The organism is Streptomyces sp. bgisy130 (genome assembly GCF_057708345.1).
In genome coordinates, this window is record NZ_JBYISA010000008.1 from 1 (window position 1) to 54885 (window position 54885).

Annotated in this window: 56 protein-coding genes (1 of these 56 only partly in view); 32 read left to right on the top strand and 24 right to left on the bottom strand. The window is 72.5% G+C overall.

The features are described from left to right. Window positions 1-153 precede the first annotated feature (153 nt). Window positions 154-507, top strand: coding sequence for a VOC family protein (locus tag AC3EUV_RS13085; protein ID WP_432144220.1), 354 nt, complete (start codon window positions 154-156; stop codon window positions 505-507). Here AC3EUV_RS13085 and AC3EUV_RS13090 read toward each other — a convergent pair. After that, window positions 504-989: an ABA4-like family protein gene (locus AC3EUV_RS13090; RefSeq protein ID WP_432144221.1), complete on the bottom strand. Its 486-nt coding sequence runs from the start codon at window positions 987-989 to the stop codon at window positions 504-506. The genes AC3EUV_RS13085 and AC3EUV_RS13090 overlap by 4 nt on opposite strands. Continuing rightward, window positions 986-1939 (bottom strand): hypothetical protein, encoded by a 954-nt coding sequence (locus tag AC3EUV_RS13095; protein ID WP_435603068.1) that lies wholly within the window; start codon window positions 1937-1939, stop codon window positions 986-988. The genes AC3EUV_RS13090 and AC3EUV_RS13095 overlap by 4 nt, the downstream gene beginning before the upstream one ends. Window positions 1940-2126: 187 nt before the next feature. Here AC3EUV_RS13095 and AC3EUV_RS13100 point away from each other — a divergent pair, with 187 nt between their 5' ends. Beyond that, window positions 2127-2798, top strand: coding sequence for a MerR family transcriptional regulator (locus tag AC3EUV_RS13100; RefSeq protein WP_432144222.1), 672 nt, complete (start codon window positions 2127-2129; stop codon window positions 2796-2798). 169 nt (window positions 2799-2967) lie between these two features. Here the strand turns inward: AC3EUV_RS13100 and AC3EUV_RS13105 are convergent, their stop codons facing one another. Both AC3EUV_RS13105 and AC3EUV_RS13110 read right to left on the bottom strand, forming a co-directional pair. After that, the gene (locus AC3EUV_RS13105; protein ID WP_432144223.1) at window positions 2968-3825 is read right to left on the bottom strand and encodes a siderophore-interacting protein; all 858 of its coding nucleotides are present in this window, start codon (window positions 3823-3825) and stop codon (window positions 2968-2970) included. Window positions 3826-3874: 49 nt separating this feature from the next. After that, window positions 3875-4789 carry a 5'-3' exonuclease gene (locus tag AC3EUV_RS13110; protein ID WP_432144324.1) on the bottom strand — a complete coding sequence of 305 codons (915 nt, stop codon included), beginning with the start codon at window positions 4787-4789 and terminating at the stop codon, window positions 3875-3877. Between the two features lie 225 nt (window positions 4790-5014). Between AC3EUV_RS13110 and AC3EUV_RS13115 the strand changes: the two genes are divergently transcribed. From AC3EUV_RS13115 to AC3EUV_RS13130, 4 genes are all read left to right on the top strand, one after another. Beyond that, entirely contained in the window at window positions 5015-6184 is a 1170-nt protein-coding gene (locus AC3EUV_RS13115) for a quaternary amine ABC transporter ATP-binding protein (RefSeq protein WP_435602956.1), read from the top strand. Beyond that, window positions 6177-8777, top strand: a complete 2601-nt coding sequence (locus AC3EUV_RS13120; protein ID WP_435602957.1) for an ABC transporter permease/substrate binding protein — start codon at window positions 6177-6179, stop codon at window positions 8775-8777. The genes AC3EUV_RS13115 and AC3EUV_RS13120 overlap by 8 nt, the downstream gene beginning before the upstream one ends. Window positions 8778-9012: 235 nt before the next feature. Then, entirely contained in the window at window positions 9013-9453 is a 441-nt protein-coding gene (locus AC3EUV_RS13125) for a hypothetical protein (RefSeq protein ID WP_432144226.1), read from the top strand. Between the two features lie 64 nt (window positions 9454-9517). Continuing rightward, a complete protein-coding gene (locus tag AC3EUV_RS13130; RefSeq protein ID WP_432144227.1) occupies window positions 9518-10291 on the top strand; it encodes a helical backbone metal receptor in 774 nt (257 codons plus the stop codon). Between the two features lie 15 nt (window positions 10292-10306). On the opposite strand, the gene AC3EUV_RS13135 is transcribed toward AC3EUV_RS13130, so the two are convergent. Next, window positions 10307-11446, bottom strand: coding sequence for a TDT family transporter (locus AC3EUV_RS13135; RefSeq protein WP_435602958.1), 1140 nt, complete (start codon window positions 11444-11446; stop codon window positions 10307-10309). Window positions 11447-11532: 86 nt separating this feature from the next. On the opposite strand from AC3EUV_RS13135, the gene AC3EUV_RS13140 reads away from it, so the two are divergent. Beyond that, a complete protein-coding gene (locus AC3EUV_RS13140) occupies window positions 11533-12465 on the top strand; it encodes a LysR family transcriptional regulator (RefSeq protein ID WP_432144229.1) in 933 nt (310 codons plus the stop codon). Window positions 12466-12488: 23 nt separating this feature from the next. Here the strand turns inward: AC3EUV_RS13140 and AC3EUV_RS13145 are convergent, their stop codons facing one another. From AC3EUV_RS13145 to AC3EUV_RS13155, 3 genes are all read right to left on the bottom strand, one after another. Further along, the gene (locus tag AC3EUV_RS13145) at window positions 12489-13187 is read right to left on the bottom strand and encodes a gamma-glutamyl-gamma-aminobutyrate hydrolase family protein (RefSeq protein ID WP_432144230.1); all 699 of its coding nucleotides are present in this window, start codon (window positions 13185-13187) and stop codon (window positions 12489-12491) included. A 105-nt stretch (window positions 13188-13292) separates the two neighbouring features. Next, window positions 13293-14762, bottom strand: a complete 1470-nt coding sequence (eat, locus tag AC3EUV_RS13150; protein WP_432144231.1) for an ethanolamine permease — start codon at window positions 14760-14762, stop codon at window positions 13293-13295. A gap of 132 nt (window positions 14763-14894) precedes the next feature. Next, complete coding sequence (locus AC3EUV_RS13155; protein ID WP_432144232.1) at window positions 14895-15626, bottom strand: FadR/GntR family transcriptional regulator; 732 nt, start codon at window positions 15624-15626, stop codon at window positions 14895-14897. Window positions 15627-15699: 73 nt separating this feature from the next. Here AC3EUV_RS13155 and AC3EUV_RS13160 point away from each other — a divergent pair, with 73 nt between their 5' ends. From AC3EUV_RS13160 to AC3EUV_RS13175, 4 genes are all read left to right on the top strand, one after another. Then, window positions 15700-17067: a glutamine synthetase family protein gene (locus AC3EUV_RS13160; protein WP_432144233.1), complete on the top strand. Its 1368-nt coding sequence runs from the start codon at window positions 15700-15702 to the stop codon at window positions 17065-17067. 10 nt (window positions 17068-17077) lie between these two features. Then, entirely contained in the window at window positions 17078-18445 is a 1368-nt protein-coding gene (locus tag AC3EUV_RS13165; RefSeq protein ID WP_432144234.1) for an aldehyde dehydrogenase family protein, read from the top strand. Next, a complete protein-coding gene (locus AC3EUV_RS13170) occupies window positions 18446-19231 on the top strand; it encodes a 3-oxoacyl-ACP reductase (RefSeq protein ID WP_386432092.1) in 786 nt (261 codons plus the stop codon). 112 nt (window positions 19232-19343) lie between these two features. Continuing rightward, the gene (locus AC3EUV_RS13175) at window positions 19344-20618 is read left to right on the top strand and encodes an HAD family hydrolase (RefSeq protein WP_435602959.1); all 1275 of its coding nucleotides are present in this window, start codon (window positions 19344-19346) and stop codon (window positions 20616-20618) included. A gap of 28 nt (window positions 20619-20646) precedes the next feature. Here the strand turns inward: AC3EUV_RS13175 and AC3EUV_RS13180 are convergent, their stop codons facing one another. After that, the gene (locus AC3EUV_RS13180; RefSeq protein ID WP_435602960.1) at window positions 20647-21867 is read right to left on the bottom strand and encodes an amino acid deaminase/aldolase; all 1221 of its coding nucleotides are present in this window, start codon (window positions 21865-21867) and stop codon (window positions 20647-20649) included. Window positions 21868-22070: 203 nt separating this feature from the next. Between AC3EUV_RS13180 and AC3EUV_RS13185 the strand changes: the two genes are divergently transcribed. The 4 genes from AC3EUV_RS13185 (at window position 22071) to AC3EUV_RS13200 (ending at window position 26233) form a co-directional block, all read left to right on the top strand. Then, window positions 22071-23390 carry a hypothetical protein gene (locus AC3EUV_RS13185; protein WP_435602961.1) on the top strand — a complete coding sequence of 440 codons (1320 nt, stop codon included), beginning with the start codon at window positions 22071-22073 and terminating at the stop codon, window positions 23388-23390. Continuing rightward, complete coding sequence (gene mycP, locus AC3EUV_RS13190; protein WP_432144238.1) at window positions 23387-24556, top strand: type VII secretion-associated serine protease mycosin; 1170 nt, start codon at window positions 23387-23389, stop codon at window positions 24554-24556. The genes AC3EUV_RS13185 and mycP overlap by 4 nt, the downstream gene beginning before the upstream one ends. 68 nt (window positions 24557-24624) lie before the next feature. Next, window positions 24625-25356: an SseB family protein gene (locus tag AC3EUV_RS13195; protein ID WP_435602962.1), complete on the top strand. Its 732-nt coding sequence runs from the start codon at window positions 24625-24627 to the stop codon at window positions 25354-25356. A 115-nt stretch (window positions 25357-25471) separates the two neighbouring features. Further along, window positions 25472-26233 carry an MIP family channel protein gene (locus AC3EUV_RS13200; protein ID WP_435602963.1) on the top strand — a complete coding sequence of 254 codons (762 nt, stop codon included), beginning with the start codon at window positions 25472-25474 and terminating at the stop codon, window positions 26231-26233. Between the two features lie 91 nt (window positions 26234-26324). On the opposite strand, the gene AC3EUV_RS13205 is transcribed toward AC3EUV_RS13200, so the two are convergent. Then, complete coding sequence (locus AC3EUV_RS13205; protein ID WP_085925912.1) at window positions 26325-26705, bottom strand: DUF1844 domain-containing protein; 381 nt, start codon at window positions 26703-26705, stop codon at window positions 26325-26327. A gap of 332 nt (window positions 26706-27037) precedes the next feature. Here AC3EUV_RS13205 and infC point away from each other — a divergent pair, with 332 nt between their 5' ends. The 10 genes from infC to AC3EUV_RS13255 all read left to right on the top strand — a co-directional run bounded on the left by infC (window position 27038) and on the right by AC3EUV_RS13255 (window position 38334). Next, complete coding sequence (gene infC, locus AC3EUV_RS13210) at window positions 27038-27724, top strand: translation initiation factor IF-3 (RefSeq protein WP_432144325.1); 687 nt, start codon at window positions 27038-27040, stop codon at window positions 27722-27724. A gap of 123 nt (window positions 27725-27847) precedes the next feature. After that, complete coding sequence (rpmI, locus tag AC3EUV_RS13215) at window positions 27848-28042, top strand: 50S ribosomal protein L35 (protein ID WP_085925914.1); 195 nt, start codon at window positions 27848-27850, stop codon at window positions 28040-28042. A gap of 102 nt (window positions 28043-28144) precedes the next feature. Beyond that, complete coding sequence (gene rplT / locus AC3EUV_RS13220; RefSeq protein WP_018087732.1) at window positions 28145-28528, top strand: 50S ribosomal protein L20; 384 nt, start codon at window positions 28145-28147, stop codon at window positions 28526-28528. Window positions 28529-28655: 127 nt separating this feature from the next. Then, window positions 28656-29510, top strand: a complete 855-nt coding sequence (locus tag AC3EUV_RS13225) for a TrmH family RNA methyltransferase (RefSeq protein WP_432144241.1) — start codon at window positions 28656-28658, stop codon at window positions 29508-29510. Between the two features lie 83 nt (window positions 29511-29593). Next, entirely contained in the window at window positions 29594-30754 is a 1161-nt protein-coding gene (locus AC3EUV_RS13230) for a sensor histidine kinase (RefSeq protein WP_435602964.1), read from the top strand. A gap of 235 nt (window positions 30755-30989) precedes the next feature. Continuing rightward, complete coding sequence (gene pheS / locus AC3EUV_RS13235) at window positions 30990-32114, top strand: phenylalanine--tRNA ligase subunit alpha (RefSeq protein ID WP_435602965.1); 1125 nt, start codon at window positions 30990-30992, stop codon at window positions 32112-32114. Continuing rightward, window positions 32114-34639 carry a phenylalanine--tRNA ligase subunit beta gene (pheT, locus tag AC3EUV_RS13240; RefSeq protein ID WP_435602966.1) on the top strand — a complete coding sequence of 842 codons (2526 nt, stop codon included), beginning with the start codon at window positions 32114-32116 and terminating at the stop codon, window positions 34637-34639. Before pheS ends, pheT begins: the two co-directional genes overlap by 1 nt. Before the next feature lie 362 nt (window positions 34640-35001). Then, window positions 35002-36237 carry a PP2C family protein-serine/threonine phosphatase gene (locus AC3EUV_RS13245; RefSeq protein ID WP_435602967.1) on the top strand — a complete coding sequence of 412 codons (1236 nt, stop codon included), beginning with the start codon at window positions 35002-35004 and terminating at the stop codon, window positions 36235-36237. A gap of 160 nt (window positions 36238-36397) precedes the next feature. Then, complete coding sequence (locus AC3EUV_RS13250; RefSeq protein ID WP_435602968.1) at window positions 36398-37735, top strand: NsdA family TPR-like regulatory protein; 1338 nt, start codon at window positions 36398-36400, stop codon at window positions 37733-37735. A gap of 68 nt (window positions 37736-37803) precedes the next feature. After that, window positions 37804-38334 (top strand): NUDIX domain-containing protein, encoded by a 531-nt coding sequence (locus tag AC3EUV_RS13255; protein ID WP_432144247.1) that lies wholly within the window; start codon window positions 37804-37806, stop codon window positions 38332-38334. A gap of 30 nt (window positions 38335-38364) precedes the next feature. Here the strand turns inward: AC3EUV_RS13255 and AC3EUV_RS13260 are convergent, their stop codons facing one another. From AC3EUV_RS13260 to AC3EUV_RS13285, 6 genes are all read right to left on the bottom strand, one after another. Then, the gene (locus tag AC3EUV_RS13260) at window positions 38365-38622 is read right to left on the bottom strand and encodes a hypothetical protein (RefSeq protein ID WP_168478294.1); all 258 of its coding nucleotides are present in this window, start codon (window positions 38620-38622) and stop codon (window positions 38365-38367) included. A gap of 364 nt (window positions 38623-38986) precedes the next feature. Next, on the bottom strand, window positions 38987-40069 hold the full coding sequence (locus AC3EUV_RS13265; RefSeq protein WP_432144248.1) for a protein kinase family protein: 1083 nt from the start codon (window positions 40067-40069) through the stop codon (window positions 38987-38989). 122 nt (window positions 40070-40191) lie between these two features. Next, on the bottom strand, window positions 40192-40587 hold the full coding sequence (locus AC3EUV_RS13270) for a hypothetical protein (protein ID WP_432144249.1): 396 nt from the start codon (window positions 40585-40587) through the stop codon (window positions 40192-40194). Between the two features lie 234 nt (window positions 40588-40821). Then, window positions 40822-41919, bottom strand: a complete 1098-nt coding sequence (locus tag AC3EUV_RS13275) for an NAD(P)-dependent alcohol dehydrogenase (RefSeq protein ID WP_432144250.1) — start codon at window positions 41917-41919, stop codon at window positions 40822-40824. 104 nt (window positions 41920-42023) lie between these two features. Continuing rightward, window positions 42024-42494 (bottom strand): DUF4334 domain-containing protein, encoded by a 471-nt coding sequence (locus AC3EUV_RS13280; protein WP_432144251.1) that lies wholly within the window; start codon window positions 42492-42494, stop codon window positions 42024-42026. Window positions 42495-42720: 226 nt separating this feature from the next. Next, window positions 42721-43578 carry a 3-hydroxybutyryl-CoA dehydrogenase gene (locus AC3EUV_RS13285; RefSeq protein ID WP_235465573.1) on the bottom strand — a complete coding sequence of 286 codons (858 nt, stop codon included), beginning with the start codon at window positions 43576-43578 and terminating at the stop codon, window positions 42721-42723. A 158-nt stretch (window positions 43579-43736) separates the two neighbouring features. Between AC3EUV_RS13285 and AC3EUV_RS13290 the strand changes: the two genes are divergently transcribed. Beyond that, window positions 43737-44972 carry a glycoside hydrolase family 10-like protein gene (locus tag AC3EUV_RS13290; protein ID WP_435602969.1) on the top strand — a complete coding sequence of 412 codons (1236 nt, stop codon included), beginning with the start codon at window positions 43737-43739 and terminating at the stop codon, window positions 44970-44972. Window positions 44973-45052: 80 nt separating this feature from the next. On the opposite strand, the gene AC3EUV_RS13295 is transcribed toward AC3EUV_RS13290, so the two are convergent. Both AC3EUV_RS13295 and AC3EUV_RS13300 read right to left on the bottom strand, forming a co-directional pair. Next, window positions 45053-45262, bottom strand: coding sequence for a DUF1918 domain-containing protein (locus AC3EUV_RS13295; protein ID WP_190140886.1), 210 nt, complete (start codon window positions 45260-45262; stop codon window positions 45053-45055). Between the two features lie 224 nt (window positions 45263-45486). Beyond that, the gene (locus tag AC3EUV_RS13300) at window positions 45487-46476 is read right to left on the bottom strand and encodes a DMT family transporter (protein WP_435602970.1); all 990 of its coding nucleotides are present in this window, start codon (window positions 46474-46476) and stop codon (window positions 45487-45489) included. On the opposite strand from AC3EUV_RS13300, the gene AC3EUV_RS13305 reads away from it, so the two are divergent. The 3 genes from AC3EUV_RS13305 to AC3EUV_RS13315 all read left to right on the top strand — a co-directional run bounded on the left by AC3EUV_RS13305 (window position 46475) and on the right by AC3EUV_RS13315 (window position 49143). Then, on the top strand, window positions 46475-47980 hold the full coding sequence (locus tag AC3EUV_RS13305; protein WP_435602971.1) for an aminotransferase-like domain-containing protein: 1506 nt from the start codon (window positions 46475-46477) through the stop codon (window positions 47978-47980). The two genes, AC3EUV_RS13300 and AC3EUV_RS13305, sit on opposite strands and share 2 nt — an antisense overlap. Window positions 47981-48077: 97 nt before the next feature. Further along, window positions 48078-48530: a GNAT family N-acetyltransferase gene (locus AC3EUV_RS13310; RefSeq protein WP_435602972.1), complete on the top strand. Its 453-nt coding sequence runs from the start codon at window positions 48078-48080 to the stop codon at window positions 48528-48530. A gap of 43 nt (window positions 48531-48573) precedes the next feature. Continuing rightward, window positions 48574-49143: a histidine phosphatase family protein gene (locus tag AC3EUV_RS13315; RefSeq protein ID WP_435602973.1), complete on the top strand. Its 570-nt coding sequence runs from the start codon at window positions 48574-48576 to the stop codon at window positions 49141-49143. 12 nt (window positions 49144-49155) lie between these two features. Here AC3EUV_RS13315 and AC3EUV_RS13320 read toward each other — a convergent pair whose 3' ends face one another. Further along, a complete protein-coding gene (locus AC3EUV_RS13320) occupies window positions 49156-49368 on the bottom strand; it encodes a hypothetical protein (RefSeq protein ID WP_435602974.1) in 213 nt (70 codons plus the stop codon). Here AC3EUV_RS13320 and AC3EUV_RS13325 point away from each other — a divergent pair. Further along, window positions 49363-50067, top strand: a complete 705-nt coding sequence (locus AC3EUV_RS13325; RefSeq protein ID WP_432144907.1) for a hypothetical protein — start codon at window positions 49363-49365, stop codon at window positions 50065-50067. The genes AC3EUV_RS13320 and AC3EUV_RS13325 overlap by 6 nt on opposite strands. A gap of 5 nt (window positions 50068-50072) precedes the next feature. Further along, window positions 50073-50435 carry a DUF4333 domain-containing protein gene (locus AC3EUV_RS13330; protein ID WP_432144908.1) on the top strand — a complete coding sequence of 121 codons (363 nt, stop codon included), beginning with the start codon at window positions 50073-50075 and terminating at the stop codon, window positions 50433-50435. A 21-nt stretch (window positions 50436-50456) separates the two neighbouring features. Here AC3EUV_RS13330 and AC3EUV_RS13335 read toward each other — a convergent pair whose 3' ends face one another. From AC3EUV_RS13335 to AC3EUV_RS13345, 3 genes are all read right to left on the bottom strand, one after another. Then, window positions 50457-50909 (bottom strand): YybH family protein, encoded by a 453-nt coding sequence (locus AC3EUV_RS13335; protein ID WP_435602975.1) that lies wholly within the window; start codon window positions 50907-50909, stop codon window positions 50457-50459. A gap of 193 nt (window positions 50910-51102) precedes the next feature. After that, window positions 51103-51852, bottom strand: a complete 750-nt coding sequence (locus AC3EUV_RS13340) for a helix-turn-helix transcriptional regulator (RefSeq protein ID WP_432144910.1) — start codon at window positions 51850-51852, stop codon at window positions 51103-51105. An 87-nt stretch (window positions 51853-51939) separates the two neighbouring features. Then, window positions 51940-53028 (bottom strand): class I SAM-dependent methyltransferase, encoded by a 1089-nt coding sequence (locus tag AC3EUV_RS13345; RefSeq protein ID WP_435602976.1) that lies wholly within the window; start codon window positions 53026-53028, stop codon window positions 51940-51942. A gap of 122 nt (window positions 53029-53150) precedes the next feature. Between AC3EUV_RS13345 and AC3EUV_RS13350 the strand changes: the two genes are divergently transcribed. Then, window positions 53151-53342, top strand: coding sequence for a DUF1059 domain-containing protein (locus tag AC3EUV_RS13350; RefSeq protein ID WP_432144912.1), 192 nt, complete (start codon window positions 53151-53153; stop codon window positions 53340-53342). Window positions 53343-53471: 129 nt separating this feature from the next. Here AC3EUV_RS13350 and AC3EUV_RS13355 read toward each other — a convergent pair whose 3' ends face one another. After that, window positions 53472-54038 (bottom strand): hypothetical protein, encoded by a 567-nt coding sequence (locus tag AC3EUV_RS13355; protein ID WP_435602977.1) that lies wholly within the window; start codon window positions 54036-54038, stop codon window positions 53472-53474. Further along, window positions 54035-54885, bottom strand: partial view of a hypothetical protein gene (locus AC3EUV_RS13360; protein WP_435602978.1) — the 3' portion only. It continues 547 nt past the right edge of the window; the window shows 851 of its 1398 coding nt (coding positions 548-1398); its start codon lies off the right edge, out of view; it ends in the stop codon at window positions 54035-54037. The genes AC3EUV_RS13355 and AC3EUV_RS13360 overlap by 4 nt, the downstream gene beginning before the upstream one ends.

Genomic DNA, 54885 nt, shown 5'->3' on the forward strand with positions numbered 1-54885 from the left:
TGCTCGCGAGGAGTTCATGTCGGTTCGCTGGAGGGGTGGGCCGGCCGGGGTGGTGGCAGGATGCCGTCATGAGTGTGGGCCCGATCGGCTGCTGCCGGAAAACCACGGGCCGATTTTCCGCTCCGGTGGAACGCTGGCGGGATGATTGATCACATGGCGATTCAGGTGGCGGACGTTCCTGCCAGTGCGGCTTTCTACGACCGTGCGCTCGCCCCGCTCGGGGCTCAACGGACCAAGGAATTCGGCGAGTTCATCAGCTTCGGCACCACCGGGCACACGCTCTGGTTGGTCCCCGCGGCCGACGACGCTCCCGCCCGTGAGGTGCACCTGGCCTTCGCGGCGCCCGACCGGGCGGCCGTCGACGCCTTCCATGCCGCCGCCGTCGAGGCCGGTGCCGAGTCCCTGCACGCACCACGGCTGTGGCCTCAGTACCACGCGTCGTACTACGGGGCCTTCGTCCGTGACCTCGACGGCAACAACATCGAAGCGGTCTGTCATACGCCCTAGGTGTGCTGTTCCGCAGCGGTCGTTGCCCGGTGCCACGGCGATATGGCGTCGGGTCGGCGGTGCCGGCGGCGGGCGCCTGCGCGGAGGGCGAGGAAGAGGAGGACGCCGAGGGGGGAGAGCAGCACGGTGAGCAGGAGCAGTGGGCCCATCACCAGGGGATGGATGTTCAGCTCCCGGGCCTCGCGGTACATCCACTGCCCCAGGAAGAGGTCCCAGGCGATCACCTGCGCCCAGATCGCGCCCGCCCCGCCGCCGAGCCGCAGCAGCTCCTGGAACCCCGCCAGGTCGGGGCGGCTGACGGCGGCCCACAGCTGGGGGAACACCGGGACGGCCAGGGCGAGATAGACCGCGAGGACCGGCACCATCGGCAGGGGGGAGGCGGCGATCCGGTCGGTCCAGCGCCATCCCGGGGCCAGGATCAGCAGCGCCCAGAACGGCGCCGCGAGGGCGAAGGCCAGGTCGAAGAGGGTGGGGGTGGTCATGCCGGCAACTCCTCTGTGGGGTGGTGGGGTTGGGTGGTCTTGGCCTCGGTGGTGGTGGCTGCGGGCGGGGTTACGGGGCCGGTTCCGCTGCCGGGGCGGCGTAGCGCGGCGAAGGTGCCGGCCGTCGTGGCCGCCGTGAGGGCCGCGAGGGCGCCGAGTGTCGCGCCGTCCGGGTGGATCAGGGCCTGGCCGCGCAGGGCCTGCCAGGTCACCAGTGCCAGCAGCCCGGTGGTCCAGCCGGCCGCGACCAGGACCAGGCGGAGGCGTATCCGCTCGTGCCGCAGCCGGGCGCAGCGGCCGGACAGTGCCTCGAGCGCGTAGAGGAAGAGGGGTAGCCCCTGAAGGGCGTGCATGCCGACGAAGTGCGGGATGCGCAGATCGCCGCCGGTGGTGTTCCAGCCGGTCAGCGGCATGGCCGGGCCGCCGTCGGGGACGCCGACGCTGTGTGCGCCGACGAGGGTGCGCAGCCCGCCCGCGGCCTGCTGCTCCGGTGTGGGCAGCACCATCAGGCCGCCGAGCAGCAACCCGGCCAGGGCGAGCAGCAGTCCGAGCCGGATCGCCCAGGTCGCGGCGCGGTCACCCAGGTGGGCGCGGAAGAGCAGGACCGCGATGACGAGGGTGGCCACCCACAGGACGGCGATGGTGAGGCCCATGGTGGTGAACAGGCCCTGGTCCAGCGGGGTTTCGATGTTGAAGTGGCTGCGCCGGCCACGGATGGTCTGCCCGGTGATGATCGCCATCTCGATGGTTCCGGCCACCACGACGGTGTGTGCGGCCCACCGCCCGGTCCGACTCGGGGGTGCGTGCCGGGACAGCATCCAGGCCAGCGTGAGCCCGTAGGCGGCGAAGGAGACCGCGAACTTGAAGGGCTTGAACCAGATGGGCGCGCCGACCAGTACCCGGTCGTCGACGATCAGGCCGACCGCCGCGACGACGGCGAGCCCGGCCATCGTCCAGGAGAAGGCGAGTAATGAGCGGTATCTGGACATACGGATCCCCCATGAATAGATAGTGGCGCTTGCTGCTATCTGATAGCTGGACTATCTATGATGGGAGGCGGAATGACAAGGCCGGGTGCGGGCGCCCGGCCATTTGGAAACGCCGGGGATGTGCTCCCGGCGAGGGGAAGGGCGGCAGATGCGCATCGGGGAGTTGAGTCGCGAGACGGGAGTCGCGATCCCGACGATCAAGTACTACGTCCGCGAGGGGCTGTTGCCCGCGGGCCGGCTGACCAGCCCGAACCAGGCCAGCTACGACGACGGCCATGTCCGCAGGCTGCGGCTGATCAGGGGGATGATCGACGTCGGGGGGCTGTCGGTCTCGGCCGTGCGGGACGTGCTGGCCGCCGTCGACTCACCGGAGGAGTCGGTGCACAACGTCCTCGGCGCGGCGCAGGAGGCGATCACCCCGCGGACGGCCGCCGCGCCGGAGGGGATGGAGGAGGCGCGGCAAACGGTCGCGGAGTTGATCCGCCGCCGCGGCTGGCGGGTCGGGCCGGAGAACCCGTCCTTCGAGAAGCTGGCCGTCGCCCTGGCCACCTTCCGGGGCATCTCGCACGGCGATTTCGAGGAGGTCGTGGACGACTACGCCGAGGCCAGTGAGCAGGTCGCCGCCGCCGATCTGGCGTGGGCGGGGCGCAATGCCGAGGTCGACGGGCTGGTGGAGAGTGTCGTGGTGGGGACCGTCCTGGGGGACGCGGTCCTCTCGGCGATGCGCCGGCTCGCGCATGTGGAGTGGTCGGCCCGCAGGTTCGAGAGTCTCGCGGAGGGGGCCGGGATGGAGGGGGCCGAGGGGGCGAGCGGCCGATAGGGCGCGCGGCGCGCCCTATCGGTGCAGTGGGCGCCGGAGTGCGGTGGGCGGCCGGGTTCGGCCGCAGCCAACTCCCGGCCCCCGTGCGGCGCTTCCCGGCCCCCGTACGCCGACGGGCCCTTCCCCCGCGACGCGCTCGCCGGGAAAGGGCCCGTAGGGCTCCGGTGGGTCAGGAAGTCGCCGCCGCGGCGGGCTCCTGTTCGGCCTCGACCTGCTGGTTCCAGTCGCGCTTGGCGGCCTGCCAGCCGTCCTCGTCGTGGCCGGTGCGCCAGTAGCCGGAGATGGACAGGGCCTCGCGGGGGATCTCGCGCTCCACGCGGAGCAGCCGCCGCAGTTCCTTCACGAAGCCGGCCTCACCGTGGACGAACGCCTGGACCCGGCCGGACGGGAACGTCAACGCGCGGACGGCGGCGACCAGTTCGCGGCCGACCGGGGCGGCGCCGCGGTACAGCCAGCTGATCTCGGCGCCGGCCGGCGCGGCCAGCTCCTGGCGCTCCTCCGGCCCCGCCACCTCGATGAAGGCGTGCACCGGCACCCCCGCGGGCATCCGGGCGAGCGAGGCCGCGATGGCCGGCAGGGCGCTCTCGTCGCCCGCCAGCAGATGCCAGTCGGCCGCGGCCTCCGGGACGTAGGCGCCGCCGGGGCCGAGCAGGAAGATCTCGTCGCCCGGCCGGGCCGCGGCCGCCCAGGGCCCGGCCAGGCCCTCGTCGCCGTGCACCACGAAGTCCACGGCCAGCTCGCGGGTCACGGCGTCCCAGGTGCGGACGGTGTACGTACGGGTGCTGGGCCACTGGTCGCGCGGGAACTCCTCGCGGATCCGCGCGATGTCGAACGGCTCGGGGTAACTGACGCCGGGCCGCGGGAAGACCAGCTTGACGTAATGGTCGGAGTACTCGCCCGCGGTGAACTCCGCCAGCCCTTCACCGCCCAGCACCACCCGGACCATGTGCGGCGTGAGCTGCTCGGTGCGCCGCACCCGGGCACGGTGTAGGGCGGGCTTCTTGCGGGACGGACGCTCTGCTGCCACGGCAATCTCCCCTGACGCCAAGGTTATTAGGTATACCTAACCTAACAGTTCACCGGCGAAGTGTGAGGAGCAGCCGCTGGAGGGCGCCACCCAGGCCCCACTGGGCGGCCAGTGCTTCGAGGCGCTCCGGGTCGGCAGGTTCGACGGGGAGGGCGTGGTCGACGGTGGGCACCGGCACATCGGCGGCCACCTTCACGACCTTCGGGGCGACCGCCACATACGGGCGCGACTCCAGCAGCCGCTTGCGCTGTGCGGGGGTCACCTTCGAGGCGGGGTCCTCGGCGGCGGCCATGATGCCCGCCAGATCGCCGTAGGTGGCCAGCAGCTTGGCGGCGGTCTTCTCGCCGATGCCCGGGACGCCGGGCAGGCCGTCGCTGGGGTCGCCGCGCAGCAGCGCCAGATCGGCGTAGCCGGGGCCGTCCACCCCGTACTTCTCCCGCAGCAGGGCCTCGTCGGTGACCTGGAGGGTGCCGACGCCCTTGAGCGGATACAGGATGCGGATGCCGCGCCGGTCGTCGACGAGCTGGAAGAGGTCGCGGTCGCCGGTGACGATGTCCACCGGGCCCGTTGCCTTGGCGGTCAGGGTGCCGATGACGTCGTCGGCCTCGTAGCCGGCCGCTCCGATACGGGCGATGCCCAGGGCGTCCAGGACCTCCTCGATGACCGGGACCTGCGGCGAGAGGGTGTCGGGGATCTCCTCCTCGTCGGGCTCCGCGGACCCGGCCGGGGCCTCCTCGGCGACCCGGTGTGCCTTGTAGGAGGGGATCAGATCGACTCGCCACTGGGGCCGCCAGTCGAAGTCCATGCAGGCGACCAGGTCATCGGGGTGGTGGTCCTGGACGAGCCGGGCGATGAAGTCCAGCAGTCCGCGCACCGCGTTCACCGGGGTGCCGTCCGGAGCCTTGACTGATTCCGGTACCCCGAAATAGGCGCGGAAGTAGAGCGAGGCGGTGTCGAGGAGCATCAGGCGTCGAGTCACATCCCGCATCTTGCCGTATGCCCCATACGTCACACAGATGTGAGCTGTCTCACCGTTGCGTTTGAGCCAGATAAAGAGGGGCAGACGCGGACCCGGAGTAGACCGGCCGGGATTCAACTATTCGACGGTAAACGCGGGCCGACCCCGTGGCGCTCCGCGACCTGGCTACGGGGGTGGCAGGTCGTTCTTCGCACAACAAGAGAGGCATATGTGTCCAGGCTGCAAGCCGAGCACCTGTACAAGGTGTTCGGCAGACGACCCGAGGACGCGGTCCGCAAACTCGAAGCCGGCGCGAGCCGGGACGAGCTGCGGGCCGAAGGCACCACGGCGGCGGTGATCGACGCGTCGATCGAGGTCGACGAGGGCCAGATTTTCGTCGTCATGGGTCTGTCCGGGTCCGGTAAGTCCACCCTGCTGCGCATGCTCAACGGGCTGCTGGAGCCGACCGCCGGAACCGTCCGGATCGACGGCCAGGACCTCACCTCGCTCAGCGACAAGGAGCTGCGCAAGGTCCGCTCCGAGAAGATCTCCATGGTCTTCCAGCACTTCGCGCTCTTCCCGCACCGCAGTGTGCTGGAGAACGCCGCCTACGGCCTGGAGGTGCAGGGCGTCCCGCGCGCCGAGCGCACCCGGCGAGCCACCGAGGCACTGGAACTCACCGGGCTCAAGGGCTGGGAGAAGTCCTGGCCCGACGAGCTGTCCGGCGGTATGCAGCAGCGGGTGGGCCTGGCCAGGGCGCTGGCCACCGACGCCGATCTGCTGCTGATGGACGAGTCCTTCAGCGCGCTCGACCCGCTGATCCGCCGCGATATGCAGGACCAGCTGCTCGAACTCCAGAAGACCCTGAAGAAGACCATCGTCTTCATCACCCACGACCTCAACGAGGCGATGCGCCTCGGCGACAAGATCGCGGTGATGCGGGACGGGCGGATCGTGCAGACCGGCAGCGCCGAGGACATCCTCGTCCGGCCCGCCAACGACTATGTCGCGTCCTTCATCCAGGACGTGGACCGCAGCCGGGTGCTGACCGCAGGAGCGGTCATGGCCGAGGTCGGCACGGTGCTCGGCAGCAGCACGCCGGACGGCGAGAAGCTCGGCACGGCCGCGGAGTTCCGCGCCGCGGCACCGGCGACCGTCGATGTCGACACCCCGCTGGTGGAGCTGTTCGCGCCGTGCTCGGTCAGCAGCGTGCCGGTCGCGGTGACGGACGCGAAGGGTGAACTGGTCGGTGCCGTACCGGCCGAGCGGCTGCTCGCGGTGCTCGGCGAGCCCGCGGTGCAGGACGCGGCCCCCGCCCTCCCCGCACAGCCCGTGGTGAAGACCTCCGCCGGGGCGCCCGGGGACAACGAGCCCGAGGACAAGGTGATCGCCGGTGCCTAGGATCCAGATAGGCAGCTGGGCAGAGAGCGCCGTCAACTGGCTGCGCGACAACCTCGACTGGCTCTTCACCCTCATCACGAAGGTGCTGAACGGCCTCTACGACGCGATTCACACGGTCCTGTCCGGGCCCGAACCGCTGCTGCTGGCCGGCATTTTCGCGGTGCTCGCCTGGTGGCTGCGCGGTCTGCCGGCCGCCCTGCTCGCCTTCCTCGGCTTCGCCCTGATCGACTCGGTCGAACAGTGGGGCCCGACCATCGAGTCGCTGTCCCTGGTGCTGGTGGCCTGCCTGATCACCGTGGTGGTCGCGGTGCCGCTCGGTATCTGGGCGGCCCGCAGCCGGGTCGTCGGCGGGGTGCTGCGACCGGTGCTGGACCTGATGCAGACGATGCCGGCGATGGTCTACCTCATCCCCGGCATCCTCTTCTTCGGCCTCGGTGTCGTCCCCGGCATCGTCGCCACCATCGTCTTCGCCATGCCGCCCGCGGTCCGGATGACCGAGCTCGGTATCCGGCAGGTCGACCCGGAACTGGTCGAGGCGGCCGAGGCGTTCGGCACCCACCCGCGGCGCACGCTCCTCCGCGTCCAGCTGCCGCTGGCACTGCCCACGATCATGGCCGGTATCAACCAGGTCATCATGCTGGCGCTGTCCATGGTCGTCATCGCCGGCATGGTCGGCGGCGGCGGTCTCGGCTCGTCCGTCTACAACGCGATCAGCTCGGTCGATGTGGCGCTGGGCGCCGAGGCCGGACTCGCGGTCGTCATCCTCGCCATGTACCTGGACCGGATGACCGGCGCGCTCAACCAGCGGGTCTCGCCGCTCGGCCGGCGGGCGCTGGCCAAGGCGCAGGCGGCGCTCGGCGGTATGAAGTTCCTGCACTGGCGGCCCGCCACCTCCGTGGCCATGGTCGGCATCGTGGTGCTGGCGCTGCTCGCCGGCGGCATGGGCATGACGGGCAAGAGCGGCGGCCAGGGCGGCGGCGGCAACGGCCGTCCGATCAGCCTCGGCTACGTCAACTGGGACGAGGGCAAGGCCACCACGTACCTCTGGAAGGAAATCCTGGAGGAGCGCGGCTACAAGCCCAAGGTCCAGGCACTGGAGGCCGGCCCGCTGTTCGCCGGCCAGGCCCGCGGTGACATCGACGTACAGACCAACGCCTGGCTGCCGACCACCCACGCCTCGTACTGGAAGAAGTACCAGGACAAGCTGGAGGACCTCGGCGCCTGGTACGACAAGACCTCCCTGGAGATCGCGGTCCCGTCCTACATGAAGGGCGTCAAGACCCTCGACGACCTCAAGGGCAAGGGCGGCGAGTTCGACGGCAAGATCACCGGCATCGAGCCGGGTGCCGGCGAGATGAAGATCCTCAAGGAGAAGGTCCTCAAGGACTACGGCCTGGGCGGCGAGTACAAGGTCCAGGAGTCCAGCACCGCGTCCATGCTCAGCGAGCTGGACCGCTCCGTGCGCGCCAAGAAGCCGATCGCGGTCACGCTGTGGTCGCCGCACTGGGCGTACGACAAGTACCCGCTCACCAAGCTCAAGGACCCCAAGGGCTCCTTCGGCTCCGGTGACAGCCTGCACCTGCTGGGCCGTAAGGGCTTCGCCAAGGACGAGCCCGAGGTCGCCAGGTGGATGAAGAACTTCCACCTGGACGAGAAGCAGCTCACCAGCCTTGAGAACGACATCAAGAGCGCCGGTGAGGGCCATGAGCAGGACGGTGTGCGCACCTGGCTGAAGAAGTACCCCGGTCTGGTCGACAAGGTCGCCCCGTCCGCCGGCGCCTCTTACGCCAAGGGCAAGGACGCCGGCAAGGCCCCGAACATCGGCTACCCCGCGTGGGACGAGGGCATCGCCACCACGTACCTGTGGAAGAACGTCCTGGAGAAGCGCGGCTACCAGCCGAACATCCGCAACCTCGATGTCGGACCGATGTGGACGGGACTGTCCACGGGCCAGATCGACGTGGAGACGGACGGCTGGCTGCCGGTCGCGCAGAAGCAGTACTGGGACAAGTACAAGAAGGATCTGGTCGACGTCGGGCCCTGGTACGACAAGACCTCGCTGGAGATCGCGGTGCCCTCGTACGTCAAGGGCGTGAAGACCATGGACGATCTGCGGGCGCACAAGGACGAGTTCCAGGGCAAGATCATCGGGATTGAGCCGGGCACCGGTGAGATGAAGCGCCTCAAGGACACCGTCGCTCCCGCGTACGGCCTCCAGGACTTCGAGGTCACCTCGGCCGGCACCAGCGCCATGCTGACGGAGCTGGACCGGGCGTACCGCAAGAAGGAGCCGGTCGCGGTGGTGCTGTGGTCGCCGCACTGGGCGTACAGCAAGTACAAGCTCACCAAGCTCAAGGACCCCAAGGGCACCTGGGGCGCCAACAACCAGATCAAGACGCTCGGCAACAAGAGCTTCCCGGAGAAGTTCCCGGAGTTCCACGGCTGGCTGAAGAACTGGAAGATGAGCGCCGATGAGCTCGGCAGCCTGGAGCAGGCCATCCAGGACGCCGGTAAGGGCAACGAGAACAAGGGCGTCGAGAAGTGGATCGCCGACCATCCGGGCATCGTCGACAAGATGGCGCCGGTGAAGTAGGCGGACCGGGCGCGTAGTTCGCGCGGCTCGTGCCGCGCGAACTACGTGGCCCCTGTGGTGCGGTGAGCCCCGTCCCCGGCAGATGCCGGGCGGCGGGGCTCGTTGCTGCGCGGCGCGGGGGCGGTGGATCACCCGACCGGCGGCGTTTGCTGCGCGGCGGCGTGGGACAGGTGATTCGCTCTGCTGTGAGCCCGTTTTTCCTGAGGGGCCGCCGTGGTGGCGGCCGGCGAAGGAGATGACCGTGAAGCCCGCACCTTCCGCCGCCGTGACCCTGCTCGGCCTCACCGTCCTGGGGCTCACCGCGCCCACCGCCGCCGCCCGGGTCGAGCCCGATCCGATGGTGGCCGGACAGCGGGTGAGCATCAGCGACGGCGGGCAGTGTGCCCAGGACCGTGCCGCGCGGGCCTCGTCGCGGCTGTTCGGCTCGGTGGTGCTGCGGCCGGGGGAGGGCGGGATGGGTGCCCGGGCCCGGGTCGCCGAGGGGGTCGCGCCGGGCCGCTACCCGGTCACCATCCACTGTGCGTCGGGCGGGGCGGGCCTCACCGAGACCGTCACGGTGCGCGACGGCCGGGTCGAGGGGCTGAACGCCGCCCAGGCGGCCGGCGGTCTGGCGCTGCTGGCGCTCGCCGCGGGTGCGGCGTTCTGGCTGCGGCGCACGGTCGGCGGACGCTCCTGAGGGCCGGGCCGTGGGGCGCCGGCGACCCACGGCCCGCGGGGTGACGGGCGCGTACCGTGAGCGGATGACCGGTCACCGTTCCCCCCGGCGCGTGGTGTCCCTGGTGCCCTCCCTCACCGAGGCGGTGGCGGCGAGCGCGCCCGAGCTGCTGGTCGGGGTCACCGATTGGTGCAGCCACCCCGCCGGGCTCGATGTCCCCCGTATCGGCGGCACCAAGAATCCCGACGTCGGCCGGATCGTGGCGCTGGCACCGGAGCTGGTGCTCGCGAACGAGGAGGAGAACCGTCCGCAGGATCTGGCCGCACTGCGGGCCGCCGGGCAGACCGTCCTGGTCACCGAGGTGCGGACGCTGGACCAGGCGTGGCGCGAACTGGCGCGGGTGCTGGTGACCGGCTGCGGGCTGCCCCGGCCCGAGTGGCTGGACGCCGCCGAGGCAGCCTGGCGCGATCTGCCGGTCCCGGCGATTGGGGTCTCCCCTGCTCGAACGGAGTGGAGAGCTTGGGGAAGGACGGCCGTGGTGCCGGTCTGGCGCCGGCCGTGGATGGTGCTGGGCCGGGACACCTTCGCCGGCGATGTCCTGGCCCGTCTCGGCGTACGGAACCGGTACGCGGACCACGCCGAGCGCTACCCCCGTATCCCGCTCGACGAACTCAACGCCGGGCCCGCCGATCTCGTGGTGCTGCCCGACGAGCCCTACCGCTTCAGCGCCGAGGACGGTCCCGAGGCGTTCCCCGGCCTGCCCGCCGCGCTGGTCAGCGGCCGCAGCCTGACCTGGTACGGGCCGTCCCTGGTGGCGGCCCCGGCCGAGTTGGCACAGGCGCTGGCCGGGGCCCGGTGAGGGCGCGGGGGACCGCTAGGGCGTGACCGGCCGGGGCGGCGCCAGCAGGCGGCCGCGGATCAGGCCCACGGCGGTACGGGCACCGGCCACCGCCACCGCCGTCACGAGGGCCGCGAACAGCGCCGCGGCGAGCCAGCCGAAGGCGCTCAGGCCGGTGTGCCGGGCCAGGCCCGCCGCGCCCGTGACGCAGGTCCCGAGGGGGAAGGTGAAGCCCCACCAGGTCATCGAGAAGCCCATGCCGTGGCGGACGGCGCGGATCACCATCGCGGATGCGAGCGCCAGCCAGAGCAGTGCGAAGCCCATCACGGGGACGCCGTAGAGCACCGCGAAGGCGCCCATGGCGTGTGCGGTGGCGGGGTCCACGACGCCCGGTGCGGCGTCGGCGAGGTTGTTCACCGCGGTGGTGGACTGGCCGAGCGGGCCGAGGACGAGGAACAGCGTGGGGGTGAGCGCCAGGGGGAGCGGGCCGTGGTGGATCAGCCGGGACAGCACCAGCGGCAGCACGAGCAGCGTGGCCAGCAGGGACATGCCGAACAGGGCGTAGCAGCCGAGCAGCAGGGCCCGCTGCCACTGGCCGGCCGGCAGCTGCGGCACCAGCGCCGGGCCGAGCGCCGCCGAGACCATCGGGGCGACCAGCGGCAGCAGCCAGACGGGGGAGGCGCTGCCGGGCTCGATACGGTGCCGGGTCACCATCAGATACGGGATCGCCGCGGCGGCCACGAGCCCGGTCAGGGTGCCCACGGTCCACAGCACGGCGTCGGCGGCCACCGCGGCCGGCATGCCGATGACGTCCCGGCCCACCGCGAGCGTGCCGCCGCCGACCGCCAGCAGGGCCATCGCGAGACAGCCGTAGAACGGGGCGACGGCCGGGTCCAGCAGCTGGTGGCGCGCCTGGTCGCCGTGGCGGACCCAGTGCACCGTTCTGGCGGCCAGCAGGGTCAGCAGCATCAGTACGGACAGCGCCCAGACCGCCTGGTACACGGTGCGCGCACCGGGCCCGGTGAACGGCAGCACCGCACCGGCGTTGGCGACGATCGCCGTGCCCATGACGGCGGCGTACCAGTTCGGCCCGAGATGACGGACCGAGGCCGGGGCGTGGGGGGTGCCGGGGGCCGGGGTGCCGGTGCGGGGAGGCGCTTGCGCGAGGGTTGCCATGAGAGCAGCGTCGCCGCCCCGGACGGCCGCCACCAGGGACCCTGTTTCTATGAGGGCATAAGCTGGAGTTATGTGCAGGGGGATTTATGGGTGCTGAGGACGAGCCCGTCGCCATATCGCTGGCGCACCGGGTCCCGGATCTCGGCGCGTTGGAGCTGCTGCTCGCCGTCGCCCGGCTCGGGAGTCTGGGGCGGGCCGCCCGGGCGCGGGGCATCACCCAGCCCGCCGCCAGCAGCCGTATCCGGTCGATGGAGCGGCAGTTGGGGGTGGCGCTGGTGGAGCGCTCCCCGCGCGGCTCCCGGCTGACGGATGCCGGCGCGCTGGTGACGGACTGGGCGCGGCGGGTGGTGGAGGCGGCCGAGGCGTTCGACGCGGGTGCGCAGGCGCTGCGCGGGCGGCGCGATTCCCGGCTGCGGGTCGCGGCCAGCATGACGATCGCCGAGTATCTGCTGCCGGGCTGGCTGATCGCCCTGCGCGCGCAGTGGCCCGGCACGGCCGTCTCGCTGCTGGCGGGCAACTCCAGTGTGGTGGCCGAGCGGTTGCTGGGGGGCGCGGCGGATCTCGGTTTCGTCGAGGGGCTGGAGGTGCCGGCGGGGCTGGACGGGACGGTCATCGGACACGACCGGCTGATCGTGGTCGCCGCGCCGTCCCACCCCTGGACCCGGCGCCGTACGGAGCTGACCGCCGCCGAACTGGCAGCCACCCCCCTGATCCTGCGCGAGCGCGGTTCGGGCACCCGCCAGGTGCTGGACGCGGCGCTCGCCCGGCACGGCGGCCTGGCCGAACCGCTGCTGGAACTCGCCTCCACCACTGCCGTGAAGGCGGCGGTGGTGAGCGAGGCGGCGCCGTCCGTGCTCAGCGAACTCGCCGTCGGTGAGGAGCTGACCGCGCGCCGGCTGGTGGAGATTCCGGTGCGCGGACTGCGTCTCGGCCGGGAGCTGCGTGCCGTGTGGCCCACCGGTCAGCGCCCCGCGGGACCGGCCCGCGACCTGCTCGGACTGACGCGCGGAACGCCCTGAGGCCGGGGTGAGCCCGGCCGGTCTCACTCCGCCGGGGACGTCCCGCGTGCCGCCGCGACCAGCGCGTCCATCACCCGGGTGTCGTCCCCGGCCTCCGGGTGCCACTGGACCGCCAGCGCGAAGCCGTAGGCGCCCGGGAGTTCCAGCGCCTCGATGGTGCCGTCCTCCGCGTACGCCGAGGCCAGCAGGCCGCGGCCGATCCGGTCCACGGCCTGGTGGTGGTACGTCGGCACGGCGACCGGCTCGGGGAGCGTACGGCCCAGCAGCGTCCCGGGGACCGGCTTGATCTCGTGCTGCTCGAAGACCCCGGGCGCTCCGGCGTGCCCGTCGAGGTGCTGGATGAGGGAGCCGCCCAGCGCCACGTTCAGCAGCTGGAGGCCGCGGCAGATGCCCAGCAGCGGGACGCCGCCCGCCAACGCGGCCTCGATCAGGGCCAGTTCCCAGGCGTCCCGGTCCAGGGCGGGCGGACCGGTCCGGGGGTGCGGCTCGGCCCCGTAACGCGCCGGCTGGACATCCGCGCCGCCGGCGATCACCAGACCGTCCAGGCGGGCGACGGCCGCGGCGGCGGTGGCCGGATCGCCCGGCGGCAGCAGCGCGGCCAGCCCGCCCGAGCGCTGCACCAGCTGGGGGTACCCGGCGGGCACCAGCGCGGCGGGCAGCGTCCACACCCCCCACCGGGCCTCTTCCTGGTAGGTGCTGATGCCGATGAGGGGCTGGGACATGGGGTGTGGTCCTCCGTGCGTGCGTGGGGTGGGTGCGGTGCGGGGACGTGCCGGGGCCGGCCGGGAGGTCCCGGCCGGCCGTGGGGCGTGTCCCGAGGGTGCGGGTCAGGTGCGTTCGAGCTCCGCTTCCGCCGCGGCCAGCGCCGCGAACTCCTCCTCGGGCGCTGCGGCCACCAGCCGGTGCCGGGAGTAGAAGGCGAAGTAGGCGAGCGCCACGACGTAGACACCGAGGGCGATGAAGGCGGCTTCCTTGTCGACCAGGAACGTCGCCACCAGCGCCGAGCAGGCCAGCACGAACGCGACGGACGAGGTCAGCATGCCGCCGGGGGTGCGGTAGGGGCGGGGCAGTCCGGGCTCGCGGCGGCGCAGCACGATGTGCGAGAGCGCCATCAGCGCATAGGAGATGGTGGCGCCGAAGACCGCGACATTGAGCATCCGCGCGCCGTCGCCGGTGGCCGCGGCCAGCGCGAAGCCCAGCGCGCCGGGCACCAGCAGGCCCAGGTAGGGGGCCTTGCGGCGGCTGGTCAGGGAGAGGAAGCGGGGCAGATAGCCGGCCCGGGAGAGCGCGAAGAGCTGGCGGGAACCGGCGAAGATCAGGGAGAAGAAGGAGGCCACCAGGCCCGCGAGCCCCGCGTAGTTGACGATCCGGCTGACGGTGGTCGGCTTGCCGTCCGGCTGGAGCGCCTGGACCAGCGGATCGCCCACCGACTGGATCGCCGCCGAGCCACGCGCACCGGTCGCGGCGACAAAGGTGATCAGCGCGAGGACCAGCAGGATGCCCATCGCGGCGGCCATCGCCCTGGGCAGCGAACGGGCCGGGTCCTTGGTCTCCTCGGCCGCCAGCGGGACGCCCTCGACGCCCAGGAAGAACCACATGCCGAACGGGAAGGCCGCCCAGATCCCCAGGATGCCGAACGGCAGCCAGGAGTTGGCCCCGAAGGCGCCGGCCTTGACGGGGATGTCGTTGAGCGAGTCGACATGGAAGTCGGTCAGTGCGGCGATCGCGAAGACGACGACCGCGGCGACCGCGATGGCGGTGACGATCAGGCTGAAGCGCAGTGCCTCGCCCACGCCCCACAGATGGATACCGATGAAGATCACGAAGCAGGCGAGATAGACCGGCCAGCTGGAGTGCAGACCGAACAGGCCGAGCGATTCGACGTAGTCACCGATGAAGATGGAGATCGCGGCGGGCGCCAGCACATATTCGATCAGGATCGCGGTGCCGGTCAGAAAGCCGCCCCAGGTGCCCAGGGCGCGCCGGGCGAAGCCGTAGCCGCCGCCCGCGGTCGGCAGGATCGAGGCCAGCTCCGCCAGCGCGAAGACCAGACAGGTGTACATCAGGCCCATCAGGACGGCGGCGATCGCCAGGCCGCCGAAGCCGCCCTGCGCCAGACCGTTGTTCCATCCCGAGAAGTCGCCGGAGACGACATAGGCGACGCCCAGGCCGGTCAGCAGCAGCGGTCCCGCGCTGCCACGGCGCAGGGTCCGCCGCTCCAGATAGGTCTCGTCGGGGGATGCGCCGCCCGCGGACCCGGGGGGCGGTGCGGTCTGCGTTTCCGTGTTGTCGGCCATGAGCCGCTCCTGCCTCGCCGAGGGGATAACGAGCAAAGGTTTAGCCGCATACCTTTGCTGGCGGGTCGGCGCAGCGCAAGACCTGTACGTAAAAGAATGGTGAACGCGCGCTCACCGTCCCCGGGCGGGCGCTCAGGGTGACGGGGCGGTCAGGAAGCCCCGCAGCAGCGCCGCGGTCCCGCAGCAGTGCTCCCGCATGACCTCGCGCGCCCCGTCCGCATCGCCCTCCAGCACCGCCTCGACCAGTGCGGTGTGCTGGGTCTGGGAGTGCTCCAGATTCCGGACGAGCAGCGGAATGCAGTCCAGGAGATCGTTCACCCGGGCCCGTACGGCCGCGTACTGCGCCGCCAGCGACGGGGAGCCGGACAGCTCCGCGAGCGTCAGATGCAGCAGGGTGTCGCGCCTGCGGTAGTCGGCGAGCGGGGCGTCCTGGGTCGCCGCGAGCGCCGTGCGCAGCCGGTCGCTCTGCGCGTCGGACAGCCCGTGGGCGGCGCACAGCCCGGCCGCGCCCACCTCCAGCACCTCCCGGAAGCGCAGGGTGTCCTCGACGTCGACCTTCTCGATCCGGCGCCGCAGCTCGGCCTCGCCGTGGTTCTCCGAGCGCACCCGGACGAACGTGCCGCCGTAGCGCCCGCGCCGGCTCTCCACCAGGCCCTCGTCCTGGAGTACCTTCAGTACCTCGCGCAGGGTGACCCGGCTGATCTGGAGCCGCTCGGCCAACTCCCGCTCCGCGGGCAGCCGTTCACCCTGGGGCACCAGGCCGAGCCGGACGATCTGGAGTATCTGCTCCAGGGCTTCCTCGAAACCGTTGCCCGCCCGCACCGGCCGCAGCACCGGTGCCAGCCGATCAGCCGCACTCTCCATCGATACCCCTTCCCAATCAATGGTTCGTGTGCCTACCTTATGACCTCCGGATGCAGTGACAGGAGGCAATACCGTGGCAGACCGCACGCCCCCACTCTCCGTCGAGGAGCTCAGGGTCCTCGTCGACGCCGGGGAGATCGACACTGTCGTCCTCGCCTTCACCGATATGCAAGGCAGGCTCCAGGGCAAGCGGTTCGCGGCCCGATATTTCCTGGACACCGTCCTCGACCACGGTACGGAGGGCTGCAACTACCTCCTCGCCGTCGATGTCGACCTCAACACCGTCGAGGGCTACGCGATGTCCTCCTGGGAACGGGGCTACGGCGACTTCGCCATGCACGGCGACCCCGGCACCCTGCGCCGCACCCCCTGGAACGCCGGCACCGCCCTGATCACCGCCGACCTCGCCTGGCACGACGGCTCGCCGGTCGTCGCCTCGCCCCGGCAGATCCTGCGCCGCCAGCTCGACCGGCTCGCCGAGCGGGGCTGGAGCGCCCACGCCGGCACCGAGCTGGAGTTCATGCTCTTCAAGGACTCCTACGAGGACGCCTGGTCCCGCGGCTACCGCGGGATGAACCCCGCGAACCAGTGGAACGGCGACTACTCCGTCCTCGGCACCGGCCGCGTCGAACCCGTGCTGCGCCGGATCCGCAACGAGATGGGCGCGGCGGGCATGACCGTCGAGTCCGCCAAGGGCGAGTGCAACCTCGGCCAGCACGAGATCGTGTTCGTCTACGACGAGGCCCTCACCACCTGCGACCAGCACAGCATCTACAAGACCGGCGCCAAGGAGATCGCCGCCCAGGAGGGCATGTCGCTCACCTTCATGGCGAAGTACGACGAGCGCGAGGGCAACTCCTGTCATATCCACCTCTCGCTCCAGGACGCGGACGGCCGGCCGGTGCTGGCCGACGACGACGGCCCGTACGGCATGTCGAAGACCATGCAGCACTTCCTGGCCGGCCAGGTCGCCGCGATGCGTGACTTCACCCTCCTCTACGCGCCCAACATCAACTCCTACAAGCGCTTCCGCCCCGGCTCCTTCGCGCCCACCGCCGTCGCCTGGGGCCCCGACAACCGCACCTGCGCCCTGCGGGTGGTCGGCCACGGCCGCGCCCACCGCCTGGAGAACCGGCTGCCCGGCGGCGATGTGAACCCCTACCTCGCGGTCGCCGGCATGGTCGCGGCGGGTCTGTACGGCATAGAGCACGAACTGGAGCTCCCCGAGGCGACCACCGGCAACGCCTACACCGGCGACGCCGCCCATGTCCCCACGACCCTGCGCGAGGCCGCCGAGCTGTGGGAGCAGAGCGCGATCGCCCGGGCGGCGTTCGGCGACGAGGTCGTCGACCACTACCGCCACATGGCCCGCGTCGAGCAGGACTCCTACGACGCCGCCGTCACGGACTGGGAGCGCTTCCGCTCCTTCGAGCGCATGTAAGGAACCACCCGTGTTGCACGAGCTGAAGATCATCAATCCGGCCACCGAGGAAGTGGTGGCCACCGTCCCCACCACCTCCCCCGAAGAGGTCGACGCCGCGGTCCGGCGGGCAGCCGGAGCCCAGGAGACATGGGCCGCCGTGGCACCCGGCGACCGGGCCCGGATCCTGCGCCGGTTCGCCGAGGTCGTCGACGCCCACATCGAGCCGCTTGCCGAGCTCGAACTCAAGGAGGCCGGGCACCCGCTGGGCAACGCCCGGTGGGAAGCCGGCAATGTCCGCGATCTGCTGCACTACGCCGCCGGGGGAGTGGAGCGGCTGACCGGCACCCAGATCCCGGTCGCCGGCGGACTCAACATCACCGTCCAGGAGCCGCTCGGCGTCGTCGCCGTCATCGCCCCCTGGAACTTCCCGATGCCGATCGCCGCGTGGGGCACCGCCCCCGCGCTCGCGGCCGGCAACGCGGTCCTGCTCAAGCCCGCCGAGACCACCCCGCTCACCGCGCTGCGGCTCGCCGAGCTGGCGCTGGAGGCCGGGCTCCCCGAGGGCCTCTTCCAGGTCCTGCCCGGTGAGGGGCCGGTCACCGGCACCGCGCTGGTCGACCACCCCGGCGTCGCCAAGGTCGTCTTCACCGGCTCCACCGCCACCGGCCGGCAGATCGCCGCCCGCTGTGCCACGCAGACGAAGCGGCTCACCCTCGAACTCGGCGGCAAGAGCCCCAACATCGTCTTCGCCGACGCGGATGTCGAGGCCGCCGCGGCCGCCGCCCCCGGCTCCTTCCTCGACAACACCGGCCAGGACTGCTGCGCCCGCAGCCGCATCCTCGTCCAGCGCTCCGTGTACGACCGCTTCATGGAGCTGCTGGAGCCCGCGGTCAAGGCGTTCACCGTCGGCGACCCGGCCGACCCGGCCACCCAGATGGGCCCGCTGAGCTCCGCCGCCCAGCGCGAGCGGGTACGGTCCTACGTCCCCGAGAGCGCCCCGGCCGCCATCCGCGGCGAGGCGCCGGCCGGCAAGGGCTTCTGGTACCCGGCCACCGTCCTGGAGGGGCGCCCCGGCGACCGTACGGCCGTCGAGGAGATCTTCGGCCCGGTCGCGGTCGTCCTCCCCTTCGAGGACGAGGCCGAGGCGGTCCGGATCGCCAATGACACCGACTACGGACTGTCCGGCTCGCTGTGGACCCGTGACGTGAGCCGGGCGCTGCGGGTCTCGCGCGCCGTCGCGGCCGGCAACCTCTCCGTCAACTCCCACAGCAGCGTGCGCTACTGGACCCCCTTCGGCGGGTTCAAGCAGTCCGGACTCGGCCGTGAGCTGGGCCCGGACGCGCTGTCCGCGTTCACCGAGACCAAGAACATCTTCATCAGCACCGAGGAGAGCTAAGTGACCGACCAGACCGCAGTGTGCCGCCGCCTCGTCGGCCGTACCGCCGTGATCACCGGAGCCGGCAGCGGCATCGGCCTGGCCACCGCCCGCCGACTGTCCTCCGAAGGCGCCAACGTCGTCTGCGCCGACATCGACGAGGTGGCCGGCAAGGCCGCCGCCGAAGAGGTCGGCGGGACCTACGTCCAGGTCGATGTGACCGACTCCGAGCAGGTCGAGGCGCTCTACAAGACCGCCTTCGACACCTACGGCTCGGTCGACATCGCCTTCAACAACGCCGGGATCTCCCCGCCCGACGACGACTCCATCCTCACCACCGGCCTGGACGCCTGGAAGCGCGTCCAGGAGGTCAACCTCACCTCGGTGTACCTCTGCTGCAAGCACGCACTGCCCTACATGCAGCGCCAGGGCAAGGGATCCATCATCAACACCGCGTCCTTCGTGGCCGTGATGGGCGCCGCCACCTCCCAGATCAGCTACACCGCCTCCAAGGGCGGCGTGCTGTCGATGTCCCGCGAACTGGGCGTGCAGTTCGCCCGCGAGGGCATCCGGGTCAACGCGCTGTGCCCGGGGCCGGTCAACACCCCGCTGCTGAAGGAGCTGTTCGCCAAGGACCCCGAGCGCGCCGCGCGCCGCCTGGTGCACGTCCCGGTCGGCCGGTTCGCCGAGCCCGAGGAGATCGCCTCCGCGGTCGCCTTCCTCGCCAGCGACGACTCCTCGTTCGTCAACGCCGCCGAGTTCCTGGTCGACGGCGGTATCGCGGGCGCGTACGTGACTCCCCTCTAAACGCGCGCTGTTCACCTGCGTGCAACCGTCACGGCGGCCGGACGTCAAACGACGCCCGGCCGCCGTACGCTAGCGTCCGCCTTCGGTTCTTCGTTCGACAGGAGTGCGTTCCATGCTCACCAAGCGTCGCTGGATGGCAGCGGGTGCTGCCCTCGCAGTCTTGGGCGGAGGCGGCGTCGCCGTCGCCCAAACGGCCACGGCGGGCCCGGCCCCCCGCCACTGCCCCACCCTCCATGTGACCAAGGGCTGGTACGGCGACAACCGTGCCGAGCTCCAGAAGATGATCGACGAGCGGGGCAGCTGCTCCGGCTCCGGGGGCACGCGGCCGGTCGCGACCTTCGACTGGGACAACACCGTCGTCAAGAACGACATCTCCGACGCCACGCTGGCCTGGATGCTGCGCCACGACAAGGTGCTGCGCCCCGCGAGCTGGAAGGCCACCAACAAGTGGATGACCGATGACGCCGCCCGCGCGCTGACCACGGCCTGCGGCACGTCCGTACCGGCCGGCAAGCCGCTGCCGACGTCGACGGACACCGGCTGCACCGACGAGATCCTCGACATCTACGAGGACGCCAAGACCTCCACCGGCAAGCCCGCGTTCGAGGGCGAGTGGAACCACCGCCGCACCGTCCCCGAATACGTCTGGATCACCCAGCTGTTCGCCGGTCACAGCCCGGAGCGGCTGACCGGCTACGCCCGCGCCGCGCGCGCCGAGAACCTCGCCGCGCCGATCGGTGCGGAACAGAAGGTCGGCACGCACACGATGGCCGGCTACGTCCGCTACTACGACCAGCAGCGCGACCTCATCGGCACCCTCCAGAAGGCCGGCTTCGACGTCTACATCGTCTCCGCGTCGGCCGAGCCGCTGGTACGGGCCTGGGCGCCCGGGGTGGGCATCGACCGCCACCACACCATCGGCATCCGCAACCTCGTCCGCGACGGCAAGCTCACCACGGGCGTCCAGGGCTGCGGCGACGTCAAGGACACCCACGGCGAGGTCCTGACGTACATGGACGGCAAGCGCTGCTGGATCAACCAGGAGATCTTCCACGTCAAGGGCGCCAGGGCCTGGCAGCAGCAGGACCGGGCACACCGCCCGGCCTTCGCCGCGGGCGACGCGGAGACCGATGTGACCTTCGTCGGTGACGCCACCGCCGGGCACCTGGCCATCAACCGCAACAAGCCCGAGCTGATGTGCCGGGCGTACGACAACGCCGACCACCGCTGGCTGGTCAACCCGATGTTCATCGAGCCGAAGAAGCGCCAGGCCGACCCGTACCCGTGCGCGACCACCGGCTACACCCGGCCGGACGGCACCCTCGGGCCGGTCCGCCGCGCGGACGGCAGCATCGTGCCCGACCAGCAGGACCGCATCCACGGCTGACGGCAGGAACGGGACGGGGGGCGCGCCTTCACAGGAAGGCGTGTCCCTCCCCCCGGTACGTCGGCACCGTGTCCACCACCCGGTCCCCGTCGACCAGATGCAGCGTGGAGAACCGCTCACACAGCTCACCGGCCTTCGCATGCCGGAACCACACCTTGTCGCCGATCCGCAGCCCGTCCGCGGCCGGCCCCAGCAGCGGAGTCTGCACCTCCCCGGGCCCCTCCTGCGGGTCGTAGCGCAGTCCGGCGGGCAGATACGGCACCGGCAGCCGGTCCGGGCCCGCCACCCCCGACGCCGGATAGCCGCCGCCCAGCACCGTCACCACCCCGGGGCCCGGCCGGCGCACCACCGGCTGGGCGAACAGCGCCGCCGGACGCCCGCTGAACGAACGGAAGTTGTCGAACAGCCGCGGCACATACAGCCCCGACCCGGCCGCGATCTCGGTGACCGCCGCCTCCGCCGCGGTGTGCTGCACACTGCCCGTCCCGCCGCCGTTGACGAACTCCAGGCGCGGCGCCACCGCCCGCACCGCCCGGACGGCCGCCCAGCGCCGCTGCGCCAGCTCCTTGCGCGCCGCCGCCTGCATCACCCGGATCGTCCGCGAGAACACCGGCTTTCCGGCGACCTCGTCACCGACCCCCGCCACATGCCCCTCGTAGGCCATCAGCCCCGCCAGCCGGAACCCGGGGCGGCGCACCACCGACCGGGCCAGCGCCGCCAGTTCGGCGGGCGTGCGCAGGGGAGAGCGGCGGGCACCGACCCGCACCTTCCCGCCCAGCAGCCGGTAGGAGGTGTCCAACTCCAGGCACACCCGCACCTCCTCGCCCGGCCCGCCGGACGGCCGGGCGGCGTCGATCAGATCCAGCTGCACCGGGTCGTCGATCATCACCGTCACCGCGGCCGCGAGCTCCGGATCGGCGGTCAGCTCGGCGAAGCCCGCCCGGTCCGCCGACGGATACGCCAGCAGGACGTCCCGGAAGCCCGAGCGCGCCAGCCACAGCGACTCGGCGAGCGTGAAGCTCATGATTCCCGCGAAGCCGTCCCGCGCCAGCACCCGTTCCAGCAGCGCCCGGCAGCGCACGGACTTGCTCGCCACCCGGATCGGCTTGCCCTTCGAGCGGCGCACCAGATCGGCGGCGTTGGCGTCGAAGGCCCGCAGGTCGACGACCGCCAGCGGTGCGTCGAGGGAGGCGGTGGCCCGGTCGTAGGCGGCTTTGTCGGCATCCGCGCCGGATGTGTAGGGGGGCATGGCCGCAGCCTGCCAGACCCCGCTACCACTGGGTAGGGGAGAGATTGCGACAGAGCGGACAGGGGTTGGAGCACCGACGGTGCCAGCCCTTACAGTGGCTCGACACCGCAACCAGCAGGTCAGCGGCGTGTTGTCCGGATACGAACCACCGTGCCCCGATTGCGGATCGGGCCCGGAGGTCAGCGGTGCAAGGGGGAGCGCGGGTGAGCACCGACGCCGAATTCGCCGATGCCCGGCACATTCCACCGATACCCCCGCAGCCGCCCCGGCAGCCCGCCCCGGCCGGCATGCCGGAGCCCGAGGGGGACCCGCGGACGACCGTGCTGCGCCGGGTGCCGGCCGAGCCGCCGGCACCGGAACCCGGGACGCACCCCGTCCCGCCGCGCCCCACCGTCCCGCCGCCCACCGGTGCGCAGCCGCCACCCCGGCCGGACCGTGCGCCCGGCGCCCCGGCGGCCGCCCCCACCCCTCCGCCGCCCGCCGGCCGCCCCGCCGCCTTCCGCGACACCGCCGCCTTCCACCTGGCCAACAGCCAGAAGCTGTGGGGCGACTCCCGTGAACCCGCCGCCGGCAGCGGGCCGGGCGCCCCGCCGGCCCCCCGCCACCCGGCCGCCGGCCCCTCGGCGGCCCCCGGCAGCCTGCCGCCCCGGCCCGCGGCCGAGCGTCCGCCGCACCTGCCCTGGCCACCGACCGCCGCCCCGCACCCGGGCGTCGGTCCCGCCCCCGGCACACCGGGACGGCCGCTGTCCGTCCGCCGCCCCGGCCCCCGGCTGCTCGCCGCCGCGGCCTGCCTCGTCCTCGGCATCGGCCTCATCGGCGCTGCCGCGGCCGGGAGTTGGCTCACCGACGAGGCCGACGCCGCCCCGCCCACCGCCGAGGCCGTCTTCGCCAAGGGCCGCGACGTCTGGCACAACACCCCGGTCGACCGGCTCTTCCCGCGCACCGTCAACGGCCTGGGCGTCGGACCCGGCGGCGCCGACCGGACCTGGACCCGGATCGCCGTCGCCCCGGACGGCGCCTGCGGCCACGCCTACGACCCGAAGCTCGCCGCGGCGCTCGCCCGGGCCGGCTGCACCCGGCTGCTGCGCGCCACCTACGCCGATGCCACCCGCAGCAGCGTCATCACGGTCGGAGCGCAGATCACCAAGGCCGACCAGCCCGGGATGATGGCCCTCAACACCCGCTTCAGCACCAGGAGTCTGGGCACCCGCACCGACCTGCTGCCGCTGCCGTACGCCGCCAAGGGGACCCCGGCCGAGGGCTTCGGGCGCACCCAGCGGGCCAGCTGGACCGTCCGGATCCTCACCGACATCCCGGTCGTGGTCTACGCCGTCTCCGGCTTCGCCGACGGCCGCACCGTCACCGATCCGCAGCCCGCCGAGGCCGCGGTCCGGCCCGGCGTCACCACCGCCCCGGCCGAATCCGGCCTGGGCCACGACGCGAAGGGCCTGGCGGACCGCATCGGGACGGACTTCCGCAAGGCGGCCGGCAGCCCCACGCAGACGTCGGAGGCCTCGTCATGACGCACACCGTGCTGCGCGGCACCGCCCTGGCGCTGGCCTCCGCCGCGCTGGCCGTACTGCCCGCCGTCCCCGCCCGGGCCGATGCCCTCCGCGCCCAGGAGTGGGCCCTCCAGGCCGTCCACGCCCAGCAGGCCTGGCGCACCACCAAGGGCGAGGGCGTCACCGTCGCGGTCCTGGACACCGGTGTGGACGCCAACCACCCCGACCTGGAGGGCCAGGTGGAGCCGGAACGGGACCTGGTGGGCTTCGGGGCCGGTCCCGGGGACGCCGCCTGGGCCCGGCACGGCACCGGAATGGCCAGCATCATCGCCGGTCACGGCCATGGCGCGGGCCGCGAGGACGGGGTGCTGGGCCTCGCCCCGGCCGCCCGGATCCTGCCGGTCCGGGTGATCCTGGAGGACGACGACCCGCAGCGCGGACGGGCCCGCACGGAGAAGGCGGGCGCGCTCGCCGACGGCATCCGCTGGGCCGCCGACCACGGCGCCGACGTGATCAATATGTCGCTGGGCGACGACAGCGAATCCGCGCACCCCGAGCCCCGTGAGGACGCCGCCATCCAGTACGCCCTCGGCAAGGGCATCCCCGTCGTCGCCTCCGCGGGCAACGGCGGCGAGAAGGGCAACCGCGTCTCCTACCCCGCCGCCTACCCGGGCGTCATCACGGCCACCGCCGTCACCCACCTGGGCGGCCGCGCCCGGTTCTCCACCCGCCACTGGTACGCCACGGTCAGCGCCCCCGGCTACGACATCATCATGGCGGACCCCGAAGACGACTATCTCTCGGGCTGGGGCACCAGCCCCGCCGCCGCCTTCGTCTCCGGCGCCATCGCCCTGATCCGCTCCGCGCACCCCGACCTGAGCCCGGCCCAGATCCGCCGGCTGCTCACCTCCACCGCGCAGGACAGCCCCGAGGGCGGCCGTGACGACGACTACGGCGCGGGCCTGATCGACCCCGCCGCCGCCCTCGAAGCGGCGGCGGATCTCCGGCCCACCGCGCAGAAGCCGTCCCCTGCCGCCTACGCCGACCGCTACTTCGGCCCCGGCCCCACCGCGGACGACGCCGTGGACACCGGCACCCCCTGGCTCCCCTGGACCGCCGGCGCCGTGGGCGTGGCCTTCCTCGCGGCCGCCGCCGTCCTCTGGCGCAGCCGGAAGTACGGCCCCTGAACCGGTCGCGGTCCACCGGCGCCCCCGCACCCGGTGACGCCGTCCCGCCACCCGATACGCTCGGGCGCGTGCAGAAGAACATTCCCGACCCCGGTTTCGGCGACGACGACGGCTCCGCCGACCCGGCCCTGACCGCGGCCCTGGCGGCCTACGACCGGGACCGGAGCGCCGAGCCCGAGCTGCTGTCGGCGCTGGCCGGCGCACGCGTCCTGGTGCCCGTGGTGGCCGTCCTCGGTGAGGTCGAGACCGGACCCGACGGCCTGCGCCGGGAGAAGACCAGCGATATGGCCGTCCCCACCCTCCAGGCCCCGGACGGCCGCCGCGCCCTCCCCGCCTTCACCTCCATGGAGACTCTCCAGCGCTGGCGCCCCGACGCCCGCCCGGTCGCGGTCCCGCTGCCGCAGGCGCTGCTCGCCGCCTCCCACGAGCAGGCCGACACCGTGGTCGTCGACCTGGCAGGACCGGTCACCTACCAGCTCACCGGCCCCGCCCTGCGCGCGCTCGCCGAGGGCCGCACCAGCGCCGACCCGCTCGCGGACCCGGCCGTCACCGACGCCCTGCGCACCCTCCTCGACGCCGAGCCCGGGGTGCTCGTCGCCCACCTCCTGCCCTCCGCCGAAACCGACGCCACCCTCGCCCTCGGCCTGGCGCCCGACGCCCCGGCCGCGGAGGTCGCCCAGCGGCTGGCGCAGGCCCTGGCCACCGACGAGGTGCTGCGCGCCCGGCTCGTCCGGGGCCTGGATCTGGCCCTGCTGCCGCCCGGCGGCGCGACGGCCGGGGACCCGTTCCACCGGCGCTGACACCCACGGCCGGGGCCCGGGGCCACCGGCCGGGCCCCCGGCCGCCAACGGGCGGGTTCGTCTCCAGGGCCGCACAATGCGAGGAGAGCTCAAGATCCACGCGAGGAGAGCCCCCATGGAGAAAACGGAGATCTCGTCGGTATTGACCCGCACGGTCGTATCCGAGTTCCTCGGCACCCTGCTCCTGGTGTTCTTCGCCGTCGGCTCGGCAGTGCTGGCGGGCGAGTACATCGGCACCTTCGGCATCGCCCTGGCCTTCGGCTTCACCATGGTGGCGCTGGCCTACGCCCTCGGCCCGATCTCGGGCTGCCACTTCAACCCCGCGGTGACCCTGGGCATGCTGCTGGCCCGCCGGATCACCCTGCGGACGGCCACCGAGTACTGGATCGCCCAGGTGGTCGGCGCCATCGCCGGCGCGGCCCTGCTCTTCCTGGTCGCCAAGCAGATCCCGGGCCTCCAGACCAGTGGGTCCTTCGGCACCAACGGCTGGGGCGACCGCTCGGCGGTCCACCTCAACCTCGGCGGTGCCTTCGTCGCCGAGATACTGATGACCTTCCTGCTGGTCTACGTGTGGCTCTCGGTCACCCACAAGGTGGCCGTGATCGGCTTCAACGGCATGGCCATCGGCCTGGCCCTGGCCGCCGTCCACTTCATCGGCGTCCCGCTGGACGGCACCTCCGTGAACCCGGCGCGCTCCATCGGCCCGGCGCTGTTCGCGGGCGGCGCGGCCATCACCCAGCTGTGGCTGTTCATCGTCGCGCCCCTGATCGGCGCCGCCGTCGCGGCGGTGGTCCACCAGATCACCCATCCGCCGCACGAGCCGGTCCTCGTCGCCGACGAGCCGATGCCCTACGAGCCCGCAGATGACGGGCCCTGAGGCGCAGAGCCCGCACCGCACGCACGACGGGCCCCGGCCGCATCCCGGCCGGGGCCCGTCGTCCCGTGTGTGCGGCGCTCCGCCGCCCGGCTCAGCCGTAAACGGGGCCGGTGTACTTCTCCCCGGGGCCCTGGCCCGGCTCGTCCGGCACGACCGACGCCTCGCGGAAGGCCAGCTGGAGCGACTTCAGACCGTCGCGCAGCGGGGCCGCGTGGTACGAGCCGATCTCGGTGGCGCTGGCGGTGACCAGCCCGGCCAGCGCCTGGATGAGCTTGCGCGCCTCGTCGAGGTCCTTGTGCGCCGCGCCCTCCTCGGCGAGCCCGAGGTTGACCGCCGCCGAACTCATCAGATGCACCGCGACCGTGGTGATCACCTCGACCGCCGGGACCTCCGCGATATCACGGGTCATGGCGTCGAAGTCGGGATTCGCCGCGTGCGCTGCGTCGGGCTGCTGCGGGGTCTGGTCACTCATGTCTTCGGGCTTCTTCCTGCTGAGGGGACGCCTCCAGCCTATGGGCAGCCCGCCCGGACCCCGCGTCCGGGAGCGTTGTCCCGGTCCCGGAGCGGGTCCGCGCCCGCACAGAAGTGGGTGCCACCCCTTGACTCGTGTATTCTGGTGTTCCGACCGGCCGGACACGCATGTGACCGGCCCACAAGTGGAGGCTCCGATCTCCCACCCGACCGACCTCACGGTTGGCGGGTCAACGGTCCGGCTGCGCCCCGCGGAGACTTCGCGGCGGTGCTCCAGATCTATGTGGAGCCCCGCCTGTGTCCCGTCCGGGGCATTTTTCATGTACCGCTCGGTTGGTCACACCGAAAAGACGTTACGCGGCAGTCCGCCAGGCCGTCGCGTGGTGCTACCGAGGAGGATCCATCAGCGCCGAGCCCCGCATCAACGACCGGATTCGCGTTCCCGAAGTGCGACTTGTCGGTCCCAGCGGCGAGCAGGTCGGGATTGTTCCGCTTGCCAAGGCCCTTGAGCTTGCTCAGGAGTACGACCTCGACCTGGTCGAGGTGGCGGCGAACGCTCGCCCGCCCGTCTGCAAGCTCATGGACTACGGGAAGTTCAAGTACGAGTCGGCCATGAAGGCCCGTGAGGCGCGCAAGAACCAGGCGCACACGGTCATCAAGGAGATGAAGCTCCGGCCGAAGATCGACCCGCACGACTATGACACCAAGAAGGGTCACGTCGTCCGGTTCCTCAAGCAGGGTGACAAGGTCAAGATCACGATCATGTTCCGTGGTCGCGAGCAGTCCCGCCCCGAGCTGGGCTTCCGGCTGTTGCAGCGGCTCGCGTCCGACGTGGAGGACCTCGGCTTCATCGAGTCGAATCCGAAGCAGGACGGCCGAAACATGATCATGGTTCTCGGTCCGCACAAGAAGAAGACCGAGGCGATGGCCGAGGCCCGTGAGGCGCAGGCCGCCCGCAAGGCGGAGCGCCAGGGTGGAGCTTCTGCGGAGGAGCCCGCCGAGGAGCCCACCGGGGCGTGACCCCGAGGCGTCGGCCCCGGTTCGCGCCGGGGCGCCCCGCCCCGGACATCAATCGATATACATGACGCTCCCGCTCGCCGGTCCGTGCCTGCGGGAGCGCCAATGACGAGGAGAGAACGGCGCATGCCGAAGAACAAGACGCACAGCGGTGCCAGCAAGCGCTTCAAGGTCACCGGTTCCGGCAAGGTGCTGCGTGAGCGCGCCGGCAAGCGCCACCTGCTCGAGCACAAGTCGTCCCGCGTGACGCGTCGCCTTTCCGGCAACGCCGAGATGGCCCCGGGCGACGCCGCGAAGATCAAGAAGCTTCTCGGCAAGTGAGCCGACGCGCCCCGCTGACCGGGGGCGCGCGACTCGGACCGGGACCCAATCGATTCGGGCCGTTGTGACGACAACCACGGCCCCGCTACAAGGAGTTAACAAGTGGCACGCGTCAAGCGGGCAGTCAACGCCCACAAGAAGCGCCGGGCGATCCTCGAGCAGGCCAGCGGCTACCGTGGCCAGCGCTCCCGCCTGTACCGCAAGGCGAAGGAGCAGGTCACCCACTCCCTCGTCTACAACTACAACGACCGCAAGAAGCGCAAGGGCGACTTCCGTCAGCTGTGGATCCAGCGCATCAACGCCGCTGCCCGCGCCAACGGCATGACCTACAACCGCTTCATCCAGGGTCTGAAGGCCGCCAACATCGAGGTGGACCGCAAGATCCTGGCCGACCTCGCGGTCAACGACGCCAACGCGTTCGCCGCGCTCGTCGAGGCCTCGCAGAAGGCGCTTCCGAGCGACGTCAACGCCCCGAAGGCTGCCTGAACTTCAGCCTGACGAAGCGATGACGGACCCGCAGGCCCCGGCCTGCGGGTCCGCCGCTTTTCCGGACCCGGCCCGGTCCACGGACCGGGACCCCCACGCACCGCACAACAGAAGCGAGCCGCCGCCCATGGGCACCCCCGAGCTGATCTCCCCGCGTTCCCCGCGTGTCACCGCCGCCCGGCGGCTGGCCCGCCGCGCCTTCCGCGGCAAGGAGCGCCGGTTCATCGCAGAGGGCCCGCAGGCCGTACGGGAGGCCATCGCGCACCGCACCGGCGGTACGCCCACGCTCATCGAGCTGTTCGCCACCGTCGAGGCCGCCGAGCGGCACACCGAGATCATCGAGGCGGCCCACGCGGCCGGGGTGCGGGTCCACCTCGCCGACGACAAGACCGTCGCCGACATCTCCCAGACCGTCACCCCCCAGGGTCTGCTCGGCGTCTGCGAGTTCCTCGACTCGCCCTTCGAGGAGATCCTCGCCGCCCGCCCGCAGCTGGTCGCGGTGCTCGCCAACGTCCGTGACCCCGGCAACGCCGGCACGGTGCTGCGCTGCGCGGACGCCGCCGGCGCCGACGCGGTCGTGCTGACCGACGCCTCCGTGGACCTGTACAACCCCAAGTCCGTACGGGCCTCGGTCGGTTCGCTCTTCCACCTGCCGGTCGCGGTGGGTGTCCCGGTCGAGCGGGTGGTCAGCGGACTGCGCTCGGCCGGCGTACGGATCCTCGCCGCCGACGGTGCGGGCGACCGCGACCTGGACGCCGAACTGGACACCGGCTCCATGGGCGGGCCCACCGCCTGGGTCTTCGGCAACGAGGCCTGGGGACTGCCGGAGGAGACCCGGGCGCTGGCCGACGCCGTCGTGCGGGTCCCGATCCACGGCAAGGCCGAGAGCCTCAACCTCGCGACGGCCGCCGCGGTCTGTCTCTACGCCTCCGCCCGCGCCCAGCGCAGCCCCGGCGGCTGCCGCGCGGTGTCACCCGCCTGAGGGGTGTCCCCCCGATCTTCGGGGCACTTCCGGTGCGAGCTAGTAGGCTTGCGTGCTCGGAGGCCCGGAAGGGGGTAACGGGGATGAGTGTGAGGACTTCCGGCATCACGGTCACCGCTGACGGCCGCCGGTCCGAGGGGCTCGTGGGCGACCGCTCGCCCGCTCCGGCCGGAGAGCCAAAGGCCCTGGGGACCGGCCTCGGAGTGGACCCCGACGATCTGCCCGACGGCCTGGTCGTCGCCGACGAGACCGGCCGGGTGATCTGCTTCAACGCCGCCGCGGCCAGGATCACCGACATCGCCCCCGAGGACGCGGTCGGCCGCCCCCTCGAACACGCCCTGCCGCTCCAGGACATCGAGGGCCGCCGCTGGTGGCGGCTCACCGACCCCTACGGCGGGCTCGCCATCCGCCGCGGCCAGCCCGAGCGCAATCTGCTGCTAGGCGGCCGTGAGGTGCTGGTCTCCGCCCGTTATGTCCGTAGCCGCCCCACTGGGCCCGTCCAGCGGCTGGTGATCGCGCTGCGCGGCACCGAGGCCCGGCGGCGTACGGAGCTCAGCCATGCCGAGCTGATCGCCACCGTCGCCCATGAACTGCGCTCGCCGCTGACCTCCGTCAAGGGCTTCACCGCCACCCTCCTCCAGAAGTGGGAACGCTTCACCGACGACCAGAAGCGGCTGATGCTGGAGACGGTGGACGCCGACGCCAACCGCGTCACCCGGCTGATCGCCGAGCTGCTGGACATCTCCCGGATCGATTCGGGGCGGCTGGAGGTGCGCCGCCAGCGGGTCGACATGAGCGCCGCGGTCCGTCGGCACGTCCAGGCGCAGACCACCGCAGGCCAGCGCCCGGACCGCTTCCTGATCCGGATGCTGGAACCGCTGCCCGATCTGTGGGCAGACCCGGACAAGGTCGACCAGGTCCTGGGCAACCTGCTGGAAAATGCGGTGCGCCACGGCGAGGGAACCGTCACCATCGAGGTCGGACCGGTATCGGACGAGACCAGCACGGAGGGGACGAGCGTCACCGTGAGCGACGAGGGCCCCGGCATCCCGGAGGAATCGATGAGCCGCGTGTTCACCCGCTTCTGGCGGGGCAGCAAGCGCGGCGGCACCGGCCTGGGCCTCTACATCGTCAAGGGCATCGTCGAGGCCCACGGCGGGACGATCACGGTCGGCCGGGCACCGGCCGGCGGCGCGCAGTTCCGATTTAGCCTGCCCGTCGCGACCCCGGCCTTCATGGCCTGATAACTAGGAGAAGCCGCGAAGCGTCGTACGAAGGGCGGTGGTGGGCGACGGGTGGGAGGGCGCCCCGCGGGGGCGCGGACCGGCCGCGCGGCCCGTCCCCCTTAGACTTGACCTTTGGCACCTTTGGCGCACAGGCATCGCGGGCACAGCGCGGGCTCGGCATCCGACCTTTGTGATCGAGGAGCCGAGGCGACGCGAGCCAAGCCAAGCCAGTCCACCGGAAGCACGGGAAGAGATGTCCGCACCCAATAAGTCGTACGACCCTGTCGAGGTCGAAGCCCTGAAACCGGAAGAGATCGCCGCACGGCTGGACGAGGCGCTGGCCGCCATCGCCGCCGCGGACGGTCTGGAGGCGCTGCGTGAGGTGAAGGTCGCGCACACCGGCGACCGCTCGCCGCTCGCGCTCGCCAACCGTGAGATCGGCGCCCTGCCCCCGCACGCCAAGGCGGACGCCGGCAAGCGCGTCGGCCAGGCCCGTGGCCGGGTGAACCAGGCGCTCAAGGCCCGCCAGGAGGAGCTGGAGGCGGAGCGCGACGCCCGCGTGCTGGTCGAGGAGGCGGTGGATGTCACGCTGCCCTACGACCGCACCCCGGCCGGCGCCCGGCACCCGCTCACCACCTTCATGGAGCGGGTCGCGGACGTCTTCGTGGCCATGGGCTACGAGGTCGCCGAGGGCCCCGAGGTCGAGGCGGAGTGGTTCAACTTCGACGCCCTCAACTTCGTGCCCGACCACCCGGCGCGCCAGATGCAGGACACCTTCTTCGTGCAGGGCAACGGCACCGAGGGCGATGAGTCCGGTGTCGTGCTGCGTACCCACACCTCGCCGGTGCAGGCCCGTACGCTCGTCGACCGCGAGCCGCCCGTGTACGTCGTCTGCCCGGGGCGGGTCTACCGCACCGACGAGCTGGACGCCACGCACTCCCCGGTCTTCCACCAGATCGAGCTGCTCGCCGTCGACGAGGGCCTGACCATGGCCGACCTCAAGGGCACCCTCGACCACATGGTCCGGGCGCTCTTCGGTCCGGACATGAAGACCCGGCTGCGGCCGAACTACTTCCCGTTCACCGAGCCGTCCGCCGAGATGGACATGGTCTGCTACGTCTGCCGTGGCGCGTCCGTGGGCAACCCCGACCGGCCCTGCCGTACGTGCTCCAGCGAGGGCTGGATCGAGCTCGGTGGCTGCGGCATGGTCAACCCCAAGGTGCTCATCGCCTGCGGCGTCGACCCCGAGAAGTACAGCGGCTTCGCCTTCGGGTTCGGCATCGACCGGATGCTGATGTTCCGGCACAACGTGGAAGACATGCGTGACATGTTCGAAGGCGACGTCCGGTTCACCCGGCCGTTCGGGATGGAGATCTGATGCGGGTCCCGCTTTCTTGGCTGCGGGAGTACGTCGACCTGCCGGCGACGGAGACCGGCCGTGACGTACAGGCCAAGCTCATTGCCGTCGGCCTGGAGGTCGAGACCGTCGAGCGCCTCGGCGAGGGGCTCAAGGGCCCGCTGGTCGTCGGCCAGGTGCTGACCATCGAGGAGCTGGAGGGCTTCAAGAAGCCGATCCGCTTCTGCACGGTGGACGTGGGCCAGGCCAACGGCACCGGCGAGCCGCAGGAAATCGTCTGTGGCGCGCGGAACTTCTCCGTCGGCGACAAGGTCGTGGTCGTGCTTCCCGGCGCCGTGCTGCCCGGCGACTTCAAGATCGCCGCGCGCAAGACGTACGGCAAGAAGTCGCACGGCATGATCTGCTCCGGCGACGAGCTGGGCATGGGCGACGACGGTACGCACGGCATCATCGTGCTGCCGCCCGAGTACGAGGTCGGCACCGACGCCATCGAGCTGCTGGAGCTCGTCGACGAGGTGCTGGACATCGCCGTCACCCCGGACCGCGGCTACTGCCTGTCGATGCGTGGTGTCGCCCGCGAGACCGCCACCGCCTACGGGCTGCCGCTGCGCGACCCGGCGCTGCTGGACGTGCCGCCGCCGAACTCCACCGGCTACCCCGTCCAGGTCTCCGACCCGCTGGGCTGCGACCGCTTCACCGCCCGTACGGTCAGCGGTCTCGACCCCGAGGCGCGCTCCCCGCTCTGGCTCCAGCGCCGTCTTCAGAAGGCCGGGATGCGCCCGGTCTCGCTGGCCGTCGACATCACCAACTACGTGATGCTGGAGCTCGGCCAGCCGCTGCACGCCTACGACCGCACCAGCGTGGACGGCCCGATCGGCGTCCGCCGGGCGAGCGCGGGAGAGAAGCTGACCACCCTGGACGGCACCAAGCGGGTGCTGGACGCCGCGGATCTGGTCATCACCGACAACCGCGGCCCGATCGGCCTCGCGGGCGTGATGGGCGGCGCCCACACCGAGATCGCGGCCCCGGCCGCGGACGCCGGGACCGGCGAGGTGCGCGGCACCACCGACGTCGTGATCGAGGCCGCGCACTTCGACGCGCTCTCCATCGCCCGTACGGCCCGCCGGCACAAGCTGTCCTCGGAGGCCGCCAAGCGCTTCGAGCGCGGGGTGGACCCGGAGGCCGCGTCCGCCGCGGCGCAGCGGACCGTCGACCTGCTGGTGCTGCTCGCCGGCGGCACCGCCGGGGAGGGCGTCACCGAGGTCGTCACGCCCTCCGGGCCGCGCACGATCACCCTCTCCGCCGGCCACCCGGACAAGGTCGCCGGTGTCGACTACGGCCGGGAGACCGTCGTCCGCCGCCTCCAGCAGGTCGGCTGTGACGTCTACGGGCAGGACGAGCTGGTCGTGACCGTGCCGTCCTGGCGGCCGGACCTCAGCGAGCCCAACGACCTGGCCGAAGAGGTCATCCGGCTGGAGGGCTACGAGAACCTGCCCTCCACCCTCCCGAAGCCGCCCGCCGGCCGGGGGCTGACCGAGCGTCAGCGCCTGCACCGCCGGGTCGGCCGGGCGCTGGCCGGTGCGGGCTATGTCGAGGCGCTGAACTACCCGTTCACCGGCTCGCACGTCCTCGACCAGCTGGGCATCGAGCCGGACGACCCGCGCCGCGCGGCGGTCACCCTCGTCAACCCGCTCTCCGACGAGGAGCCCGACCTCCGTACGACGCTGATCCCGGGCCTGCTGAACGCACTGCGCCGCAACTACGGGCGCGGCACCCACGACCTGGCGCTCTTCGAGACCGGACCGGTCTTCCGGGCGACCGGCGACGAGCAGCCGGCCAGCCGGCTGGTCGTCGACCGCCGGCCGACCGACGACGAGATCGCCTCGCTGGACGCCTCGCTCCCGCAGCAGCCGCGGCGCGCCGCCGTGGTGCTCGCCGGGGGCCGCGAGCAGGACGGCTGGTGGGGCGCCGCACGCCCCGCGATCTGGGCGGACGCCATCGAGGCGGGCCGTACGGTCGCACGGGAGGCGGGTGTGGAGCTGATCGTCCGGCAGGACCAGCACGCGCCGTTCCACCCGGGCCGCTGTGCGGCGCTGCTCGCCCTCGTCGACGGCGAGGAGATCCTCGTCGGCAACGCCGGTGAGCTGCACCCCCGCGTCATCAAGACGCTGGCCCTGCCGGAGCGCACCTGCGCGATGGAGATCGACCTGGACCGCCTGGAGCGGGCCGGTACCGGCCCGCTGCGCGCCCCGAAGATCTCGGCCTTCCCGGTCGCGACCCAGGACGTCGCCCTCGTGGTCGACGCCGCTGTCCCGACGGCGGAGGTCGAGGGCGCGCTGCGCGGCGGTGCGGGTGAACTGCTGGAGTCGCTGCGGCTGTTCGACGTCTTCACCGGCGAGCAGATCGGCGCGGGCAAGAAGTCGCTGGCGTACGCCCTGCGCTTCCGCGCCGCCGACCGGACGCTGACCGCCGAGGAGGCCTCGGCCGCCCGTGACGCGGCGGTCGCGGCGGCCGTGGAGCGGACGGGAGCGGTGCTGCGCGGCTGAGCGTGGCCCGCGGCGCCGCGACGGCGTGCTCAACGGGGTGAGGGCGTGGACGGGAGGAACCGTCCGCGCCCTCACCCCTTTTCGGCGTGCGGCGGACGGGTGCCGCGGGGGCGGTGGGACGGCCGGTGCGGTGAGGGAGACGATCGGATCCGTACACAGTCACTCCATCGGGTGACGGTGTACGGATCGTCGTCGGACGGACACGGAACGTCGCGAGAATCGACGGGTCGGCAGGGCCCGTGTGACCACGGCAGCGGGCCGGACCGACCCGCTCAGCACCTGGGGGACCACCGGCGAGCGTGCGTGCCGGACCCTGCGAGCCCGCCATGATCCGAACGACGCGCCCTAGGGGGACCATCGGCATGATCCGACACCGGGCGAGGCCGGGCACGCGCGCCGGGGCGGCAAGCGCCCGGCGCGCCTTGGTTTTCGTCCTGCCCGGCCTCTGGGTCCTCGGCGTGGTGGCCTGGGAGCTGAGCCACCCCACCAGCGGCCGGCTGCTGCAACTCCTCGCCGCCGCACCGGCGATCGCCTGCGCGGGCACCGGCCGCCGCCAGTGCGTGCTGCTCGGCGGAGTGTGCGCGCTGCTCGCGCTGCTGCCGTTCGGTGAGGTGGAGCCCGGGGCCGGGTGGGGCACCCGCCTGATGACCTGTGCCGCGGTCCTCGCGGTGATCGGTGCCAGCTATCTGACCGCCGGGCGGCGGCTGCGGCTGGTACGGGAGCTGGAGCGGACCCGGGAGGTCGCTGCCACCGCGCAGCGGGTGCTGCTGCGGCCGTTACCGCGGCGGATCGACGGAGTGCTGCTGGCGGCCGACCATCTCTCCGCGAGCGAAGGGGCCGTGGTCGGCGGGGATCTGTACGAGGTCGTGGGGACCCGGCACGGGGTCCGGGTGGTGATCGGGGATGTGCGCGGGCACGGGCTGGACGCCATGGGCACGGTCGCGGCGATGCTCGGCAGCTTCCGCGAAGTGGCGCACGGCGAGCCCGAACTGGGGGATGTGCTGCGCCGGTTGGAGCGTTCGCACCAGCGGCATCTGTGGGAGCGGGCGCGCCCCGGCCGGGCGGCGGCCGGTGGCGAGCCGGGCGGCCCGCTCGCCGAGGAGTTCGTGACGCTGCTGCTCGTGGAGGTGGCCCCGGACGGATCCGTCACGGCGCTCAACTGCGGGCACCCGTGGCCCTATCGCATCGCCCGCCGGGCGGTCGCGCCGGTCGCCCCGGCCGATCCGATGCCGCCGCTGGGCCTGTTCCCGTTGCCGGCGGAGCTGTCCGCGGTGTGCTGTGGGCAGCTGCGGCCCGGGGAGGGGCTGTTTCTGCACACCGACGGGGCGGCCGACGCGCGGGACGCGGCGGGGGAGTTCTTTCCGCTGACCCAGGAGCTGCGCAGCAGTGTCGAGGCGGCCGCGGCCCCGGGCGGGCCCTCGCCCGCGGGGGTGGTCGGGAAGGTGCGCGAGGCGCTGCTGCGGCATGCGGGCGGACGGCTGACGGACGATGTGGCGCTGCTGATGCTGAGCAACGACCGGGTGCGGATTCCGGCGCAGTCGAGGCGGGGCCGGCGGCCCGCCGGGCCCGGGCGGGTGGAGGCGGGACGGGCCGAGTAGCCGGGGCCGCTTTTCCCGTACGGCCGGGGACCCATGGCCGGCACGCCCCTTCACACCCCGTGTGAAGGGGCGTTCACTACGCTCAACTGACGGAGTGGTCCTGTCGACAAGGCCATGAGCCGGCGGCCCGCGGACGGGCCCGGCTCACCGGGAGGCCGGTATGGAGCCCAACACCCTGCTGGACGCGATGCTCGACGAGTCCGGGATCTCGCACGCGGGACTCGCCGCGCGGATCAACCGGCTCGGCCGGCGCCGCGGCCTGGCGCTGCGGTACGAACACACCGCGGTGGCCCGGTGGTTGAAGGGCCAGCGGCCGCGGGGACAGGTACCCGATCTGATCTGCGAGATCCTGGGGGAACGACTGCACCGGCCGGTCGGGCTCGCCGACATCGGCTTCAGCGGTCCGGGGGCCCGGCGGGCCGCCGACACCCCGCTCTCCGGCTTCGTCGAGCGCGCCACCGCGCTGTGGCGGTCCGACGAGCAGCAGCGGCCGCACATCCTCGACGCACCGGCGCTCACCGGCACCTCGGCGGTCATCCCCGTATGGGAGTGGGAGAACCCGCCCGAGGACTCCGATGTCTCGCGCGACGGGCTGACCCGGGTCGGCATGGCGGACATCGAGATGCTGCGCACCGCGCGGACGCACTACGAGACGATGTACCGGAAGGCGGGTGGTATCGCGACCAGAGCACGCATCGTGGGATTCCTCAACGCCGAGGCGGCGCCGCTGCTGCGGGGCAGCTACAGCGATGCGACGGGGCGGCAGCTCCACCGGGCGACCGGCGGACTGGTCGCGGTCGCCGGCATCTGCGCGTACGACTCGGACGCTCTCGGGCTGGCCCAGCGCTACTTCCATCAGGCGCTCCGGCTGGCCAAGGCCAGCGGGGACCGCGGCCTCGGCGCGTATGTCATCGCGCTGCTGGTCAACCAGTCCCTCTTCGTACGGGAATACCGTCAGGCGGTCGCCTTCGCGGAGGCGGCGCTGCGGGCCGCGGGTCCGCAGATCACCCCGGCGCTCTCCGCGGACCTCTACGCGATGCAGGCCAAGTCCTACGCCCGGCTCGGCGACGGCGCCGGCGCGCTGTCCTGCATCCGGCGTGCGGAGGCGGCCGCGGAGCGTATCCGGCCCGGTCTCGAACCGGCGGAGACCGGCTATGTCCAGCCCGGCCTGGTGAACGTACAGGTGGCGGAGGCGCTGCTCAGCCTGGGCGACTTACGGTCCGCCCGGGAACAGGCGGACGCCGCCGTCGACACCCCCGCACACGACCGCGGCCGGGTCCACCGGCTGGCCATGCTCACCCATATCGAGCTGCGTCAAGGCGATGCGGACCGGGCCGTGGCCAATGCCGCGGAGATGACGGAGCAGGCCCGCGGCATGGAGTCGCAACGGCTGCGGGACCGGCTGCGGGCGGTGCGCGAACATCTGGCGGAGACCGGGAGCTCCGCGACGGACGAGGCTGCCGATCTCATCGACGAGGTGCTGCGCGTTCCGCTGTAGGGCGTAAGACACGCCCCTGACCGGGCTCGTGTCACCTTGCCGGCCCTACAGCGGAAGGTGGCAGTTACGTGCGTTGGAACAATCTCAGCGAGAAGCCCGTCTATGCGAATCCGTGGTTCCGGGTCAATCTGGCCGATGTGGAGCTGCCCGACGGCCGGCATCTGGATCACTATCTGATCCGGATGCGCCCGGTCGCGGTGGCCACCGTGGTCAATGAGGCCAACGAGGCGCTGCTGCTGTGGCGCCACCGCTTCATCACCGACACCTGGGGCTGGGAGCTGGCCGCGGGCGTCGTCGAGGACGGTGAGGATCCCGCGGCGGCGGCCGCCCGCGAGATGGCGGAGGAGACCGGGTGGCGCCCCGGGCCCCTCCACCATCTGCTCACGGTGGAGCCGTCCAACGGCCTCACCGACGCGCGGCATCACATCTACTGGTCCGAGGAGGGCGAGTACACCGGCCCGCCGCAGGACGGTTTCGAGTCCGAGCGGCGGGAGTGGGTGCCGCTGAAGCTGGTGCCCGACATGGTGGCGCGGGGGGAGGTGCCGGCCGCCAACATGGCCGCCGCGCTGCTGATGCTGCATCACCTCCGGCTGGGCTGACCGGTACCGGCCGGTGACCGTGGCCGGCGGTCATCGGCCGAGGGCCTGCCACACCGCCACCACCAGCGCCGCGAGCCCCGTGAGCGCGGCGAGGGACGGCAGCGGCCAGCGGGTGCTCTCCAGCCGTGTGACGCGGGCCTGGAGGTCCTCCGCGTCCCGCTCGTACTGCGCGGAGCGCTGGGCGAGCAGCGCGAGGTGGCCGTCGACGCGGGCGGTGCGGACGTCGAGCTGACGCCGCAGCTCGGCTAAGTCGGCGGTTACCAGGTCGGGTTCGGGGTGGGCGGTCACGGTCCGCTCCTCATTCCTTCGGTCGGCTGCTTCGGGATCCGTACGGGCCTTAAGTCAACTGTGCTGCGGCGAAGGGCGGGAGCGTGTGCGGCGGGGAGATACGGGTCTGGGGTTCACACCCCGTGTGAAGTGACCCGGGGTGACGGCGCGGCGGCCCTTCACACGGGGTGTGAACCACGCACCCCGAGAGGCCCGGTTCACACGCTCCCGTACGCCCCCGTACCGCGCTTCACTCGAAGATGCCACGGGGGCCGACGCCGGCGGACGGGCGCCCGCCGGCCCGGGGTCCGCCCGCCGGTATCTCCCCCGAGCGGCGGGCGGACGGCCCGTGGGCCGCGGTCGGACCGGCGGGGCGCGCGTGGCCTCAGCCCACCCCTGTGGACCCGGCGCCCAGGGCGCGTTCGATCTCTGCCGCCGGGAAGGGCGTCCGCTTGCTCTCGGTGAGCAGCCGCCGGTGGAAGCGGTTCAGGACGGCGGCGGGGCGGGCGTGCCGGTCAAGGAGGGCGGCGACCCCGGGCGGGAGGCCGCCGGGCCGTCGGCCGGCGATCCAGTCGCGCAGCAGGGCCGCGCGTTCCGTGGTGCCGAGCCCGCCGTCGAGCAGGTGCTGACGGAGCAGATGGGTCACGGTGTAGACGCGGTCGTACGCGAGATGGTCCGTGAGGAACGCGGACTCGTCGGCCGCGAGGTCGAAGCGGGAGCTCAGGGCGAGTCCGAAGTCGGCGAAGTAGAGCCGGCGGCCATCGGTGAGGATGTTGGCGAAATGGGCGTCGAAGTGGACGAGTCCGCGCGCGCTCATGAAGGCGGTCCCGCGTGCCAGAGCCGCCTCCACCCAGGCGTGCGGTGGGCACTGTCCGCCGTCCGTCACGGCGGCGTCGCGGTGCTCGGCCAGCCATCCGGCGAGGGTGTGCGGCACATGCTCCAGGAAGAGCACCAGGCTGGACGAGGACCGGCCGATGGCCTCCAGCCGGTCGCGCACCGCCGGTGATCCCTCCCAATGGGCGACGGCCCCGTCCACACCTCCGAACTCGTCGGTGAACCCTTCGGGAGGGGAGTCGGGCAGGACCCGCCAGTGATACATCAGCGGGAAGCCCGCATACCCGCCCCCGAGAACCCAGTGGGTGGTCAGGGTGTGTGTCGCCAGCTCCCGCCAGGCACCGAACCCGGCCGAGCCCGCCCCGTACTGGTAGAACGTCGGCAGCCCGAAGACGTTCGCCGTCGACCGCACATGCTCCGGCCGCAACTCGACCTCGGTCAGGGGCACCCGCTTGACGAAGAGGCGGGTCCCCGCGATCTCCAGCTCCGCCGACCTGCCGCCGATACCGGACCCGAGCGGCGCGGCGGATGCCACCACTTCCCTGAGCCGGTGGTCGCTCAGCAAGGAAAGCTCCGTGGCCGCAGTCCCGAAACCGGCCCGGCGTACGGAATCCAGCTGATCCCCGTCCGGCATCAACCGCTCCTCGGTGCCCTCACCAGGGCCTTGGTGATGGTGCGTAGGGGACGGACCCTACGGGGCGCGGGACCGCTCGGGCTACTTGATGCCCTGGGCACGGGCGTTGGCCAGCAGCGCCTTCAGGCCGTCGAGGTCGAAGCCGGTGAGGCGGCCCATGCCGGTGGCGGTCCGGTAGCCGCCGTTGGGGGAGCACATGATCGGGGTTTTGTGAACTGGATGTGCCCCACGGGCCCGCACTTCGCCGGGTCGACCGGCTCGACACCGCCGATGGCGAGCTTCAGCCCCGCGGCCTTGGCCTGGGACACCGCGGCCGTCAGGTAGGGCGTGTAGCGGGCCTTCATGGCGGCCGTGGCGAACGTGATCGTGTACTGACGTAAGGGGCTGAGGCTGGTGACGCCGAGCTGGGTCGTGAGCTTCCACCCCGTGCCCTTCGTGGTGAGCGTCGCCGCGTGGGTGGGTACGGCGGCGAGCGCACACACCGCGAGCGCCGCGGCCACGGGCAGGGTCTTGTGCATGGGTCCTCCGTATGTAGTTGTGGGGGAGTGTGATGGTCCTTTCACAAGTGAGACGCATGAGACCGGAAAAGGGATACATCATCAACTAGATCGTTTACAGCGGGATTTGGGGGGATGGGATGACGAAAAGGGCCTGCGGGGGGACCGGAGGTGAGCGCGCACAGCACAGCGCCTCGCACCGGAAGGCGCGAGGCGGGGGCGGAAGGGCTGGAAGGGGCGGTCCGGAGCGGCCCGTTACGGCTGGCCGAGGGTGAGGACCGGTTTGATGACGTCGCCCGCCAGCGAAGCCTTGGCGGCAGCCTCGATGTCGGTGAACGGGAAGGCGGTGATGAGCTTTTCGAGGGGGAGTTTTCCCTGCCGGTGGAGGTTGATCAGGTGGGGGATGGTCACGGCGGGGAGTGCGTCCCCCTCGGTGACGCCCCGGAGGGTGAGGCCCTTGGTCAGTACGGGCAGGGTGTCGAACTGTGCGGAGCCGATGCCGACCAGGGCGAGCGTTCCCCGTTGGCGCAGGGCGCCGATGGCCTGGGACACGACGGCCGGCCGGCCGGTGGTGTCGAGGGCGTGGTGCGGACCGCCGTGGGTGAGGTCGCGGACCGCCGTCGCCACATCCTCCTCCGCGGTGGGATCGATGACGGCCGCGGCGCCGAGCTCCAAAGCCAGCGCGCGGCGGGTGGCGAGGGGTTCGACGGCGATGACGGTGTGGCCGTCGGCGACGGCGGCCATGAGGGCGCTCAGCCCGACGCTGCCGGCGCCGAAGATGGCCAGAGTGGCGCCCGGGGACGGCCGGAGGACGTTCTGGACCGTGCCGACCCCGGTCTGGACGCTGCATCCCAAGGGGGCGACCAGCGTCGGGGGGAGATCCGCGGGGACCTTGACGGTGTTGCTCGCGGTGGTCAGGCAGTGTGTCGCGAAGGCGGACTGGCCGAAGAAGCTGCCGTAGGCCGGGGTGCCGTCGGGGTGCGCATGGGGCGTGCTGCCGTCGGGCCGGGAGCCGAGGGCGTTGAGGGCGCCGGACTGCTCGCAGTAGGCCGGGCCTCCGGTCGTGCACGGTTCGCAGGCTCCGCAGCTGCGGTAGGTGAGGCAGACGGTGTCGCCGGGGGCGACGGTGGTCACCGCGTCCCCCACGGCCTCGACGACACCGGCGCCCTCATGGCCGAAGACCATGGGGAGACGTTCCCGGGGCCAGACCTGCCGCATGGCCAGGTCGGTGTGGCAGATGCCGGTGGCGGTGATACGGACCAGGATTTCGTCCGGCCGTGGCGCATCGAGGTGAAGCGTGTGGAGGGTGAAGGGGCCGCCGGGGGACTCGACCAGGGCTGCTTGTATCCGCACGTACGTCTTCCTTGAGCTCGTGGCTGCCGCGCGCCGCCTGGGACGGGGCGTCCCGTGCGGGCGCCGCCGGCAGGGCAAGTGGTGGGGACTTCAGGCGCGGTTCTTCAGGCGCGTTCGAGGAGGAAGTAGAAGTGGCGTCCCTCGTCGAGGACGTTCTTGCCGTTCATGACGCCCAGGAGGGTGTCGTCGCCGGCCCGTTTGAAATGGTCGAGTACGGGCTGGCCGTCGTAGACCATCGTGGCGGTCGTCTCCCCGCGGAACTCCACCATCCACAGGCTCGCTTCGCCCTTGGCCAGCTCCGTGTGGGAGAAGAGCGCGCCGTGCTCGTCCCGGCAGATCAGGGGCTCGACCCGGTCGACGGAGTGGAAGGTCTTGCCGTACCAGCGGGCCTGGCCCAGCAGACCCTCCACCTGGTGGCCGGTGCTGATCCCGGTGCCCTTCCAGGTCCCGAGGATCTCCTCGGGACGTACGGTCTCCAGCGCCGCCCACAACCGGTCGCACTCACCGGTGTCCGACACCATGTCATCGGTCGCCTGTATGGCGGCAATTCGGGCACGGGCCTGCTCGGCGTCCATGTGGCGCTCACTCCCCTTCGTGAACCATGTCCAGGTCGGAGCCAGTCTGCCAGCGATCAAGGGCACTTGCCGGGCCATGTCCTCGTACGGAGCGGGCAGGACACCGCTGCGCGGACCACGTCCCGGCTGCGACGCCCACAACCACCCGGGCGCAGCACCGTCATCGGTGCTGCGCCCGGGTGAATTCGCTGGTGAGCAACGCCACTTGGCGCCGTCACGGCACTTCCTAGTACGGGTAGAACCCCGACCCCGACTTCCGCCCCAGCCGCCCCGCGTCCACCATCCGCGCGAGGAGCGGGGGAGCGGCGTACAGGGGCTCCTTGTACTCGTGGTACATCGATTCGGCGACCGAGGCCACGGTGTCCAGGCCGATCAGGTCGGTCAGCTTGAGCGGGCCCATCGGGTGGGCGCAGCCCATCTCCATGCCGTTGTCGATGTCCTCGCGGCTGGCGATGCCCGACTCGAACATCCGGATCGCGGAGAGCAGATACGGGATGAGCAGCGCGTTGACGACGAAGCCCGAGCGGTCCTGGGCGCGGATCGCATGCTTGCCCAGCACGTCCTGCACCAGCGCCTCGGAGCGCTTGATGGTCTCCTCGGCGGTGGTCAGGGCGGGGATCAGCTCGACGAGCTTCTGCACCGGTGCCGGGTTGAAGAAGTGGATCCCGATGACCTGGTCGGGGCGGGAGGTGGCGACCGCCAGCTTCACCAGCGGGATCGACGAGGTGTTGGATGCCAGGATGGCGTCCGGCCGGGTGATCACCTGGTCGAGGACCTGGAAGATCTCGGTCTTGACCTGCTCGTTCTCCACCACGGCCTCGATGACGAGGTCGCGGTCGGCGAACTCCCCGAGGTCGGTGGTGAAGCTGAGCCGGCCGAGCGTCGCGTCGCGCTCCGCGGCGGTGATCTTGCCGCGCTCGGCAGCCTTGCCGAGAGAGTTGGTCAGACGGGTACGACCCAGCTCCAGAGCTTCGCCGGTGGTCTCGGCGACCATGACGTCCAGTCCGGCGCGGGCGCACACCTCGGCGATGCCTGCGCCCATCTGGCCGCAGCCGACCACTCCGACGCGTTCGATGTCGGTCACATCGTGCCTTTCGCTGATCTTCAGGACCGGCGGTACGCCGTAAGGGTCCGGCACCCGCCTCGACCCCGACGTTACTCCGCGCGGTGCTGGGCCACGGGTGCCGGGGCGGGCATTCTGAGCCCCCAGACGGGACGAACCGGACAACTTGGGGACTTTTGATGAGACGGATGACCCGCAGAACGTTTGCCACGGCCGCGCTGGGGGCGGCTTCCTCGCTGCTGGCCACGGGTGCGGCGCCGTCCGCGAGCCGGGCGCAGCGCCGCGAGCTGCGCGGCATGTGGCTGGCGACCGTCGCCAACCTCGACTGGCCCTCCCGCGCGAAACTCGGGCCCGCCGAGCAACAGCGCGAACTGCGCGCCCACTTCGACACGGCCGTCGCCCGCCGGCTCAACACGGTGTTCTTCCAGGTGCGGCCCACCGCGGACGCCCTGTGGCCGTCGCCGTACGAGCCCTGGGCGCAGTATCTGACCGGACAGCAGGGCCGCGACCCCGGCTGGGACCCGCTCGACTTCGCGGTCCGCGAGGCCCACCGGCGGGATCTGGAGCTGCACGCCTGGTTCAACCCGTACCGGGTCGCCAACCACACCGATCCCGACCGCCTGGTTGCCGGCCACCCCGCCCGCCGGCACCCCGACTGGGTCCTCCCGTACGGCGGCAAGCTCTACTACAACCCGGGCCTGCCGGAGGTCCGCGGCTTCGTCCAGGACGCGATGCTCGACGCGGTGCAGCGCTACCCCGTCGACGGGGTGCACTTCGACGACTACTTCTATCCGTATCCGGTCGCCGGGCAGCGCTTCGACGACGATGCGGAGTTCGAGGAGTACGGCAGCGGCTTCGCGAACCGGGCCGCCTGGCGGCGGGACAACATCGACCGGCTGGTGTACGAGATGGCGCAGAAGCTCCGGGACGGGAACGAGCGGGCCGGGCGTACGGTGCGGTTCGGCGTCAGCCCGTTCGCGGTCTGGCGTAATCAGGGCACCGATCCGCAGGGCTCCCGGACCAAAGCCGGGGTGCAGACCTACGACGATCTGTACGCGGACACCCGCCGCTGGGTGCGCGAGGGCTGGCTCGATTACATCGTGCCGCAGGTCTACTGGCCCCTCGGCTCCACGCCCGCCGATTACGCCGAACTCGTGCCCTGGTGGGCGCGGACCGTCGACGGCACCGATGTGGACCTCTACATCGGCGAGGCCCTCTACAAGGCCGGTGACACCCAGCCCGCCGCCTGGAAGGACCCGGCCGAACTCTCCCGCCACCTCACCTTCGCCCGCCGCTATCCGCAGGTCGGCGGCCATGTCTACTTCTCGGCGAAGGAGGTGGCCAGGGACCGGGCCGGTGCCATGGCGAGGGTCGTGCGCGACCACTACGGCAGCGCGGCGCGGGCCCGGGGCTGAGCGCCGCCCAAGATGACGGCCCGCGCGGGCGGTGGCGCCGTCCGCGCGGGCCGTGGTGGCGTTCCGCGTACGGGGTCCGGCTACCGGCCGGTGTCCACGTCGGTGGTCTTGCCGTGCCGGACGACGGAGTCGGGGCCGGGCGACATGATCGCCTCATGCCCGTCCTCGGCGCGGACACGGTAGGGCGGGTCGCCGTTCGTGCCCAGCACCTCGATGATCTCGACAACCCGGTCGTGATGCCCGACGGTCCTGCCGTGCACCACCAGCCGGTCGCCCCTGCTTGCGTGCATGAGGGTCCTCCCCGCTTCGGGGCGGCCGTGCGACCGGTTCGGCCGACGGTGAGCCGGCCAACGGTTGAACGGCCAACGGTTTCAACGGTTTACGGGCCTGGAGCAGCCCGGACGGCGGTATCCGCCTTCGCGGCAAGTTTACGTCCGCAGGGGACGGCTGCACCCGGTAAGTCATGAGCCGTCCCGATTCCGGCCGGTGCCAGGTGCCCGGTGCCCGGCGCCGGTCAGCCGCGGGTCCGCTGGGTGACCGCGATGCACGCCAGGACCGCCAGCGCCGCCGCCGGAGCGGCCGGCGGCAGCCGCTCGCCCAGCAGCAGTACGGACCAGACCAGGGTCAGCAGCGGCTGGGCGAGCTGGAGCTGGCTCGCCTTGTGGATGCCGATCGCGGCCATCCCGCGGTACCAGACGACCAGCCCCAGGAACTGTGAGCCGAACGCCAGCCACAGCAGTCCGCCGACCGAGTGCACGGTGAGGTGCAGCGGCTCGGTGGACAGCGCGAGCGCGGCGCCCGCCACCGTCACCGGCAGCACCAGGACCAGCGCCCAGCCGATCACCTGCCAGCCCGGCATATGGCGGGCGAGCCGGCCGCCCTCGGTGTAGCCGGCCGCGCACACCAGCAGCGCCGCGAACAGCAGCAGATCGCTGCGGCCCGGCGCCCCGCCGCTCTGCTGCACCGCGAAGCCGATGACGACGGCGGCGCCGACCAGCGAGGCGATCCAGAAGGTGCGGGAGGGCCGGACCCCGGTCCGTACGGCCGAGCAGGCGGCGGTGGTCAGCGGCAGCAGGCCGACCACGACGGCCGCATGCGAGGTGGTGGAGGTCTCCAGGGCGAGGGTGGTCAGCAGCGGAAAGCCGAGGACGACACCGCCCGCGACCACCGCGATACCCGCCCAGTGGCGGCGCTCCGGCAGGCGCACCCGGAAGACGGCGAGCGCGCCGCCGGCCACTACGGCGGCCAGCACGCTGCGCAGCATCACCACCGTCCACGGGCCCATGCCCTCCAGCGCCCAGGCGGTCCCGGGGAAAGTGAGCGAGAAGGCGGCCACGCCCAGGACGGCGAGCAGGGCGCCACGGCTGACGAGCGCGCCCCGGGCGGGGGTGGCGGCGGTCGCCAGGGTCTGCTGCCCGGCGGTGGCCCGGGTGCCCTGCCGGGCGGTGTCCGGGGTGCTGACCGCTATCGTGGCGGTGGCAGTAGCGCTATCGTTGGCTCTCATGCAACAGCGTAGCAGTGGTACCGAACTGGCCGCGCTCCTGCGTACGGAGCTGAATCGCTACTCTCCCGGAGAGAAGCTGCCCTCCAGCCGTGCGCTGGTGGAGCGGCACCGGGTGAGTCCGGTGACCGTCTCCCGGGCGCTCGCCGAGCTGGCGGCGGAGGGGCTGGTCACCACCCGGCCGGGCGCCGGCGCCTTCCGGGCCGAGCCGCGCAGCGAGGCGCCCCGGCCGGTGGACACCTCCTGGCAGGAGATCGCGCTGAGCGCGGAGCCGGGCGGCGACCAGGTGCCGCGCAGCGTCGACGCCTCGGGCGTGGTGGCCACCCTCGCCGTCCCCGGCCCCGGCGTCATCGAGCTCAACGGCGGCTATCTGCACTCCGATCTCCAGCCCGAACGCGCCCTGGGCGCCGCACTGGCCCGGGCCGGTCGCCGGCCGGGCGCCTGGGGGCGGCCGCCGGTCGACGGGGTGCCGGAGCTGCGGGCCTGGTTCGCGCGGGAGATCGCCGGGGCCGGCGGCCCGCTCGCCGCCAGCGATGTCCTGGTCACCGCGGGCGGCCAGAGCGCACTGACCGCCGCGCTGCGGGCCCTGGCCGCGCCCGGCGCCCCGGTGCTGGTCGAGTCCCCGACCTACCCGGGCATGCTGGCCGTGGCCCGCGCCTCGGGGCTGCGCCCGGTGCCCGTACCGCTCGACGCGGACGGGGTCCGGACGGATCTGCTCGCCGAGGCGTTCCGCGCCAGCGGGGCGCGGCTCTTCGTCTGCCAGCCGCTGTTCCAGAACCCGACCGGTGCGGTGCTGGCCGCGGAGCGGCGGCGCGAGGTGCTGCGGGTGGCGCGGGCGGCGGGCGCGTTCGTGATCGAGGACGACTTCGCGCGGCTGCTGGTCCACGGGGACGCGCCCACGCCCCCGCCGACCCTGATCGCGGACGACCGGGACGGCACGGTCGTCCATGTCCGCTCGCTGACCAAGGCCACCTCGGCCAATCTGCGGGTGGGCGCCCTGGCGGCCCGCGGACCGGTGCTCGACCGGCTGCGCGCCATCCAGATCGTGGACAGCTTCTTCGTGCCCCGGCCGCTTCAGGAAACCGCCCTGGAACTCGTCGGCTCGCCCGCCTGGCCCCGCCATCTGCGGCTGATCGCGGGGGAGTTGACCGCCCGCCGGAACGCCCTCACCACCGCGCTGCATCAGGAGCTGCCCGCGCTCGCCGGGCCGGAAGCGCGGCCCGGTCCGGCGTACGGCCACGACCCGGCGCCCGGCGGCCTGTATGTCCCGCCGGGCGGCTACCACCTCTGGCTGCGGCTGCCGGACGGTACCGACGAGGCGGCCCTGACCGGGGCGGCACTGCGGGCGGGCGTCGCGGTCGCGGCCGGGCGCCCGTACTTCGCCGCCGAGCCGCCCGCCGCGCATCTGCGGCTGAGCTTCGCGTCGGCGTCCGGCACCGGCGAGATCACCGAGGGCGTGCGCCGGCTCCGGGTGGCGTGCGAGGAGCTGGGAGTGGCGGTGCGCTGACGCCGGGGAGGGGCCGGCGGGGCCCGCCGCCGGCCCCCGGCCTCGCCCTTCGCATACCGGTTCGACGCCGGACCCGCCCTTCTGCCAACCTCCCGGCATGAATGATCACGCCCTCGACGGCTACGAGATCTCCACCGACCCGGCCCGCCTGGACGCCGACCTGGTCCACTACTGGCTCGCCACCGACGCCTACTGGGCCGTGGACCGCCCCCGGGAGCTCCATGACCGTGCCGTCGCGGGCTCGCTCAACTTCGGTCTGTACGCGTCCGTTTCCGGCCGTCAGGCCGGATATGCCCGGGTGGTCACCGACCACGCCACCTTCGCCTGGCTCTGCGATGTCTACATCTGCCGCGACGACCGCGGCAGGGGCCTGGGCACCGCGCTGATCGAGGCCATCGCCGACCATCTGACGCCCTGCGGGCTGAGCCGGCTGACGCTCGCCACCAAGGACGCCCACGGGGTGTACGAGAAGGTCGGCTTCCGCACCCTGGTGTCTCCGGAACAGTGGATGACCCTCGGGCTGATCGACCCGGGTCCTGTCGATATCTGATCAAGCTGGACCACAGGGGCGGTACTGCTCTTACCATCGGCGGATGAGCGTTCGACTCAAGCTGCTCGCCGCGGTCCGTAACTCCACCCTGCTGGAGACACGGTTCGACGACGACCGCCCGCTGGATGCCGCGGGATGGCACGAGGTGGAGCGGGCGGCCCCCGTCCTGTGCGGGCTGGCCGCCGCCGAACTCCGCTACTGCTCGCCGTCCGCCCGCTGCCGGCAGACCGGTGAGGCCCTCGGGCTCCGGCCGCTCGCCCAGCCGGCACTGCGCGACTGCGACATGGGGCGCTGGCGCGGCCGCACGCTGGGCGAGGTGACCGCCGCCGAACCCCGTGGGGTGGAGGCCTGGCTGGCCGATCCGCGCGCCGCACCGCACGGCGGGGAGTCGCTGCTGGAGTTCATCACCCGGATCGGCGGCTGGCTGGACACCCGGCCGGCCGAGGACGCCGCCGGGCTGCTCGCGGTCGCCGAACCCGCCGTCGTCCGCGCCGCCCTGGTCTATGTGCTCAAGGCGCCGCCGCACGCGTACTGGCGGATCGACGTCCAGCCGCTCTCGGTGACCACCCTTACCGGCCGGTCCGGTAAGTGGGACCTCCTGCTGGAGGCGTGAGCCGACGCCCGGTCACCCGCCGCCGTCCGCCCGGGGCATGTCCGGGCCGCCGGGCCGCACCACCCGGAAAGCCCAGCCGCCGGGTTCCGCCGTCCGGGGCGTGCGCACCCGTCTGACCTGCGGAAAGACCAGGAAGGCGGGGGTCTTCGGGGGCAGTTGGCCCCGGGCGGCGGACACCATCGAGGTGCGCACCGCCGGGGCTGGCGCTTCGCTCGGTCTATGCATATACGCCACATTCCTCTGTATGCCCTGGCGGCCGGCGCGCTGGCGGTGTCCGTTCTGCTCTTCGGTGACGACGACGGTGCGGACGCCGCCACCGAGGCCGCCTCCGGCGCGGTGACCGGCACCGTCACCGAGGCCGGCCCCGCCGTGGACACCTCGCGGGCGGTGGTCGTCGAGCCCGACCCGGTGGCACCGGGCGGCGCCTTCTCCGTCAACGACGGCGGCAACTGCTCCGGCGACAGCGCGGAGGCCACCTTCGACGGCGCGGACATCCCCGCGATCCGGCTGACCTCCCAAAGCGACCGGACGGTCGGCAGCGCGATCATGCCGGCGGGCACCGCGCCCGGCTCGTACCGGGTCACCGTCACCTGCGGCGGTGCGTCCGGAGCCCGGCAGAGCGCGGCGGAAGCGGACCGGGCCGGCACCGGGGAATACGGCGAGGCATACGACTCGGAGCAGGGCGACACCGACGGCGGAGGGCGCGGAAAGGGATCCGGTGACGGCCGCCGGACCCTCACCGGCACCATGGTCGTCTCCGGTGACGACACCGAGGTCGTCCCGCAGGGCGGCGCGGACACCGGCCTCGGCGGCACGGCCGGCTCCGGCCGGGCGGCCACGGCGCTCGGCGGAGTGGTGCTGCTGGCCGCGGCCGGCGGAGGCGCCCTGGTCCGCCGCCGGCGCGCCCGCGGCGACCGGGGCTGACGGCGGTGAGCGCACATCCGCCCCGGCGCGTCCTCGTCCTCGGTCTCCTCACGGCCCTCGCCGTGGCGGGCGTGCTCGCGCTGACCGCCGCCCGGTTCCGCACCCGCGAGGCCACCAGCGAGGTCGACGGCGGCACCCACACCGTGCCGCGCACCGAGATCGCCCGGACGATCAGCGGGCAGCTCACCCTGCCGTTCCGCAACGGGCCCGACGCGGTGCACTGCTCCGGAGACCTGCGGCCCGTGCGGTACGACGCGGTGCGCTGTACGGCACACTTCCCCCTCGGCCCGGACCGCCAGCTGACCGTCGAGGTCACCCGCGTCCGCCACAACCTGGTCACCTACCGGCGCCACTCACTGTCCCGCTGACCGGGGTGGAAGGCCCGGTCCCTACGGCTTGAGATCCAGGGCCGCCAGCCCCGACCCGTCCATCAGGAACGGCACCGAGTCATGGGTGTGGGTGATCTTCCAGGTGCCGTCGATCTTGCGCAGACCGACGGTGGCCCGGCTCCACAGCTCCACCTCGAAGCCGTCGGTCTTCGTCCCGTGCATCCGGTTGATGCTGTGGCCGAACGCGACGTCGTCGCCGACCGTGATCTCCAGCTGGGTCACGGTCACCTCGATCGGCCCGTCCCAGGTCGCGTACCACGCCTCGACGGCCCGCCGGTCCCGTGCCGCGGGCCCCTTGTACTGCAACGGGGGAGCGAGGCTGAAGTCCACGAGGTCCGGCGCACTGGACGCCAGGAACCGCCGGGCGTCCCGCTCCTTCGTCGCCGCCGCCCGGTCCGCCAGCAGCTCCCGGATCTGTGCCTCGTCCGTCGTGCGGTCGATGTCGGTGGTCATGAGGGCTCCTCCTGTCGGACGGCGCCGCGGCGCCCCGGATTCTCTGTCCGAGGCGCCGCGGCGTCCCGGATTCTCTGTCCGACCGGTAGACCCCGGCGCGTACGGAAACTCATCGGCGGGAGGGGCGCGGGCCCCGGGGGTACGCCGGCCCGGGGGCGCTGTGGCTCGACGGCTGAGTGGCCGGGCCCGCCGTCTACGGCCCGAGCGGCACCGCCGCCCGGCCGCGCGTCAGCCAGGCATTGGCCGCCTCGACCCGGCTGCTCACCCGCAGTTTCGCGTAGGCGTGCTCCAGGTGTTTGTCGACGGTGCGGGGGCTGATCTCCAGCCGGCGGGCGATCTGTTGGTTCGTCAGGCCCCGGGCGAGCAGGGCGAGTACGGCCGACTCGCGGGGAGTGACCAGGGAGGGCGGGGGCGTCGGCGGGGCGAGCCGGTGGAGTACGTGGCTGAGCCGGGTGCGCAGCAGGGCGGCGGCCGCCACATCGTCGTCGGAGAAGTCGCTGCCGTTGCGGCTGATCGCCACACAGACCTTCCGCGGCCGGCCGGCGGCGTACCCCGCGGGGAACGACATCGCGAGCTGCTGCTCGGCGCCGAACGGCCGGTAGACCTCGGCGTAGGCGGCGAGGGCATGGAACTCGGCGCGGGTCTGAAGCGTCGAGCGCCGCATCGGGGCGCCGGAGCCGAGGGTGGTGTGGGTGACGAGGGAGTCCGCCGCCGCCTCCCGGGCGAACGCCTCCTGCACGTCCGGGGTCAGCAGCCCGGCGGGCAGGGTGAGCGGCCGGTCGGCGGTGCCGGCGCGGGGGGACCAGATGATGCTGTCGCCGGGAACGGCGCCGAGCAGCAGCGGCAGCAGTGCCGGAACAAGGGTCTCCTCGTCGACGGCATCGATCAGGAGGTCCACGACGGCGAGAATGCGTCGCAGGCCGGCCTCCGCGGCCGCGCTCATATGTCCAGCGTGCCGAGGGGGCCGGGGCCCGTCAAATGAGGGCCACCCGGCCGGCCGGGGGAAGACCGGCCGGGCGCGTCAGGCGCGCTAACGCCCGACGGCATAGACGCGGTTGAGGGGGCTCTCGGCGGCGAGTCGCCAATGGTGGAGCCCGGCCTCGTCGGCGATCTCCCGCATCGCCTCCTCACCCGCGTGGTTTCCCAGTGCCTGCGGACCGTGCTGGGCCAGCGCGGAGGGCAGACAGACGGCGACCGAGGAGGCGGTCACCGCCCGGCCGATGGGGTTGGTGTTTTCCTGGACCTTCTCCGAGGCGTTCGGCTCGACGAGCATGCAGGTCCCGCCGTCGGCCAGTGCCTGCTCGGCGTGGTGCAGCGCACCGCCCGGATCGCCGGTGTCGTGCAGACAGTCGAAGAAGGTGATCAGGTCGAAGTCCTCGCCCGGGTAGTCCTGGGCGGTGGCGACCTCGAAGCTGACCCGGTCGGCCAGCCCCTCCTCGTCCGCGATCCCGCGGGCCGCCTCGATGGACGGGCGGTGGAAGTCGAAGCCGTGGAACTGCGACCGGGGGAAGGCCCGCGCCATCAGCGTCGTGGAGTAGCCGTAGCCGCATCCGACGTCCGCGACGCGCGCGCCGCGCTCCAGCTTCTCCCGTACGCCTTCCAGCGCGCTCAGCCACTCCGGGACCAGGGCGGCCGCGTAGCCGGGGCGGAAGAACTTCGCGGTGCCGGCGAACAGCGCCGGGCCGTGTTCCTCCCAGCCGACGCCCTCGCCGGTGCGAAACGCCTCGACGAGCGCGTCCTCGGTGGCGTAGAGCGCCTGCATCGCGGTGAAGAAGCCCGCCGCGTACGTGGGCAGTTCCGGGTCCGCCAGGACCGCGGCGTGCTCGGCGGGCAACAGGTAGGTGTCGGTTTCCGGGGCGTAGCTGACGTACTCGCCGGCGACCTGCGCGGCCAGCCATTCGCGGACGTAGCGCTCGACCAGCCCGGTACGGGCGGCGAGCTGCGCGGAGGTGAGCGGCCCGGCACCGGCCATGGCCGTGTAGAGGCCGAGCCGGTCGCCGAGTGAGGTGCACAGCCCGGCGACCGCGGCCCCGCTGTCGGTGATCACGCGCTCCAGGAACGCCTGCACCCGCTCCTGGTCCAGGGCCCCGCCCGAGCTGACACCGGCGGCCGTCGCCATGACTCCCACCTCCTCGTTCCCTTCACTGCAACAGCCACGCCCCCCGCGCGCCATACGGGATTCGCCGTATACGGCCGCCGGCGGCGACCGGCCGACACTGAAGGAAGAGGAGGAGGTGCACCATGCGCAAGAAGGTCGACTGCCGGGACTACCCGAGCGAGATGAACTGCAGCCTCGTCATCATCGGCGAGGAGGAGGAAGTCGTCCGCGCCGCCACCGAGCACGCCGTCTCCGTCCACGGCCACACCGACAGCCCGGAGCTGCGCGAACAGATCAGGTCGTCCCTGAAGAACGAGATGCCCCAGCACGCCTGAGGCACGCGCACGGACCCGCCGCCCCTGACCGGGGGCGGCGGTCGCGCGGTGTCCGGGCGTTGTCGAGGTGACCGAGCGCTTCAGCCGGCGAGCCTCGCCAACGGAAGCGCTCGGCGCGGGGCGTGCCCGTCACCGTCTTGGTCCTGCGATGGCGTACACCACGGTGCCGAGCGCGAACAGGGCCCACGCGGTCCCGGTGGACGCCGCCGTGGCGGGGGGACAGATCATCCACATGACCACGTCTCCCGCGGTGCCGCCCGGAGGCGGTCCGAAGAGGGTGAACGCGAGCCAGCCGGTCGGCAGGGTCCATGCGAACTGTGCCCCGCACAGCGCCGCCCCGAGCGCGGCCAGGCCGACCAGGCCCGCGCTGTCCCGGACGACGACCTCGGCGGGGGCGAGCGTCACTCCCGCCGCCTGGACCGTCAGCAGCGCCGCACCGGCGCACGCACCGGCCAGCAGTACGTGCGCCGCCCGCCGGGGCATCCACCGGATCGCGGCCGTCCTCTCCAGCACGACGTCCCACCCACCGAGCCCGACGGAAGCGGCCGTCACGTTCGCGGTGAGGACCAGGACCGCCATCGCCTGATCCGCCGGTCCCGGGCCGTGGAGGGCCCACACCGCCAGCGCGACGAGCGTGACCGCGGCGGCCGAGGCGGGCACCTGCCGTGAACGGGCGTAGAGGATCAGCCACCTCATCGCGTCGCCTTCCCCGCCAGCACCGCGAGCTGGTCGTCCGCCGCGCAGGAGAGGCCGGCGGTGTGCAGTGCGGCGATCCGCGCGCGCTGCTCGGCCGGTGACAGCGCCGTCAGCCGCTGCCAGGCGACGTCGGCGTCCTGCCAGACCGTGCGCAAGTACGGGTCGCTGCCCCGCTCCGCCAGCGGTTGGAGCCGGGAATCGTGCCGGGCCCAGCTCACGGCGACGCTCTGGACAGGGACGTTGCCCCGCCCCCCGCCCTCCCGGTCGTCGTTGCCGTAGCAGCTCGGAGCCAGACCCTGGGCGATCAGCGCGCGGGTCAGTTTCTCACCTGTGGCATCGGCGAGCAGCCGGTCGTCGAAGTCGACCGGCACCACGTCGCCGGAGGGTTCGCGTTTGTCGGCGATCGCGCGCAGCCCGGTGTCCTCCCGCACCGCGGTCGGCGCCTTGTCGCCCAGGACGTTGTGCAGCACGCGCAGCGCCTCCTTGCCGCGCCGCGCGAGCTCGGGCAGGCGTGCGCGGTTCGCCTGCGTCACGCACACCGGTCCGTCGCAGACCAGGCTGGCGGCGGCCTGGTCGACGACGTAGGTGTCGCGTGCGGCGGACGGGAGGACCAGCAGGGCCAGGGCCGCACCGGCCAGCACGGGGATCACGGCGAGCAGCCGGGCCCGGCGGGTCACGGCCGACAGCAGTGCGAAGCCGGTGGCCAGCAGACCGAGCAGCCAGAGCGTCTGACCGAGGTGCACGGAGCCGGTCAGGGTCAGCAGCATCTCCCGCGGCTCCGGGGTCACCGGGAGCAGCTGGGCGAGCCGGTTCGGTGCGATGCCCGACGGCAGTGCCTCTTCGTTGT

Excerpts from the sequence above, each read along its gene's own strand:
- AC3EUV_RS13085 (WP_432144220.1), top strand. The coding sequence starts at position 154 with ATGGCGATTCAGGTGGCGGACGTTCCTGCCAGTGCGGCTTTCTACGAC.
- AC3EUV_RS13090 (WP_432144221.1), bottom strand. The coding sequence starts at position 989 with ATGACCACCCCCACCCTCTTCGACCTGGCCTTCGCCCTCGCGGCGCCG.
- AC3EUV_RS13095 (WP_435603068.1), bottom strand. The coding sequence starts at position 1,939 with ATGGCCGGGCTCGCCGTCGTCGCGGCGGTCGGCCTGATCGTCGACGAC.
- AC3EUV_RS13100 (WP_432144222.1), top strand. The coding sequence starts at position 2,127 with ATGCGCATCGGGGAGTTGAGTCGCGAGACGGGAGTCGCGATCCCGACG.
- AC3EUV_RS13110 (WP_432144324.1), bottom strand. The coding sequence starts at position 4,789 with ATGCTCCTCGACACCGCCTCGCTCTACTTCCGCGCCTATTTCGGGGTA.
- AC3EUV_RS13125 (WP_432144226.1), top strand. The coding sequence starts at position 9,013 with ATGACCGTGAAGCCCGCACCTTCCGCCGCCGTGACCCTGCTCGGCCTC.
- AC3EUV_RS13130 (WP_432144227.1), top strand. The coding sequence starts at position 9,518 with ATGACCGGTCACCGTTCCCCCCGGCGCGTGGTGTCCCTGGTGCCCTCC.
- AC3EUV_RS13135 (WP_435602958.1), bottom strand. The coding sequence starts at position 11,446 with ATGGCAACCCTCGCGCAAGCGCCTCCCCGCACCGGCACCCCGGCCCCC.
- AC3EUV_RS13140 (WP_432144229.1), top strand. The coding sequence starts at position 11,533 with ATGGGTGCTGAGGACGAGCCCGTCGCCATATCGCTGGCGCACCGGGTC.
- AC3EUV_RS13145 (WP_432144230.1), bottom strand. The coding sequence starts at position 13,187 with ATGTCCCAGCCCCTCATCGGCATCAGCACCTACCAGGAAGAGGCCCGG.
- eat (WP_432144231.1), bottom strand. The coding sequence starts at position 14,762 with ATGGCCGACAACACGGAAACGCAGACCGCACCGCCCCCCGGGTCCGCG.
- AC3EUV_RS13155 (WP_432144232.1), bottom strand. The coding sequence starts at position 15,626 with ATGGAGAGTGCGGCTGATCGGCTGGCACCGGTGCTGCGGCCGGTGCGG.
- AC3EUV_RS13175 (WP_435602959.1), top strand. The coding sequence starts at position 19,344 with ATGCTCACCAAGCGTCGCTGGATGGCAGCGGGTGCTGCCCTCGCAGTC.
- AC3EUV_RS13180 (WP_435602960.1), bottom strand. The coding sequence starts at position 21,867 with ATGCCCCCCTACACATCCGGCGCGGATGCCGACAAAGCCGCCTACGAC.
- mycP (WP_432144238.1), top strand. The coding sequence starts at position 23,387 with ATGACGCACACCGTGCTGCGCGGCACCGCCCTGGCGCTGGCCTCCGCC.
- AC3EUV_RS13200 (WP_435602963.1), top strand. The coding sequence starts at position 25,472 with ATGGAGAAAACGGAGATCTCGTCGGTATTGACCCGCACGGTCGTATCC.
- AC3EUV_RS13205 (WP_085925912.1), bottom strand. The coding sequence starts at position 26,705 with ATGAGTGACCAGACCCCGCAGCAGCCCGACGCAGCGCACGCGGCGAAT.
- rpmI (WP_085925914.1), top strand. The coding sequence starts at position 27,848 with ATGCCGAAGAACAAGACGCACAGCGGTGCCAGCAAGCGCTTCAAGGTC.
- AC3EUV_RS13225 (WP_432144241.1), top strand. The coding sequence starts at position 28,656 with ATGGGCACCCCCGAGCTGATCTCCCCGCGTTCCCCGCGTGTCACCGCC.
- AC3EUV_RS13230 (WP_435602964.1), top strand. The coding sequence starts at position 29,594 with ATGAGTGTGAGGACTTCCGGCATCACGGTCACCGCTGACGGCCGCCGG.
- pheS (WP_435602965.1), top strand. The coding sequence starts at position 30,990 with ATGTCCGCACCCAATAAGTCGTACGACCCTGTCGAGGTCGAAGCCCTG.
- pheT (WP_435602966.1), top strand. The coding sequence starts at position 32,114 with ATGCGGGTCCCGCTTTCTTGGCTGCGGGAGTACGTCGACCTGCCGGCG.
- AC3EUV_RS13245 (WP_435602967.1), top strand. The coding sequence starts at position 35,002 with ATGATCCGACACCGGGCGAGGCCGGGCACGCGCGCCGGGGCGGCAAGC.
- AC3EUV_RS13250 (WP_435602968.1), top strand. The coding sequence starts at position 36,398 with ATGGAGCCCAACACCCTGCTGGACGCGATGCTCGACGAGTCCGGGATC.
- AC3EUV_RS13265 (WP_432144248.1), bottom strand. The coding sequence starts at position 40,069 with ATGCCGGACGGGGATCAGCTGGATTCCGTACGCCGGGCCGGTTTCGGG.
- AC3EUV_RS13270 (WP_432144249.1), bottom strand. The coding sequence starts at position 40,587 with ATGCACAAGACCCTGCCCGTGGCCGCGGCGCTCGCGGTGTGTGCGCTC.
- AC3EUV_RS13280 (WP_432144251.1), bottom strand. The coding sequence starts at position 42,494 with ATGGACGCCGAGCAGGCCCGTGCCCGAATTGCCGCCATACAGGCGACC.
- AC3EUV_RS13290 (WP_435602969.1), top strand. The coding sequence starts at position 43,737 with ATGAGACGGATGACCCGCAGAACGTTTGCCACGGCCGCGCTGGGGGCG.
- AC3EUV_RS13295 (WP_190140886.1), bottom strand. The coding sequence starts at position 45,262 with ATGCACGCAAGCAGGGGCGACCGGCTGGTGGTGCACGGCAGGACCGTC.
- AC3EUV_RS13305 (WP_435602971.1), top strand. The coding sequence starts at position 46,475 with ATGCAACAGCGTAGCAGTGGTACCGAACTGGCCGCGCTCCTGCGTACG.
- AC3EUV_RS13300 (WP_435602970.1), bottom strand. The coding sequence starts at position 46,476 with ATGAGAGCCAACGATAGCGCTACTGCCACCGCCACGATAGCGGTCAGC.
- AC3EUV_RS13310 (WP_435602972.1), top strand. The coding sequence starts at position 48,078 with ATGAATGATCACGCCCTCGACGGCTACGAGATCTCCACCGACCCGGCC.
- AC3EUV_RS13315 (WP_435602973.1), top strand. The coding sequence starts at position 48,574 with ATGAGCGTTCGACTCAAGCTGCTCGCCGCGGTCCGTAACTCCACCCTG.
- AC3EUV_RS13325 (WP_432144907.1), top strand. The coding sequence starts at position 49,363 with ATGCATATACGCCACATTCCTCTGTATGCCCTGGCGGCCGGCGCGCTG.
- AC3EUV_RS13320 (WP_435602974.1), bottom strand. The coding sequence starts at position 49,368 with ATGCATAGACCGAGCGAAGCGCCAGCCCCGGCGGTGCGCACCTCGATG.
- AC3EUV_RS13335 (WP_435602975.1), bottom strand. The coding sequence starts at position 50,909 with ATGACCACCGACATCGACCGCACGACGGACGAGGCACAGATCCGGGAG.
- AC3EUV_RS13340 (WP_432144910.1), bottom strand. The coding sequence starts at position 51,852 with ATGAGCGCGGCCGCGGAGGCCGGCCTGCGACGCATTCTCGCCGTCGTG.
- AC3EUV_RS13345 (WP_435602976.1), bottom strand. The coding sequence starts at position 53,028 with ATGGCGACGGCCGCCGGTGTCAGCTCGGGCGGGGCCCTGGACCAGGAG.
- AC3EUV_RS13350 (WP_432144912.1), top strand. The coding sequence starts at position 53,151 with ATGCGCAAGAAGGTCGACTGCCGGGACTACCCGAGCGAGATGAACTGC.
- AC3EUV_RS13355 (WP_435602977.1), bottom strand. The coding sequence starts at position 54,038 with ATGAGGTGGCTGATCCTCTACGCCCGTTCACGGCAGGTGCCCGCCTCG.